General features: G+C 33.4%; 29 protein-coding genes and 2 pseudogenes. 8 read left to right on the forward strand and 23 right to left on the reverse strand.

The genetic code is table 11. From position 1 onward, the window contains the following. Nucleotides 1-74: 74 nt before the first annotated feature. Nucleotides 75-479 carry an IS200/IS605 family transposase gene (tnpA, locus tag CQ058_RS18480; RefSeq protein ID WP_002031793.1) on the reverse strand — a complete coding sequence of 135 codons (405 nt, stop codon included), beginning with the start codon at nucleotides 477-479 and terminating at the stop codon, nucleotides 75-77. Between the two features lie 328 nt (nucleotides 480-807). Here tnpA and CQ058_RS18485 point away from each other — a divergent pair, with 328 nt between their 5' ends. Then, complete coding sequence (locus CQ058_RS18485) at nucleotides 808-1,227, forward strand: GNAT family N-acetyltransferase (protein WP_002189257.1); 420 nt, start codon at nucleotides 808-810, stop codon at nucleotides 1,225-1,227. Between the two features lie 181 nt (nucleotides 1,228-1,408). Here the strand turns inward: CQ058_RS18485 and CQ058_RS18490 are convergent, their stop codons facing one another. The 4 genes from CQ058_RS18490 to CQ058_RS18505 all read right to left on the reverse strand — a co-directional run bounded on the left by CQ058_RS18490 (nucleotide 1,409) and on the right by CQ058_RS18505 (nucleotide 4,259). Further along, entirely contained in the window at nucleotides 1,409-2,011 is a 603-nt protein-coding gene (locus tag CQ058_RS18490; protein ID WP_002189256.1) for a nitroreductase family protein, read from the reverse strand. A 73-nt stretch (nucleotides 2,012-2,084) separates the two neighbouring features. Then, nucleotides 2,085-2,735 carry a DsbA family oxidoreductase gene (locus CQ058_RS18495; RefSeq protein WP_002189255.1) on the reverse strand — a complete coding sequence of 217 codons (651 nt, stop codon included), beginning with the start codon at nucleotides 2,733-2,735 and terminating at the stop codon, nucleotides 2,085-2,087. A gap of 103 nt (nucleotides 2,736-2,838) precedes the next feature. Then, nucleotides 2,839-3,270, reverse strand: coding sequence for an Rrf2 family transcriptional regulator (locus CQ058_RS18500; protein ID WP_002189252.1), 432 nt, complete (start codon nucleotides 3,268-3,270; stop codon nucleotides 2,839-2,841). A 119-nt stretch (nucleotides 3,271-3,389) separates the two neighbouring features. Continuing rightward, nucleotides 3,390-4,259: a LysR family transcriptional regulator gene (locus tag CQ058_RS18505; protein WP_002012297.1), complete on the reverse strand. Its 870-nt coding sequence runs from the start codon at nucleotides 4,257-4,259 to the stop codon at nucleotides 3,390-3,392. A gap of 97 nt (nucleotides 4,260-4,356) precedes the next feature. Between CQ058_RS18505 and CQ058_RS18510 the strand changes: the two genes are divergently transcribed. Together CQ058_RS18510 and CQ058_RS18515 are read left to right on the forward strand one after the other, a co-directional pair. Beyond that, the gene (locus CQ058_RS18510; protein ID WP_002086216.1) at nucleotides 4,357-5,262 is read left to right on the forward strand and encodes a DMT family transporter; all 906 of its coding nucleotides are present in this window, start codon (nucleotides 4,357-4,359) and stop codon (nucleotides 5,260-5,262) included. Between the two features lie 185 nt (nucleotides 5,263-5,447). After that, nucleotides 5,448-6,223, forward strand: a pseudogene (locus CQ058_RS18515) (alpha/beta fold hydrolase). A 118-nt stretch (nucleotides 6,224-6,341) separates the two neighbouring features. Here CQ058_RS18515 and CQ058_RS18520 read toward each other — a convergent pair. The 11 genes and pseudogenes from CQ058_RS18520 to CQ058_RS18570 all read right to left on the reverse strand — a co-directional run bounded on the left by CQ058_RS18520 (nucleotide 6,342) and on the right by CQ058_RS18570 (nucleotide 42,462). After that, nucleotides 6,342-6,962, reverse strand: coding sequence for a YcnI family copper-binding membrane protein (locus tag CQ058_RS18520; RefSeq protein ID WP_002189246.1), 621 nt, complete (start codon nucleotides 6,960-6,962; stop codon nucleotides 6,342-6,344). Nucleotides 6,963-6,997: 35 nt separating this feature from the next. Then, the gene (locus CQ058_RS18525; RefSeq protein ID WP_002189244.1) at nucleotides 6,998-8,647 is read right to left on the reverse strand and encodes a copper resistance CopC/CopD family protein; all 1,650 of its coding nucleotides are present in this window, start codon (nucleotides 8,645-8,647) and stop codon (nucleotides 6,998-7,000) included. A gap of 319 nt (nucleotides 8,648-8,966) precedes the next feature. Then, nucleotides 8,967-9,162, reverse strand: a pseudogene (locus tag CQ058_RS32325) (VOC family protein); the annotation flags it as partial. 229 nt (nucleotides 9,163-9,391) lie between these two features. Next, nucleotides 9,392-21,631 (reverse strand): non-ribosomal peptide synthetase, encoded by a 12,240-nt coding sequence (locus CQ058_RS18535; protein WP_105589925.1) that lies wholly within the window; start codon nucleotides 21,629-21,631, stop codon nucleotides 9,392-9,394. Further along, the gene (locus tag CQ058_RS18540) at nucleotides 21,615-24,782 is read right to left on the reverse strand and encodes a cyclic peptide export ABC transporter (protein ID WP_002189238.1); all 3,168 of its coding nucleotides are present in this window, start codon (nucleotides 24,780-24,782) and stop codon (nucleotides 21,615-21,617) included. Before CQ058_RS18540 ends, CQ058_RS18535 begins: the two co-directional genes overlap by 17 nt. Nucleotides 24,783-24,805: 23 nt before the next feature. After that, on the reverse strand, nucleotides 24,806-29,290 hold the full coding sequence (locus CQ058_RS18545; protein WP_033733070.1) for a non-ribosomal peptide synthetase: 4,485 nt from the start codon (nucleotides 29,288-29,290) through the stop codon (nucleotides 24,806-24,808). A gap of 18 nt (nucleotides 29,291-29,308) precedes the next feature. Continuing rightward, nucleotides 29,309-33,535 carry a type I polyketide synthase gene (locus tag CQ058_RS18550; protein WP_002189234.1) on the reverse strand — a complete coding sequence of 1,409 codons (4,227 nt, stop codon included), beginning with the start codon at nucleotides 33,533-33,535 and terminating at the stop codon, nucleotides 29,309-29,311. Next, complete coding sequence (locus tag CQ058_RS18555; RefSeq protein WP_105589923.1) at nucleotides 33,528-39,296, reverse strand: non-ribosomal peptide synthetase; 5,769 nt, start codon at nucleotides 39,294-39,296, stop codon at nucleotides 33,528-33,530. Before CQ058_RS18555 ends, CQ058_RS18550 begins: the two co-directional genes overlap by 8 nt. Beyond that, the gene (locus tag CQ058_RS18560) at nucleotides 39,286-40,005 is read right to left on the reverse strand and encodes a thioesterase II family protein (protein ID WP_002193100.1); all 720 of its coding nucleotides are present in this window, start codon (nucleotides 40,003-40,005) and stop codon (nucleotides 39,286-39,288) included. Before CQ058_RS18560 ends, CQ058_RS18555 begins: the two co-directional genes overlap by 11 nt. A gap of 194 nt (nucleotides 40,006-40,199) precedes the next feature. Further along, nucleotides 40,200-41,210 (reverse strand): fatty acid desaturase family protein, encoded by a 1,011-nt coding sequence (locus tag CQ058_RS18565; RefSeq protein WP_002189230.1) that lies wholly within the window; start codon nucleotides 41,208-41,210, stop codon nucleotides 40,200-40,202. A 220-nt stretch (nucleotides 41,211-41,430) separates the two neighbouring features. Next, on the reverse strand, nucleotides 41,431-42,462 hold the full coding sequence (locus tag CQ058_RS18570; RefSeq protein WP_002189229.1) for a serine hydrolase domain-containing protein: 1,032 nt from the start codon (nucleotides 42,460-42,462) through the stop codon (nucleotides 41,431-41,433). 325 nt (nucleotides 42,463-42,787) lie between these two features. Here CQ058_RS18570 and CQ058_RS18575 point away from each other — a divergent pair, with 325 nt between their 5' ends. Both CQ058_RS18575 and CQ058_RS18580 read left to right on the forward strand, forming a co-directional pair. Beyond that, nucleotides 42,788-43,507, forward strand: a complete 720-nt coding sequence (locus CQ058_RS18575; RefSeq protein WP_002193101.1) for a 4'-phosphopantetheinyl transferase family protein — start codon at nucleotides 42,788-42,790, stop codon at nucleotides 43,505-43,507. A 201-nt stretch (nucleotides 43,508-43,708) separates the two neighbouring features. Next, nucleotides 43,709-44,548 (forward strand): dimethylarginine dimethylaminohydrolase family protein, encoded by an 840-nt coding sequence (locus tag CQ058_RS18580; protein WP_002189227.1) that lies wholly within the window; start codon nucleotides 43,709-43,711, stop codon nucleotides 44,546-44,548. An 81-nt stretch (nucleotides 44,549-44,629) separates the two neighbouring features. Here the strand turns inward: CQ058_RS18580 and CQ058_RS18585 are convergent, their stop codons facing one another. The 3 genes from CQ058_RS18585 to CQ058_RS18595 form a co-directional block, all read right to left on the reverse strand. Continuing rightward, entirely contained in the window at nucleotides 44,630-45,049 is a 420-nt protein-coding gene (locus CQ058_RS18585) for a VOC family protein (RefSeq protein WP_002126861.1), read from the reverse strand. 86 nt (nucleotides 45,050-45,135) lie between these two features. Continuing rightward, nucleotides 45,136-46,494: a branched-chain amino acid transport system II carrier protein gene (gene brnQ, locus CQ058_RS18590; protein ID WP_002189226.1), complete on the reverse strand. Its 1,359-nt coding sequence runs from the start codon at nucleotides 46,492-46,494 to the stop codon at nucleotides 45,136-45,138. Between the two features lie 237 nt (nucleotides 46,495-46,731). Then, entirely contained in the window at nucleotides 46,732-47,424 is a 693-nt protein-coding gene (locus CQ058_RS18595; protein WP_002189224.1) for an FMN-dependent NADH-azoreductase, read from the reverse strand. 312 nt (nucleotides 47,425-47,736) lie between these two features. Here CQ058_RS18595 and CQ058_RS18600 point away from each other — a divergent pair, with 312 nt between their 5' ends. Next, nucleotides 47,737-48,702 (forward strand): arsenic resistance protein, encoded by a 966-nt coding sequence (locus CQ058_RS18600; protein ID WP_002189223.1) that lies wholly within the window; start codon nucleotides 47,737-47,739, stop codon nucleotides 48,700-48,702. Nucleotides 48,703-48,827: 125 nt separating this feature from the next. Here CQ058_RS18600 and CQ058_RS18605 read toward each other — a convergent pair whose 3' ends face one another. Both CQ058_RS18605 and CQ058_RS18610 read right to left on the reverse strand, forming a co-directional pair. Next, the gene (locus CQ058_RS18605; protein ID WP_002189222.1) at nucleotides 48,828-50,075 is read right to left on the reverse strand and encodes a DUF4153 domain-containing protein; all 1,248 of its coding nucleotides are present in this window, start codon (nucleotides 50,073-50,075) and stop codon (nucleotides 48,828-48,830) included. A gap of 710 nt (nucleotides 50,076-50,785) precedes the next feature. Further along, nucleotides 50,786-51,661 carry a LysR family transcriptional regulator gene (locus CQ058_RS18610; RefSeq protein WP_000347551.1) on the reverse strand — a complete coding sequence of 292 codons (876 nt, stop codon included), beginning with the start codon at nucleotides 51,659-51,661 and terminating at the stop codon, nucleotides 50,786-50,788. A 138-nt stretch (nucleotides 51,662-51,799) separates the two neighbouring features. On the opposite strand from CQ058_RS18610, the gene CQ058_RS18615 reads away from it, so the two are divergent. Beyond that, nucleotides 51,800-52,468, forward strand: coding sequence for a YczE/YyaS/YitT family protein (locus tag CQ058_RS18615; protein WP_033708127.1), 669 nt, complete (start codon nucleotides 51,800-51,802; stop codon nucleotides 52,466-52,468). Between the two features lie 440 nt (nucleotides 52,469-52,908). Here CQ058_RS18615 and topB read toward each other — a convergent pair whose 3' ends face one another. Next, nucleotides 52,909-55,053 (reverse strand): DNA topoisomerase III, encoded by a 2,145-nt coding sequence (topB, locus tag CQ058_RS18620; RefSeq protein ID WP_002012275.1) that lies wholly within the window; start codon nucleotides 55,051-55,053, stop codon nucleotides 52,909-52,911. A 438-nt stretch (nucleotides 55,054-55,491) separates the two neighbouring features. Here topB and CQ058_RS18630 point away from each other — a divergent pair, with 438 nt between their 5' ends. Further along, a complete protein-coding gene (locus tag CQ058_RS18630; RefSeq protein ID WP_002141309.1) occupies nucleotides 55,492-56,037 on the forward strand; it encodes a hypothetical protein in 546 nt (181 codons plus the stop codon). 51 nt (nucleotides 56,038-56,088) lie between these two features. Here the strand turns inward: CQ058_RS18630 and CQ058_RS18635 are convergent, their stop codons facing one another. Continuing rightward, entirely contained in the window at nucleotides 56,089-57,669 is a 1,581-nt protein-coding gene (locus tag CQ058_RS18635) for a multicopper oxidase family protein (protein ID WP_002189220.1), read from the reverse strand. Nucleotides 57,670-57,671: the final 2 nt, after the last annotated feature.

A 57,671-nucleotide genomic window follows, 5' to 3' on the forward strand; every position in this document is an offset into this window, starting at 1 on the left:
TAAACACTCTTCATTTATATTGTATTTCACGCTTGACATTTCATAGTTGGTCTTTCTCAGGGGGTTCATTAAAATCATTTCATTCCTTGTGATTCAATGTACTTACGGATAGAACCTATAGGTGCACCGCCCGTTGTTAAAAGACAATAACTTCGAGACCAAAACATTTCTTTCCATAGATCATGTTTTATCTTAGGAAAATCTCGTTTCACGAAACGAGAACTAACACTTTTGTAACTGTTAATCGCTTTTGACAAATCAATGTTTGGAACTGAACGGAACAAAACGTGAACATGGTCTTCATCGTGATTCCATTCTTCTACAGTAATTCCTTTTGGCTCAAGCAACCGAATGAAGTGCTCTTTCAGATAATCTGAAATTTCATCGTTCATCACTTTTTTACGGTATTTAATAACCAAAACTAAATGATAGTAGAGTAAGAACACTGAATGATTATTATTATCTAATTTCGTTGTCATATATATTGTCTCCTTATCTACGACTAATTATATCGCAAGACGCAAAAGAAACAAATATTCGCTCTTTAAAAAATTGTTATGAACGAAACAAAAGAGTTCAGCCTACCTTCTGACGGCAATTCATCTCCACCTGAATTGTTGGGTTTCACCCGTAACACAAATCAGATGGAGTCTTCTTGCCGAAAAGGATAAATTAACACACATAAGCTGTACTAAATTAAATAGACTATGTTCAATAGCTAACGGAAGTTTAGTTGCGTAAGAGGAATAGATAGAAAAATGTCGAATTTATTATAATTGTTGAATTTGAGGACTTGGAGGATACACTTTGAAAAAATATGAGTTTAAAAATAACATTCCAACATTGGAAGAGTACAAATATTTGTGCGAGTCTGTGGGATGGACTAATTATATGAATTTTGAAGTGGTGGAAACTTCACTGAAGAATTCTATTCACTGCATCACGGTCAAAGATAATGAAAAAATTGTGGGCATGGGGAGAATTGTTGGTGATGGATCTATCTATTTCTATATTCAAGATATAGTAGTTCATCCAGATTATCAGAAACACGGTATTGGGAAAGAAATAATGCATCTTTTGGTTGCATACTTAAATGAGAATGCACCTGATAAGGCGTTTGTCGGTTTATTTGCATCACAAGGTAAAGAATCGTTCTATGAAAAATATGATTTTAAGGATTACTCACCAAACATGACGGGGATGTTTACTGTCATTTCAAAAAAATAAACATATAGATTATTGATTGTAAGGAAAGACATCGATTCATATGGAGGAAATTGTTCTCGCAGTAACATTTTCCACAATCGAGTTTAAACATTACATAGGAAAGGACAGTACATATATGACTAATATGTACTGTCCTTTCATTTATCTAACCTTTTTTAATTTTGATTTTGAATTGTATTTTTTAATAAAATTTCACTATATCTTCAGTAGGTAAGAATGTTCTTTCTCCTGGCTCTTCATTTGGTTCACCAAATGGCATTTGTCCTACTAAGCTCCACTCTGCTGGAATGTTCCAAGTTGCTTTCACTTCAGCATCTACGATTGGATTGTAATGTTGTAAGGACGCTCCAATTCCTTCAGCCGATAATAGCATCCATACAGTATGTTGTAGCATTGCATTTCCTTGATGAGACCAGAATGGGAACTGATCTTTATACAATGGTGCATTTGCTTGCATTTTTTCTACTGTTGCTTGATCTTCAAAGAATAGAACTGTTCCTACACCTGCATGGAAGCCTTTTAGTCTTTCTACTGTTGCTTCAAAATTTTCTGCTGGCACGCGTGATCTAAGTGTTTCTTTTACGATATCCCAAAACTTTTCATGCTCTCCATCCATTAATACGACCATACGGCCACTTTGCATATTGAAAGAAGTTGGTGCGTGTAAAGCTGTTTTTAAAACTTCTTCAATTCTTTCTTTTGTTATTGTAGCACTTTTTGTTACTTTACGAATTGAACGACGGTTCACGATTGCTTCTTTTAAATTTGTTGTAGTTGCTGACATTTTAATTCCTCCAAATATATGTTTTATTATTTTTATTTAAACAAATCAACTTGATTCTTTCATGCAAGACGAATTAGCAATATCCATCCGTCTTACATTGCATACCTTCAAATGAATTTGTTTTATCCTTTTCGATTTCTTTATCAATTACTCTTTGTAACGTTTCTTTACTAGCAAGTCCTTGAATGACTTCATCTCCAATCATGACAGTTGGAACAGCCATAATATTTGCTTCATCATATGCATGCTGAATTGCTTCTTGATGTTTTTCTTTATATTTACGATTTACTAAAGCATCTTTAAATTCAGCTTCAGGAAGCCCTACTTCTACCGCTAATTTCGTTAATACATCAATATCTTCAATGTTTTGCTCTTCTTGGAAAAACGCAGTAAATACTCGGTGATGATACTCATTTCCAAGTCCACGCTCTTTCGCGAATTGGCACCCTTCAAAAGCTAAATGTGTATATGGATGCGGAAAAACGCGTGGCAGACGCATTTCAACCCCTAATTTTTTTGCAGTAGGAAGAATGAAAGAATCCCATGAACCTAACTTATCTGGCTCGTTCCAAGGATCTATTTTAGAATATGGACTTGGACGCAATTCAAATGGCATCCATTCGATTTCCACATCTTTCTCTTTCGCTACTTCATCTAATGGGCCTTTTGCTAAAAAGCAAAACGGGCATATAAAATCTGAGTATACTTTCATTTTTACAGTCATATCTTTTACACCTTACCTTCTTTTTATTTTTAGATGTAACTAAAACGGTTACAATTTTAAGAAAAAAATATGCATTCTCTTTTAGAGACTTGCAATTATCATATTATGCTTTCATTTTTTGTTGTAAAGATTCAAATAACTGCCCCATCGTAATATTTCTCAACACTTCTTCCATCGCAGATTGCGCCTGAACTAAAATAACCTCTAAAACAGCTTGAATATTCGCCCCAATTGGACAGTCTGGATTCGGTCTTTCATGAATGTGAAATAGTTTGTCTTCTTCCACTACATTCACTGCATGATACACATCTAATAATGTGATTTCATGTAAATCCTTTAATAATCCCGCGCCACCTGGTCCGCGATTTACGTAAACAAATCCAGATTGTTTCAAGTAAGACATTATTTTACGAATGACTACCGGATTTGTATTTACACTCTCGGCCATATAGTCTGAAGTGCAAACTGAAGATGGATTGTTTTTCAAAATAGATAAAATATGAACAGCTATAGAAAAGCGGCTACTAATTTTCATCGTGATCACCACCTCGATGTAATCATTATAGTTACAACCGGAATATAAGTCAATCCTTTTTACAAATTTTTTAAAGCAAATAAAAAAGTGCCCCATTACAATATATGAGACACCTCTTCTTATTCTGCAAACAAGTCTTGAAATTCTTCAATAAATAGCTGCACAGCGATTGAAGAATCCTTTAATGAAGGAACAGCTAAAGCAATTTCTCTCCATACTTGTGGTTCCAATTCTCTCGTTTGTATATTCTTTGGTAAACTCGTTAAAGATAACTCAGCCAAAATTGCGATTCCTAATCCTTCTTGAATCATATTTAAAGCTGTTGTAACTGTGGAAATTATATATTCAGCCCGAAGTGGTACGTTCGCTTGTTTAAACATATCGATAATGGGTGGTTCGTACCCACCCTTACATAATATGATCGGTTCATTCTCTAAATCACCTATTGTAATAGAATCGTTCTTACAAAGAGGATGATCCTCTCTTAAGACAACAACCATTTTCCCCTTCGTTAAGGGCACGATCTCCATATCTTTATTAGGCAAAATAACAATTCCTATATCAACAACCCTCGATACTAACCAATCTTCAACTTCTTTAATCGTGCCTTCACAAAGAACGACTTCTAAGTTCGGATACTTCTCCTTAAAAAGATTTATCATTTTGGGTAAGAAATGTGCAGAAGCACTCGGAAAACTCCCAATTCGAATCGTCCCAACTTCGTGCCCTTTCTCCATCGCTACTTCTTGTTCAATCTTCTCAACGCCGTTTAAGATTTCTCTAATATGTACAAGAATTCTATTTCCAACATCCGTAACGATTAGCCCTTTTCGTTTATCGCGTATAAGAATGGTAACTCCTAACTCTGACTCAATGCTTGAAATCGCATGACTTACAGCTGGCTGTGTCATATTTAACATCCCGGCAGCCTTCGTAAAACTCCCTAATTCAACCGTTTTAATTAAAACTTGAAGTTGTGTAATGGTCATAACTAATCACTTATACTCCTTATAAAAAAGATTCATTTTATTTATCATAGTCGATATCATATCATAGTGAAATGGAATACAACAAGGAGGGATTACAGTGACACAGCTTTCTCGAACTAAGACTGCCATAATCCTTACATTTCTCGTTATTATGTGGGGAATTAATTGGCCGTTATCAAAATTCGCTCTGCATTACACACCACCCGTACTCTTTGCAGGGATTAGAACATTAATAGGAGGATTTATCTTACTTACTTTCGCATTACCGAAATACAAACAATTAAATTTAAAGGAAACTTGGCATTTATACTTTATTTCATCTTTACTCAATATTATTTTGTTTTACGGACTACAAACTGTCGGACTTCAGTATATGCCCGCCGGACTCTTCTCCGCAATCGTATTTCTCCAACCTGTCTTACTCGGCATTTTCTCATGGATTTGGCTTGAAGAATCTATGTACGGCTTGAAAATTTTCGGACTTATTCTTGGATTTATTGGTGTTGGGGTTATTAGCTCTAGTAGTTTAACTGGACATATTTCTATTATCGGTGTACTACTTGCTTTAGGGTGCGCTATCGGCTGGGCACTCGGCACAGTATTTATTAAGAAAACTGGACACCGCGTTAATGCCATTTGGATGGTAACACTTCAGCTTATTATTGGCGGACTTTGCTTAATCGGATTTGGTTCAGAATTTGAGAGCTGGTCTAACATCGCTTGGAGTATACCATTTGTAAGTGTACTACTATTCATCTCGTTCTTTGTTATTGCAATGGGATGGCTCGCTTACTTTACACTTGTAGGAGCTGGTGAGGCAAGTAAAGTTGGGGCTTATACGTTCCTTATCCCACTGATCGCTATTATTGTAAGTTCAATTTTCTTACATGAGGCCATTACAATTAGCTTATTCATCGGACTTTTATTTATTATCGTAAGCATTTGTTTTGTAAATATAAAGCCGAAAGCACTTGCTGTAAGGCAGCAAGTTGAAGTGAAATAAATAGATATGAGAAAGAGTCTACCACTTGTAGCCTCTTTCTTTTTTACCATTTTATCAGTACAGTCACTTAACATCTTAGCAAAAGGAAAATTTTTCTTTTTTATTGTATGATGATAATTAAGTAGAAAATATTATCTCTAATACATATGTATGGACTAATAATTCTAATCATAAGGGGGAATTATATGGTTTTACAGTATAAAGAATTTGGAGATTCAAGCTCTCCACTTATGGTTTTTATTCATGGGGGCGGAGTCAGTGGATGGATGTGGGACAAACAAATTAAACATTTCACTAACTTTCACTGCCTTGTTCCTGATTTACCCGAGCAAGGGAAGAACAGAAGTAAGGATCATTTCTCAATACACTTTTGTTCTAAAAAAATCATTGAACTAATTGAAGAAAAAGGACAAGGTAAAACTGTTATAGTAATCGGTTTTTCGTTAGGTGCTCAAATATTAATTGCAATGCTCAGCATGAAACCAAACTTAATTCAATACGCTATGATAAATAGCGCATTAGTTAAACTAATTCCTTTCGCTAAAACATTAATAAGATCCCTTGGCTTACCTATCCACTTATAAAGAGTAAGACGTTTTCCAAAATACAAGCAAAATCAATGTGCATAGATGAAACACAATTTGATAACTATTATCATGAAAGTTGTCAAATAAGTAAAAATACATTTGTGAGGATATTAGAAGAAAATATGTCGTTTACAATACCAAAAGGTTTCGAGAATGCTAGTAGCAATATATTAGTGACTGTTGGAGAAAACGAAAAAAGAATCATGAAAGACTCGATGACTGCAATCCTTGAAAGCAATCCTAATTGCACAGGTATTATCATTCCTAAAATCGGTCATGGAATCCCTTTAGCAAATCCCAAACTATTTAATACTTTAATTGAAAACTGGCTTAAGCATGATAAACTACCAGAAGAAGTAATGACAGTCAATTGAGTTCCTTATCTTAATAAACCATGTTGTATTTGTAGCTCTAATCCCCCTCGAAGCTGCTTAATCTCAAAATTTTATTAACAAAGGTCTCATTACTTTCAATGAGACCTTTCAATGTTACCTACTTTTTACGACGTATTACAAAAACACACGTACCTACGGAAGATACAATCGCTAAAACTGATAAAACAATTGCTATTGTTTGCATATTACTTGTACCTTCATTTTTTTCCACACTAGATACTTCACCATGTTCTCCTGTTAATGATGTACCTTTTGCAATCGTAGTAAGTGAATGGGGCTTCTCAGCTTTCTCATCGCCTGTCCATTCAACAATTTCTCCATCTTTATATTGTTGATATGCATTCCAAGCTATTTGTTGCTCTTTATCTGGATTTTTAGCAACGAAAGTAAATCGTTGGAACTGACCAGGTAAAATCCCTTCTCCTGTTGCTTCCCATATTACAGTTTTAACTTTTCCAGCTGCATCTTTTTGTTCTTCCACTTTCCACCCTGGCACTGGCTCGTACTGTTGAAACTCGACTCCAGACGGTATTTTCAGTGTGACTTTTGTTGTTGCCATATTCTTTTCAACAGGTACCTTTATTGTATAAGTCTCCCAAGAGCCAACGTCAGAAGTTGCTGGTTTCACAGTTACGTGAGCACTAACAGGTAACGAAAAAATCCCCATTGCAATTATTGTTGCGATCATTGTTGTTCCTAATTTTTTTATACGTTTCATTTTCTATAAACTCCTTTTCATTTATAACGTCTTTTTTATCTGCCACCTACAATAAATTTATAATCCGCATCGAAACTATCAAGAGATTTTGTTAATCCGTGAACTTGTATATTCCAGTTTCCTATCATGTTAATATACATACCTTCCGCTTCATATTCTCCCGGTGACACTGCCGAAACTTTAAATGAACCTTTGCCCATATTCATATCTAAAGATTGAGTCGTCAATACAATTTGTTCCATATCAGTAACAGGCTGTCCATTCTCATCCTTCAAAGTAATATGAAATGTATTCTGTCCTACCTTATTAGGACTTACATGTAAAGTAAGTTCATATCCATTATCTAATTGTTTACTCTCTGTAAAAGGTCCCGTAGGAGGCATCGGCGGCGTTTGTACATTTGTCATAAACGCTACGATTACGAAAACGATAATTCCAATGATAAACTCTACTTTCACCGTAGCTCCTAACCTTTGCTGCGCTCGCATTCTCCCTTTCACATAATGAATAATTCCCAATATCCCCATACACACGAATAAAAGTATCTTTGCTAATAAGGCCAATCCATACTTCGTATCAAATAGGGAATGGATTGTGGGAATAAAAAATGTACTGTTAAAAAGACCCGTTAATAAAATCACTATGACAGTACCTGTTGCCCATGGTGAAAAACGCTTAATCGCATCCCAATACATAGTCCACTTGTCATCCTCTTTACGTAAAAGAAGAACAATCGATGATAGCCCCCCAATCCATAACGAAGCTGCGAATAAATGTAGAAAGTCCATAACGACAGCAATTTCTTTAAACTTTAATCCATATGCATGACTATTGAAGGCTTTCATAACCAGTAACCCCATAAATAATACAATTGGAATGCTCCATACTTTAAACGACGAAACCCTCTCACTCTTCACTGCAAAATATGTAACAATCATAAGTGTACTAATAAGAGCCATTTGAGTGATCCATACATAACCAAAAACAGATAGCTGTAATGTTTCTTTTAATAATAAAGGATCGAATGCTTCTAGCCATGAAACATCAGCATTTATTTTCGCTTGCAACGGTAAATTGAAAAGTAAACTAATGAATATCCCAAATAATGATATCCATATTATTTTCTTACTCCTCGACTGAACTTGACTTGCACTTCCTTTATAAAGGATAAGATTAAATAATAGAACACCGATAAATAGAGAAAAACTTGTATATAAAATTCCGCGTTCCATAATCATATCGATTTGGGGAACATAGCCCATCTCTTCTACTTGTATATCATCTGTTCCCGCTTCTGCTAATCCAATACGGAATGGAATAACTCCTTGAATCGGATGTCCATCAGCTGAAATAGCTTTCCACTGAATAGAGTAAAGACCATTTTTGAGATTCTCTTTTAACCCAGCCTCTAATATTTTTTTGTTTTTCTTATCAATATGTGCATCTTTTAAATCTACTCTTTTACCTGAGGTGTCTCTTACGAACAATGTATTAAAACTTGAAACTTGTATGTCCTCATCGAATTCAATTTTCACAACAGATGGTGCTTTCTTTAACGTTTCATTTTCAGCAGGATTTGATTTCACAACATACGCATGAGCAGATGCGCTTTTTGGTATCAATATGATAAACACGCACGCTATTAATAGCCATGCCCCTAACCTTCGTATTACTTTCACAATCATTTCACTTCTTTCTTCTTTCTTCTTTCTTCTTTCTCGCTACACTTTCATTACTTTATACTTCCTAGTTTGATTTCCTGACGAAATATTAACCTGATTAAGTATTTTTTTATACAACATGACGCTTTCTTTCTCCCCACCTTTAAACTTCTAATATAATAGCAGCTACTTTAATTAAAACAACTTACATTTTTAAAGTCGATTGTTATTATATCATAAAATATATTTATGTAAGTTTCCTAAGAAGAAAAGTTCTCGTGAATCATTTGTGAAGAAAATGTGAAATACATAAATAAAAAGGTGTTACGTTATTACGTAACACCTTTTTATTTATAAATCGTGCCATTGGAGAAGTTATAGTATTCGTTGGTGTAAGTAATTCAATTCTATCACCATCCACTTCAAGAATGGCTGCTTCTCCTTCCACACCTAGCACCTCACTTACGTAACGCTCTATTACTGTTCCTTACCAAACCTTTTCGTAAAAACGTATAACTATCTAGATCATGAACTACGATACCGCTATCCTAAACAAAATGAAACACTTCTTTAAGTCTCTCCATGATAGAGAACTCCCTTTATATCGCCACTTCTATATCATCGTTTTAATTATAATTAAAAGCTAACCTTTTCTATACAATATATCCTTTTATTTTTTATAGATATTTAAAGAATGCATTTATATGAAACGGCTATTCCTAAAGTATCATATTAGGAATAGCCTCAATAACCAATATCTTATCTATCTTAAAAATTAAATTTGACATTTTCAATTTCTGTATTCTCGATTACTAACCCTTCAATCTCAATATTTTCTAATTTTATTTCTTTATTTGAACTAATCGTGTCTAAGATACCTAAAAAATTCTCCGCTAATTTTTTTATAGTTTCCATTCTATACAAACTACTTGCATATTCAAATTCAAAAAACAACTCTTTTTTTCCTTTTTCTACAAATAAGGTTAAATCAAATTTCGAAATTTTATTTCTATATTGAACAGGCGTCATTTTCAAATTCCCCATTATACTTTCATTGATTTGAGATTCTTGAAAAGCTAACATTGTAGAAAATATAGGGTTTCTCCCTAAGTCTCTCTTAATTTTTAACTTATCAATAATCATATCAAACTGGTAATCTTGATTATCATACGCTTTAATTAACTGTTCTTTAATCTCTGACAAAAATTCCGTAAAGTTTTTTTTCTCAATAGGGAAACTTCTAATTGCAATAGTATTTGCAAACATACCAATGATATTTTTCAAATCAGAATGTGTCCGCCCTAAAATAGGCATTCCTACAATTATATCGTGCTGCGAGGAACATTTTGATAACAAAATACTATAAGCTGCAGACAAAATCATGTACAATGTCGTATCTGTTTCTAAACATAAATTGTCTAAACGTTGCTTTAATTCATTTCCTCCTTCAAAAATAAAACTATTTCCTTCAAAGCTTTGTATAATTGGTCTAGGAAAATCCGTAGGCATATCTAATACTGGAAGATCCCCTGAAAGTACATCTAACCAATATTTTTCTTGTATACTTGCAGCACTTGTCTTTAAAAACTCATTCTGCCAATAAACGAATTCTTTATATTGAATAGGGTTTTCCTGTAACAGTTTTCCTTGATATAATTCTGATAACTCCTGCAGTAAAATATTGACTGAATATCCATCTGAAATCAAATGGTGCATATCTGTTAAGAGCACATGTTTATGGCTACTTAAGCGAATGATCTTAACTCTTACTAAAGGGGCTTTACTTAAGTCAAAAGGTTCAATAAATTCATCAATTATATTTTCCAGTTCGACATTCAGCTTACTTGATGGATTAGAACATAAATGTTCATCTAAAACAGAATAACTAATTTCTATATCCACTTCTCCCTGAATTCGTTGTTTGGGCACACCATCTACTACTTCAATAGATGTTTGAAATGCCTCATGTCTCTTTACAATCTCACAAAAAGCTTTTTCCAATTTATCCAGATTGATTTCACCTTCTAGTAAGGTTGCTCTTGGCATATTGTAACTAGTTCCAATCCCTTCCATCTGTTGTAGTGTATATATCCTTTTCTGAGCTGAAGAAAGGTCGTAATATTCGCACTTTTCCACAGGTTGTAATGACACATACTTACTTTCAGATCTTTTCTTTATATGCTTACTTATACCTCTTACTGTTGGTGCTTTAAACGCTTCTCTTAACGATATATCTACACTAAACTTTTTGTGAATTTCTGCCATTAAAAGCATTAACGACAATGAGTTTCCACCCATTTCAAAAAACGAGTCATTCATACTAATTTGCTTAACATTAAGAGTTTCTTCCCACATTTGTGCAACAGTTTTTTCAATTGGATCCTCAGGCAGTTCATAATTAGTTTTTATCAATAATTCATCCTTAATTTCTGGGAGTGCTTTAACATTTAGCTTACCATTTGGAGTCAAAGGAATTCTATCTAACTTAATAAAGATAGAGGGCATCATGTAGTAAGGAATCTTACTTGAAAGGTATTCCCTTATTCCCCACCCATTCTCATTCTCTTTCAACACAATATAAGCACATAGTATATTATTATTTTCTTTATCTTTTTTTGGAACAACGATTGCATCAAGTATCATATCGTGTTGCAACAGTACTGAATTTATTTCTTCTAACTCCACTCTATATCCTCGAATTTTTAATTGATTGTCAATTCTTCCGAGAAATTCTACTTCTTGATGGCATGTGAGCCTCCCTAAGTCTCCCGTTCTATAGAGTTTGATTTTTTCATGTCCCAAAGGTGAAACCGTAATAAACTTTTCGCTATTTAAATCAATTTGATTCAAATAACCTTCTGACACTCCTACTCCCCCAATACAAATTTCACCAGCCATTCCAAGTGGAACAAGTTTTTGACCTCTATCCAAAATGAATATTTTCGTGTTATCTACTGGTTTTCCAATAACCGTTCCCTTGGATACAAGGTCAAAATCAGTAGCATTAAATTTGTGAAATAGAGCGCCAATAGTAGTTTCTGTAGGTCCATAGTGATTCATAATTACAGTTTGCGGATACACCCTATTAAACTTACTAATATCAGCTGACTTCACTTCTTCACCGCCCAATACGATTAACCTTAGCGCCATGCAATTCTCATAATCTTCAACCATACGATGGTTAACTAAATAATTAAATAGTGAAGGAGTCAGTTTTATATAACTTATCTTTTTCTCTTTCAAATATGTGATAAGGGTTTCTGGGAGCATATAATGTTCTTTTGGAACTAAATGTAACTCACCCCCATTTAATAAAGCTGTATACAAACTTGTATATCCTAAATCAAATGCAAAGGAAGATAATAGTAGTGTTTTATCCCTATACGTTATACTTGCTTCTCGTGTGAACCATGAAATATAATTTACCAAGCTTTGATTCTTAATCGGTACCCCTTTTGGGAGCCCAGTGGTACCAGATGTATAAATAATATATATTGGATTATCAACTGTACTTCTTTCCTCTATATTTGAAGGACATTCAAAAAATAAGCTCTTATCTTCCAATTCCATAACCTCACAAGTAAAATCATTAGAAGTTACTAAGTGAGACTGGGTCAAAAGAAGAATTGTATCACTGTCTTCAATCATGCTATTTATTCGTTCTAATGGAAACTCCGGATCAAGAGGTAAATAAATTGCCCCGCTTTTAATAATACTCCATAGTCCAATGATCATTTCAATAGAAGGCTCAGCTAATAAAGCGATTACTGTATCACTTCCTGCCCCCTTCTTAATCAAGTGTTTAGCTAATTGATTTGCTTTATCATTTAATTCCTTATAAGTTATTGTTCTCTGTCCAAACACTACAGCAGTACGATTCGGATGTTTTTCCACCAGTTCTTCAAATATACGTTTAACCGTTTTTTCTTCTGGATACAAAGTATCAGTATTATTAAAAACACCTATTCTATTTTTTTCTTTCATGGTTACTAGATCAATTTCCTCAATTGGAATAGTAATGTCCTCTATGATAGTATCAATAATTTTAACGAAATGTTCCACCATTCGTTCTATCGTCTCTTTACGGAACAAACCTGTACTATATTCAAATATAAAACGAAGTTGTCCATCCTGCTCAGTTACTTTCAGCTCTAAATCAAATTTAGATGTACGATTCGTATACTCGTACGGTTTAATTTCAAAATCACCTATTTCCGCCCTTACTGCATCAACATTTTCAAAAGCAAACATCACATCAAACAGAGGATGACGATTCACATTTTTTCGCAATTGTAGCTTATCAACGAGCATCTCAAATGAATATTCCTGATGTTCGAGAGCTTGAAGTGTGTGGCTTGCAACTTCTTTCAAAAAATCCTCAAACCGTTTCTCTGAAGTAGGATAATTTCTGAGCGCAAGTGTATTAACAAACATACCTACCACATTTTCTAATTCAGAATTCAGTCTTCCTGCTACCGGGCTTCCAATTATAATGTCTTCTTGTCCGCTATATTTAAACAATAGTATATTGAATGCCGAAAGTAATAATGAGTACAGAGTAGCTCCTTTTTGGCTTGAGATTTCATTTAATTTAGATGTATAATATGCATCCAAATTAAATTGAACTACATCACCTTCAAACATTGGCTCATCTAATCTTGGATAATCAGTTGGTAAATTGAGTAATGGTATTTCTTTTGAAAATATTTCAAGCCAGTACAGTTCTTTTAGTTTCCAGTTCCCGGATTCTATCATTTTGTTTTGCCAGTTTGAAAAATCTTTGTATTGAATTCTTACGTCTGGCAAATTATTTTTTTGATAAAGAGATGCAAACTCTCTAATTAAAATTCCCATTGATAAACCATCGGATATAATATGGTGCATATCATAAACAAGCAAATATTTCGATGATGGTAGCACCTCCACAATTGCTGCTCTGAACAAGGGCCCTTTCTCTAAATCAAATGGTCTAATAAATGTTTCAACAACACTCTCAAAATTTTGTTCATCTGCATACAAGTGTTGCAGATTCCATTCAGGATTCTGTTGGATTTTTTGAACTATTTTCCCTTGTACTTGTTTAAATGATGTTCGCAAGCTTTCATGGCGATTAATTAAAGCTTGCAATGCCTTTTCTATCTGTACTATATTAACTTCCCCTTCAAGAAATACTGCTCCGGTAATATTATAGTTTGTAGATGCACCATTCAATTGACTAACAATATACATACTTTTTTGTGCTGGAGAGACTTCATAATACTCCTGTGGTGGTGCTAGACGAATCGCTTCATATGTTTCTTTTTTCCCCATCATTTCTTCAATGATTACAGCCAATTCCTTAATAGTAGGAAATGTAAATATATTTCCAAGTGGAAGTTCAACTTCAAATTCCCTATGAATTTCAGAAACAAGTGTTATTGCTTTTAATGATTGTCCCCCAATTTCAAAGAAATGATGATTAATGCCTACACCATCAGTTCCCAGTATCTTTCTCCAAATACTTACAAGTTTTTGTTGTATCGTATTATAAGGTTTTTGATACTCTTCATCAAACTCTACTTTAATCTCCATATTTTCTAGGGACTTCCGATCAATTTTTCCATTCGGACTGAGCGGAAGGCTTCCTAGTTGAATAAAATAAGAAGGAATCATATATTCAGGAAGTTTCTTCCGCAAAAAACCCCTTATACTGCATTGATTATTTGTACCATGTGAGGGGGAATCATAGAATGCAACAAGATACTTATCATTTGCTACTCCATTCTTCACGGCAACTATAGAGTTTTTTATGTTATCACATTTGTTTAAAACAACTTCAATTTCTCCTATATCAATTCGATGCCCTCGTATTTTTGTTTGGTCATCCTTCCGCCCCAGAACCTCAATGTTACCATCGCAAAGTAATTTCCCCATATCTCCTGTTTTATAAAGCATTTTTCCATAATTATGATAATACGGATCTCGAATAAACTTATCCTTCGTCAACTTAGAATTGTTAATATAACCTCTAGCTAAAGGTATGCCACCTATGAATATTTCCCCCTTCACTCCAATCGGCAAAGGGTGCATGTTCTCATCAAGGATATAAATGCGCCTGTTAGCAAGTGGTTTTCCCACGGGAATAACTTTTAAGTCGGCACTTTTAGTTCTTTTTCCAGACACTTCATATAAAGTACTTGTCATCGCCGTTTCAGCAGGTCCATATGCATTTAACAAAATAATATCTTCTAAAGGTAACTGTTCCCACATCCCTACTTTCTCCGCTGGCATTTGTTCCCCACCAACTATGACGAGTCTGAGGTTACTATCTGGAATTATTTCTGGTCTTGTATACCATTCTTGTACAATTTCGCCCCAATAATTTGTAGGCAGATTAACAACTGAGAGTCCAAGTTCAACACATTTCTGAGAAAACTGATAAGGAGTCCATATATTCTTATCACGCAAAACAAGAGAACTTCCTGCAGCTAGTGTTGTAAAAATCTGTTCAAGTGAAATATCAAAACTTATCGAAGAAAACTGAAGAACACGATCCTCCGGTGTCAGCTCATAACGTTTGCAAATATCAATGGAGTGGCTTACAACTGCTTCATGAGACATCATTACACCTTTTGGTCGACCAGTAGAACCCGAAGTATAGATGATATATGCCAAATTCTGGGGTTCAATTCTAACACTCGGTTGGTTTTTTGGTTCTTCGAGCACTGAATCCCATTCTATATCAAGACAAACGGTATGCCCCTGATAATCTCTAATCTTCGACTGTAAATTATTTTGGGTGAGTAATATAGGTACTTGGGCATCTTTCAACATCAAATTTATTCTTTCGCCAGGATAATCCATATCTATAGGTAGAAAAGCTCCACCAGCTTTTAAAACAGCTAAAATTCCTACAATCATTTTAGGTGAACGTTCAACATACACTCCCACAGGTATTTCAGGCCCTACCCCTAATTTAATGAGCTTATGCGCTAACTGGTTTGAAAGTATATCTAATTCTGTGTAAGATAAACTTTCATTCCCCTGTATAACAGCAGGTTTGTTTAAATTTAATTTTACTTGATCAGTAAATAAATCCTGAAAACATTGATTCTTAGGATAATCCAATGAAGTAGAATTATTATCACTTAAAATATGTGTAAGTTCTTTTTCGGAAATCATTGAGATATTCTCTAACTTACCATCTTCGCTAACAAGCATTTCCCACAAAATATTGATTAAATGTGAAAGTATCTGATTTGCTTCTGTTTCATTTAAAAAGGAACTATTGAATAGTAGCTTCAATTGAAGCTTTGGTTGTAGATTACAATAAACAACCAAAGGATAATCCATTTGTTCATCTATACGTACTGATTTCACTTGTAATGAACCAATTCCGTCTTTCAATTTCACATCGAATGGATAGTTTTCAACAATTACAATACTCTCATACAAATCATATAAGGCAGAGCTTCTTGGCATATCAATCCAACTTCTTATATCAACGAGTGAGGTATATTCATATTGACGCATTTCAACCTGCTTCAGTTGTACATCTTTAAGCCATTTAATCAAATTTACATTTTTATTTATCTTTACCCTAAAAGGAAGAGTATTCATAAAGCAACCAATTATTGAATCCGAACCTTCTAACTCAGCCGGACGCCCTGATGAAGTTACCCCAAAAATAATATCTGTTTCTTGGGAGTAGCGATTTAAAAGAATTGCCCAAGCCCCCTGAATCATAGTATTTAGTGTAATCCGATTCTTTCTAGTAAAGTCTTGAATTATCTGCTGTTTGTCTTCAGATACTTCGTATACTACATCTCCAAAAGCAGATAACTGATTTGAATTTTTTGCAGGAAAAATATTATTGAATCGTATAGGTGTTTTAAATCCATCTAACTCGGTTCTCCAAAATTGTTCCGCTTTCTTCTTGTCTTGCCTACGTAACCAGTCGATATAATCTTTAAATGAATATACATGTCCAAATGTTATCTTTTCGTCAACACATAATGCTTCATAACACTGACCCAGTTCCTTAAAGAGGATGCTATTACACCAACCATCTAACTGAAGGTGATGATGCGTCCATACTACATCATAGGCATACTCTTCTTGCTTAATGACCAAAATTCTCATAAGTGGTGGTTTTGAAAGGTCGAATCCCTTCTTACGATCTTCCTCAATAAGTTGTTCTAACTTTTGCAATCCTTCAGATTTCGAAAAATTTGTCCAATCTAAAACTTGAAAAGGAATTTTTAGATATTTATGAACAATCTGTACAGGTTCTTCTAGCCCTTCCCAATGATATGATGTTCTTAAACTTTCATGTCTATCTAAAAGTTTTTGCCAAGCCTTTTCAAATATCTCAATATCTAGTTTTGATTTTATTGAAAATATTGTTTGCTCCACAGTTACTGACGATTTTGGTGAATAGATATGATGAAAAACCATACTTTGTTGTACAGGTGAAAGCATGTATATATCTTCTATATTTTTATATACCTCAATCCATTCATCAAGTTTCTTTTGATCTATGGAGACAAGTGGGAAATCTGAAGGCGTCAAATATGTACCTTCTTTTGTTTGACAGTGGTCAATTATATTCTTCAAATTGTTGACAAAGTCCTTTGCCAAGCCTTGAATGGTTTCAACCAAATGACTATTCGCACTATATTTCCATTCTACACATAATTTTTTATCAACGATCATACATTCAATTTCAAGCAAGTGACTTCTAATTCCATTCAAATCACGGGTTGGTCCTGTATTCACATCCGATATATTAAATAACTGCTGTTTTTTAATTGCTTGTTCGAACTGTCCTAAATAATTAAAGCTTATTTGTCCCCTTTTCCTAGACGAAATTTGCCCTCGCATCTCTTTCTCTGCTAAGTAATATAAAATTTCATAACCAATTCCACCATTTGGTATAGCACGATACCGCTCTTTTACTTGCTTCAATATTTCTGCTATGCCCTTCTCTTTTTCAATGTCGCCCATAACAATAGGATATACACAAGTAAACCATCCTACAGTTCTTGAAGTGTCGTACTCTTTTAACAAAGGATTCCTACCATGGCCCTCCAAATCAACTAGTGTTTCACCACTCCAATTTGCTAATGTACTAGAAAGTGCGGAAAGCAGAATATCATCAATTCTCATTTTAAATAATTGATACGTGTCATGCAGTAAATACTTTGTTTCTTTCTCCGTCAACATAAAAGAAAGTGTACGAGCAGAGTTTTCATCATTTCTCCCCCCTTCCATGTCAATAGGTATAGTATTTACAGAAGAAGGGACATTGTTCTTCCAAAAAGCAAGTTCATCTTTTAATTGATTGGAATAAGCATATTCATAGAGATGCTCAGACCATTTTTTAAAAGAGAGGCCTTTCACTGGAAGTTGAACAGAGCCACTATTTGTAAGCTGTTCATATATCATCTGTAGAGTGTCCAGCATAAGTCGCCATGAATATCCGTCTATTACAAGATGATGTACTGTTATAAACAACCTTCCTTTTTCCTGATCCCCAGAATCAAAATATGCAACTTTAATTAATGGCCCATCTGTAATGTTTAATTCATACTGCAATTTTGATAAAATTTCATGCATATGACTATTATTAAAATCATGTAATTCAAATAACACATTCTCATCGGACTCTGAATAAACTTGAATCCATTCTCCAGCCCTTTGATAATAACGGAGCCTAAAACTATCATGATAATTTGTAAGTATACGAAAACTTTCATGCAACAAATTCGGATTTATACCTGCTCGTGTTTCCAATAGCACAGATTGATTCCAATGATGATAATTTTCCAAATCTTGCTCAAAAAACCACTTTTGAATCGGTGTAAGAAGCACTTCTCCAGTCTCAGGTTCTTCTATTTGATCTTCACTATAGCTTTCTTTAATATCTGCAATACAATCCGCCAGTTCTGCTATCGTTTGGTTCTCAAACATCTGACTCACGGTAATCTCTATACCCTTTTGAAGCGCTTTACCTACTATTTGAATACTTAAAATTGAGTCTCCTCCCAACTCGAAGAAGTTATCATGTATACCAATCTCCCCCTGATGTAGACCCAATACTGCAGACCATACCTCTACTAGTTCTTCTTGAACTTTATTTTTTGGAGCAACGTAACCTTTATAAGTATGAATTTGAGGAGCCGGTAAGTTCCTTCGATCAAGCTTTCCTATGGAAGTTAAGGGCAGACTCTCTAGCTGAATATAGTATGACGGAAGCATATAATCTGGTAATTCTTTTGCTAAAAATCCCTTAAGTTCCTCCATGTTAACCTGAACATGGGAAACGATATATGCACAGATAACTTTTTTCCCATTATTAATTTCCCAATCAATTACAGCAACATCTTCAATGTAGTTCCTTTTTAATATTAAATTATGAATTTCTGAAAGTTCAATCCGATACCCTCTGATTTTCACCTGATGATCCTCTCTTCCAAGAAACTCGATTTCTCCGTTTGGAAGCCATCTTCCTAAGTCCCCTGTTTTATACATACGATCATTTGGATTAAAGGGATCATTCATAAACTTTTCATTTGTAAATTCTGGTAGATTCAAATACCCTCTTCCTACACCGTCTCCAGCAATATACAACTCACCAGGAACACCTATTGGACTAATATTTTTATCTTTATCTAATATATAACATCTAACATTTGAAATCGGCCGTCCTAAAGAGACGGTATTTTCTGAACATTCAACACTTAAAGCATCCACTGTCGTTTCTGCTGGACCATAATTATTATATAATTTATATCCTCTATCAATTAGTGCATCTTTTAATGATTCTTCTAGTCTTTCTCCACCTGAAATAACTGTGTGTAAACTCTGCAATTTGCGATCATGACATAATAATTCTTTTAATACAGTCGGTATGAAATTAATAATATGAATTTCATGTTGATCAACATAATCACAAAAATGCTCCTTATTTAAAATTAAATTCTTTTCGGCTATATGTAATGTCGCTCCATAAAGTAATGTACCGAAAAAATCCTCAATACTCGGATCAAACACATAATTTGTTAGTTGTAATAGATTTGTTTTTTCCGTTATATTAAATGTTTTTCCAAACCACTGAACAAGATTAACAACATTTCGATTTTCTATCATTACACCTTTAGGTTTTCCTGTAGTACCTGAAGTATACAAAACCGTAAATAAATCATTCGGACTAAGGTTTACTTTTGGTAGAAGAGTCTCACCCGAAATTTTTCTACTATTATCCAATATAAAAATACAATCATTGTTGAATTTTCCAATTACATAGTCGTTTTTATTAATTACATCCTTACTGGTCAATATGAACTTTGTTTGACTATCCTGTATCATATACATTTTCCTTGACTCTGGATATTCTGGATCAATTGGCAAGTATGCAGCTCCGACTTTTAAAATAGCAATTATCCCTATTAGCATTTCAATTGATGGATCCGTCATGATTCCAATAATCTCACCCTTTTTCACTCCTTTTCTAAGCAGTTCATTTGATAAGTTATTGGATATGTCATTTAATTCTTCATAAGTCATAGTCCTATTTTTATATACAATCGCAACATTATCCGGGGTTTTCATCGCTTGTTGCTCAAACAACTGACTAATCGTCAACTGATGTGAATATGTTTTACGAGTATTATTAAATTCCAAAAGGATTTGTTTTTTCTCTTCAATAGATACGATATCAATCTCTTCTATTTTTTTATGAGGATTTTTTATGATTGCTTCTGCAATTATAGTAAAATGCTGAGCTAAACGCTCAATTTTAGATGATTCATATAATTGTTCGTTGTAACTGAAACATATCTCAATATCTTTGTGCAAACTTATACTAATAGATAAGCCATAATTAGTCATTTCAAAGGTGGAATATGAGTTCAAAGCGATTCTATTTTTGTTTGTCAGTATCGTCTGATCTAAAGGGTAGTTTTCAAAAACAACAATAGTATCAAAAAGGTCGATTTCCGTATCCAATTCACTATATTTTTTTATATCTACTAAAGATGATGTCCCATACAATTCCCAATCCTGCAATGTCTTATTTAACTTTTTGATAAGTTCTATAGATGTTTCGCCAGAATCCTTTTTAACTCTTAATGGAACTGTATTTATAAATAGGCCTACCATTTCTTCAATCCCATTAAATGTTCCTGCTCTACCCGAAATAGTTGCGCCAAAAATAATGTCATCGATATTATGATTCTTTTGTAGCACAATTCCCCATAAACTATAAACAAGGGCGGCAAGAGTAACTTCATTTCCCTTCGCAAATCCTTCCAACTTATCCCTTGAAAATTGAATACGATACTGATGATCTTTTCGAATTGATTTATGTTTCTTTTTTGTTACTTCCAATCTATTTTGCGAGTTAAATCCTTTTAAATACTCTTGCCAAAATACTTTCTGCCCTTCTTTATCCTGTTTTTGAATATATTTAATAAAATCTTTATATTTTTTTTTAGTAGGCAGATTGTAAGTTTCTGATTCACTAAGGCATCGATATGCGTTTAGGAATTCTTTTAAAATAATTCCATTACTCCAGCCATCATATATAATATGATGATTACTTATAATCATTTCATGTCTTTCTTCTGCTAATATGCACAAAGTAACCCTGAATGGTATTTCTCGAAGATTAAACTTTTTTTCACGATCTTTAACTTTTATCTCTTCTAGTAAAATATTTTTTTCACTTTCACTCTTGTGTGTAAGATCAATTATTTTAATATGAGGGGTATGTTCTTTCAATACTATTTGAACAGGAGTTTTCACTTTTTCCCAACGAAATAGTGTACGTAACTGCTCATTTGTTTGGACAACCGCGTCCCAAGCTTTCGTAAACAATCCTGCATCAACTCTACCTAAAATCCCCAAACATATCTGTTCAAAATACTCATCACTTTGAGGATTTTTTAAGTAGTGAAATAACAACCCTTCCTGTATTGGTGTTAAACCAAGAATATCTTCCAAATTTTGTTTATCCAATTTTATCATCATTGAGCTCCTCCTTGAGACAATCAAATGAATCTAAATAATTATGCTTCTTCATATTTTCTATAATTTCTCCTCTTTCCATCTTGATAACTTTATCCGCGATATGAAAGTACCTATCATCATGAGTAATAGCAATGATAGCTTTTCCTTTTTCCTTTAATTCAGCCAATAGTTCTGTATAGAAAAAATGTCTAAATTCAGGGTCTTGATCTGCCGCCCATTCATCAAATAGATAAATAGATTTATCCTCTAAATAGCTAATTAATAGTGCTAGTCTTTTTCGTTGTCCTGTTGAAAGTTTAGTTGTACTAAATTCTCCATTTTGAATTTGTACTTTTTCATCGATACGTAATATTTTCAAATATTTTTTTATTTCTTCTTCCTTTGAGCTATAGTCAATACCATAGACTTTTGTAAACAAATAAAAATCACTAAATATTGCGGAATATAGCTCTCTTAACTGTTCCTGATTTATTTCTTGATTGTTAACAAATATGTTTCCGCTATTTGCAGAATACAAACCTGTAATTAGTTTAGCAAGAGTTGATTTACCACTACCATTGCCACCGGTTATAAATACAACCTCTCCTGATTTAAGTTCAAAATTAATTGGCCCAACTTGAAAAGGTTCTCCATGTTCACTTTCGTATTGATATACTACCTCTTTAATCTCCATGTTTATTTTACTTTGAGGTATCAAAGTACTGTTTACGTCTGTCTTATTAGTTTCGGTTTTTAAATACCTTGAAAAATCATTTATTCTCTTCCAACTAATTTTCATTTGAATCGCATTAGGGATAGTATTGAGTATACTATGTAGAGGTCCTGTCATATAAAGAAAAACAAAAACATAGCTTCTTAAAAACTCACTCTGTACCCCTTTAAATAAAAGCGGAAATAAAAATGTAACAGCCCCAATTACCATAACAAACAGCAATTCACCAATAATAAAAACATTAGCAAACTTAAGACCACCTTGAATCCGCTTATCCTTATAATCCTCACAGCTCTCTTGCATCCCTTGTCCAAACTCTTCTCGTTTTGACTTTCCTATGCTTAACTCTTTATAACCGCCAATGAGATCGTTTATATATCTAAAAAAAGTGTTTTGGATGTTTCTTGTTTGTTCCCAAAGATTATTAGCTGATTTTCCAGCTACATAATACATACCTGCTGCAACCAAAATAACTGCAATAGAAACAAGCAGTCCATAAACATTAATTACTCCCAAATAAACCAAACAACATAAAAGTGTAATTGAATCAGTCAAACCAGTAATTATGGTGGCAGCATAATTACTGATAGCTTCTGTATCATTATTTAAGGTGGTTTGAATTCTTTCTGACTCTATTTTTTCAATTTTTTCATAAGGATTTTTTAATATATCGTTAATTAACTGGATCCTTTTTTCATAAATCAGATTATTCGTAATGGTAATCAACTGCGTCCGTACCAATTTTTGCGCTAATACATAAGTAATAATTCCTAGCAAAAAATATAAAAACAAACTATTGTTGCTTGAATAATTACTTCTAGTTAAAGCTTCATTAATAATAAAAATAATCATCGCATTTCCAAAACCACTGGTTACACTCAACACAAAAATCGGAAAAAAATTTTTCTTATTATGCAAAGGAAAAACAGTTATTAAAGATAAATATAGGCAGAACAGTACAATACTAATTAAAGTAGCCCATACCGCAAAACTCATACTGATAGGTAACCAAACATTAACAAAATCCCAAGAAAGTCTCCCGAAAAATACAAATGGAATTTTATAAAGGGCATACCCAGCTAAGAACGCAAACAGAAACGTTATAAAGGGAATACAAATACTTTTAAATTTATTTTTTTCCAACTTCCTTTTTTTCTTATACACCTGAATCATAACTATGAAAATGAAGTATAGAGTAATAATTGAAAAAGGAACCATAAACAAAAGTACAGTAACAGAAAAGGCATCAATACTCTTATACGTATCTTTACCGTTTGTCACCACACTCTCCCCCACAAGTGTGTCCATAATAGCCTGGCCAATATTTTGAGTGTAATCGGAGTTCATGTTAGCCATCACCGCAACTCCTAACTTCTCTTGAGGATGAAATACAACGAAAGAGGAGAAATTCGGATTACTTCCTGCATGTGATATTTCACCAGGACCATTTTGAAAAACTTGCCACCCTCCGGCATAAGAAGAGCCATCCTCAGATGGTGGAACTGATCTGTTTGGTATATGTGTACTATAAATTGCCTTTTGGTGATCATCACTTAGTCCATATATCCCAAGCTGCATACGAAGCCACTTTTCCATGTCTTCATTATTTGAGATAAAATAACCTGCGGGTGTATTTCCTCGATAAATAGGTGCATTAAACTCTATAGGCTTTAAAAAACCTATTTTATATCCCTTTGACATATCATATTTAGCGACATCTTTTCTAAACAAAAAAGTATTACCCATATTAAATTGGTTTAATATATTATTCTGAACGTATTGTTCAAAAGATTGATTGGTAACTTTTTGTATAACTAATCCTAGAATATCGTAGTTAATACTGGCATAATTGAATTGCTCTCCTGGATATGTCTCCAATTTTTGATTTAATATTTCTCTAACTGTATTTTCCAACGCATCATTGTCATTTGAGATAGGTATGTCCCCAATGGTATGAAAAGGGATCCCACTCGTATGATATAAAAGCTGTTCAAGAGTTATTTCAACATTTTTATTAAGTTGTTGTCCTTTATAATTACCTTCATATATCATTTGAAACCACTGCAAATATTTGCTAACAGGGTCCTTTAAATCAATTAACCCCTTTTGAACAAGTTGATATATTGCGAGAGCTGTAAACGCCTTACTATTCGAACCGATTTCAAATAATGTTTTTTCCGTTACACGTTGCTTTGTCTCAAGATTTGAATAGCCAAAACTTTTTTTATATACAGCTTGATCACCTTTGACTACTATCACTGACATTCCAGGAATTTTGGCTTCTTGCATTTGTTTTTTTATAAGCGAGTCTAGTTGTTCTTTATCGTTTTCCGTAAACATTCTATCATTCTCTGCATTTGCTATTTGAATCCCAAATAGCATCTGTACATTTAATAATATTACAAGGGTAATCAAAACAATTTTTACTCTCATCATGATTGAATGACTCCTCTCTAATATCATATATTAAATATATTTTCAAGATCTTCACTCGAGAGGTTTGCCGTTTCAAAATCAGATGGGGTGAATTCAGCATGTTTTCTCTGACAACAATGTTGAATCAAATCTCTCAATTGATTCATATACTCCATGAAAAATTGCGATATTGTTTCTTGTTTAAATTTGTTTTTGCTATACGTAATCGACAAATTCAACTTTTTATCTACTGTATACGCAACGATATCTAGCAAACAATCCATCTCATTTTTATTGCTGTTATCTTGACCGGAATTTTCATACGCAAATTCAAAAATTCCATTGGAAAATGTAGCATTAAAATCACCTAAATAGTTAAAACGAACATACTTTCGAGATTCGGAACTTAATTCCTTCGAAATATACTTTAAAACTCCATAATTTAGACCTTTACTTGGAACGCTACGCAATTGCTCTTTTAATTGTTTAATTTGTTGTGATATATCTACATCCTCAAATTGTAACCGAATTGGAAATAGGCTCGTAAACCATCCAATAGTTCGCGATACATCAATTTCATCATTTAATTCTTCACGCCCATGCCCTTCAATTTCAATAATCACATCATTTGTTTTAATATACTTAGCCATTACCAATGATAGCGCTATAATCATTAGTTCATTACCTTTTGTTCGATAAGCTTCATTTGCTTTTTGTAACAGCTGCATAGTTTCTTCTTCTGTTAACTTCTTAATCATTTTCTCGCAAAATTCCATACGATCCAATCCTAAATCAAAATCATTAAATGAATTCTCTTCATATTGATATACATGCTCCCAGTATCGCTTTTCTGATTCTGGAATTTTTTTACTCATTCTCTTTAACTCAATTGCCCAATCCTGTACCGAATTATCTTTTGGCGGCAAAGAAGTTTTCTGCTTATTTTCTATCTGTTTATATAATTGATTTATATCTTCAAAAATAATTCGCCAAGATATACCATCAACAGCTAAATGATGAGCTGTCATTAATAGTCTTTTACCAAAATCGCCCAAATCAAATATACAAACTTTAAGAAGAATTTCATTTTCAATATTAAAGCTCGATTTCAATATTTCTCCAATACTAGCAATACGAATACTTTGCTCTGTTTTTGATAATTCAGATAAATCTAATGATTCTATTTTTATTTTTTTATTGTAATTATTTTGATTATAAAATAATTCCTTCGTTTCCATCCGGTAATTCAAGCGAAAAGCGTCGTGATGACAAACTAATGAGCTAAATGCCGATTCAAGTATCCCAACCTCAACGTCATCCTTTACTTTGACTAACACTGACTGTGTATAATGGTTTATATTGTTCAAATCTTGCGAAAAAAACCATGAGATAGATGGTATCGTTTCAATACTACCAACACATTGTTGATTACTCTTCTGCTCTTTTGTGCTAGTCATTTCTAAATATAAAATCATATCTTCAATAACTGGATTAGCCAAAATATCCTTTGTTTTTATTTTAATCCCTTTCTCACGTATCTTAGAAGAAATTTGAATTGCTTTAATGGAATCCCCGCCTAGATGATAGAAGTTGTCTCTTATACTTACTTTTTCAACATTTAATACTTCACGTATAATACCTACTAAATCACTTTCTATCTCACCTTCAGTTTTTTTCTCTATTTTAACTTCAGGTTTCGGCAAGGCCTCTCTATCCAGCTTTCCGTTAAACGTCAACGGTATTTCTTTCAACACAATAAAATACGAAGGAATCATATAAACTGGTAAGATCTCTTTTAAGAATCTAAATAGTTCGGATGTCTTCACCTTAGCATTCTCAGTATAGTAGGCACAAAGATAGCGGTTTCCATCATAATCCTCTTGATCAATCACTACCACTTCCTTAATGCTCGGATATTTTTGCAAGTTTATTTCGATTTCTTTTAGTTCTATGCGGAACCCACGAACTTTTACTTGATCATCTTTCCTTCCCAAATACTCAATCTTATCTCCTTCAATAAATCTAGCTAAATCACCCGATTTATACATCTGCTCTTTTTCCGAATATGGATTTACAATAAATCTCTCTCTTGTTAAATCCTGATTGTTAAAATATCCTCTTGCAACACCTTCCCCAGAAATATAAATTTCTCCAACAACTCCCATTGGTACTGGGCGAAGATCGGAGTCCAACACATATATTTTCATATTTTGTGCAGGTACACCAATAGGAACAGATACCCCTTTATCTTTTTCAATATCGAATTGATGAATCATACATCCTACAACTGTTTCTGTGGGCCCATATTCATTATATATTTTTGTTTCTCTACCTAATTTTTTCTGTATGTTTGCGGCAAGGTCTACTGTTAAATTTTCTCCACCAACAATAATTTTTTTAATTGAACACCCAGCAAAGTCTGAATCTTTCAATAAAAACAGGTGAGATGGAGTTAATTTAATAATACTTGCTTTTTTTTCTTTAAATATCCTATATAATACATATTCGTTTGCATCAGCAGGATAAATAATAATCTGATTACCACTAATTAATGGGGTAAATATAGTTGTAACAGTAAGATCAAAAGCAAGAGATGAATACAATGGGAAAACTTCATTTTCACTTGCGCCTACATATACTTGATTTGCCCAGGAAATATAATTAACCAATCCTTTCTGTTCAATCATTGTACCTTTAGGGTTTCCCGTAGAACCCGATGTATATATGATGTAAGCAAGGTCAGTCGGCTCACTTCTATTTTTAATATTAGAAGTATCTCCCATATAAATATGAGCTGCATTTATATGGATAACCTCAACCGCATACAAAGAAAGATCCCATTGATGCGAAATATCAAAATTAGTGAACAGAATATTGATATCTGAATCTTGCAGCATATAATTGACCCGTTCAGATGGATATTGTGGATCAATAGGTAAATATACCGCTCCTGCTTTTAAAATTCCTAAAATTCCAATAATTGTTTCTAGAGAATGCGTAGTTGATATTCCTATTACTGTACCTTTTGTTACATTTTTCTTTAATATATACCTCGCTAATTGATTAGATCTATCATTCAATTCACGATACGTAAGTTCCTTATCTTCCAGGCAAATCGCAACTCTATCTGGTGTCCTTTCTACTTGTTCTTCAAAAAGCTGATGGATTGTCTTGTCCTTTGGATACTCCCTATTCGTTGCATTAAATTCATATATCAATTTATTCCACATATCTTCTGGTAAAATTTCTAATTCCATCAACTTTTTATTAGGCGACTCCAACATCTGATTCAGTAAATGACTGATTCCAAGATACATTTGTTCAATTTGCTTTTCTGTATACATATGATCCTTATAATCTATATCTAGATTAAATCCTCCTAATCTAGACCATTCTCGAATAATCAATTGAATTGAATAAATCTGATTCCTATTGTAAAATTCTTCATTTTCTATTGGTGTACCATTAATTTCAGTAGGAAGTTTTGTATTGTAATAGTTAATACATGTATCAAATAAATCACCGTATCCCTTTTTCTTTAATTCCAAATCTTTCACCAATACATCATATGGATATTTTTGATGATAATAACAGCGAACCAATTCACGATTAATGCCTTTTATAAAATCTAAGACTGTCATTTCACTATCAACAGTATGACGAAATGGCATAGTACTTGTTAACATCCCCACAATATTTTTTTCATTTTTCCCCGCTCGATTAAGTACAGGCATTCCAATAATTAAATCATCCTGCCCATTTACTTTATTTAAGTAAATATAATATAGGGCAACAAAGAATGCGTACACAGAAACATTTATGTCAGTAGCAAATTGTTTAATTTCATCCGATTGATTATTTGTTAAAGAATATGTTTTTCTATTTGCCTTTGCACAATCTACTTCGTTCTTCCGCTTCACAATTGGGAGCTTACTAAACTTCTCATTCCAAAAATTTTTATCCTTCATAAATCTTTTTGAAGTTAAATAGGATTCTTCCTTCTCAAGGCAATACATATAGGTACTATTAAGCTGATCTGTTATTTTTTCACCTTTCAAAATTTGAGTGTATGCATTACAAATCTGTTCAGTTAAAAGATTCATAGACCAACCATCAGAAATTATATGATGGACCTTAACGAAATATCCCCCTTCTTTAGTATCTTGTAACTTGAACAAAGCAAAATCAAATAAGTCTTGTTCATTGATATCGAAAGGTTTTGCAGCTTCCTGCTGAACCCAGGCATCTAAATCCTTCTGACTATTAAAAATAGTATATCGAACTTGATATTTATGATATTTCTCCACATATTGATGAACCTTCTCATCCGATTCTACAAATCGATGCCTGATTCCATCATTTTTTTTTATAAAATAATTAATTGCTTTCTCAAGACAATCAAAATCCACTTCTCCTTGTATCTTTACTGTTCCCCCAATATTATGCAATGGCTGATGAGGATTAATTTTCTCCATATACCAAATCCTTTGTTGAGGATGAGTTAGTGAAAAATATTCTCTATACTTCAAATTATCACCACTTTATATTTAATGTTTTTCGAAATAATTAACTTTTTGACCATATCTAATCATTTTTTTCGTCATTTCATCCGTAATATTATTCCATACAAAACCCGTTTTTCTTAACAGCATATTCGTTTTATCTCCCATTATATGGAACAATGTTTGTTCGACATCATTAAATGTTTTCAATTCATCTCCTATACAATGCAGCTGTAAATTATATATATCTGATGCATATTGATTAAATTGCTTTTCATCAAAGATATAATCTATAAATTTATCAATTGAAGTTTCTTTTACATCTATGTCTAATCCATACGTTGTTAAAAGAGCTGATAAGCTTACATAGTTAGGATTGAAAATGTGATGAGTCTCATTCATTAATTCTTTTTTATTAAACAACTTAATAATTGCCTGACTAACATCATTCACACATGCAAAATCTATATCTCTTTCCATTTCTGGAACCAATCCAATTCTTATATATGATTTCATCATTGAGTATAATGCATTCTGCTCTATGTTTTCTTGAAACCTTCCTGTTTTAGAATCAAAACCAATGTTTCCCACTCGAAAAACATTTACATTTATTCCCTTATCCCTCGTTTCCAGTACAATCTTTTCAGCTTCTAACTTTGTCTTTGGATAAGGATTTTCAATAATTTGCCCTAAATCATTATCATACTCCGTATACAATATATCTTCGTTATTCTTTACTACACCAGAAGCTACAGCCAATGTAGAAATATGATTCACATCTTTCTTTACTCCCTTAAGCGAAAAATCAATTACATTTCTCGTAGCTAGAACGTTTGCTTCATAGGATTTTTCATATTTCCCATAATGACTAACACTGCCTGCTGAATGTATAATACATTGGATTGTTTCACTCAAATATTGATAGTTCGGCAAATCTAAGCCCATATATTTTTTTGTCAGGTCGCCACTATATACAAAAATTCTTTTCTTATACTTATCATAAAAAGATGTTCCAAAATAAGAGCAAACTTTTTCTTTAATGCGATTTTCTGCTTTTATACAATTGTCACTTCTTACAATCAAATGTACATTGCAATCTAATTCAGTTAATAAATCATGTAATAAGTAAACGCCCAAATATCCCGTGCTTCCTGTCAATAGAACTTCCTTATAACCGGTTTGGCAAGAAAGGTTGATTTCGTAATACTTTTTGTTTCTATCATCATATAAACTTCGTATCGCTATGTCTCCTCTTATCTTCTCCTCCATCAACCGATGCCTTTCTCCTCTAGCAATCAGATAAGTTGCTAATGCATCTGGAATGGTCTTCTCCTTTTTATATGTCATATGCTGCGCTAGATCAGAGACTCTAGGGTATTCAAATAAATGATTAATAGAAATATCAAAATCCTTCTGTAAGCTCGAAACAACATTGATAGCCGTTAGTGAGCTACCTCCTAATTCAAAGAAATCATCATGGATACTAACTTGTTTTACTCCCGTAACTCTCTTATATGATTCTATAATTTTCCGCTGTTTATCATCTTTCGGAACAACATTCCTCTTTAGCTCTTCTACATAGTCACTTTGCGATAAAGGGGAACTCTCTTCCATTTCAATATCCTTAGAAAGGCTAAAGAACTGCCGTTCAAAAGGATACGTAGGGAGTGGAACACGATATCTTCTTTCTTGCGAAAAATACTTGGACCAGTTAATCTTCACGCCATGAATATGCAACTTACCAATATTTTGAAGCAAGTAATTGTCATCAAAAATTTTTTCTTTAGGATGCCTTACAGTATTAATAATTGGGCATTTTGATTCTCCTTGAGTATGTTGTCTAACAAAACTACTTAATGTTCTACCTGGTCCAACCTCCACAAAAATACTTTCCGTACCCGATAGTAGATGCTTAATGCCCTCAGAAAATTCCACTACATGTCGCAGATGATTCACCCAATAATCTGCACTTTTTGCTTGTTCTTCCGTAATCCATTCTCCTGTCAAATTGGATACAAATGGTATTTTAATATCCTGGAAATTAATTTCTTTTAACTTCTTTCCATAGGTATCTAAAATTGAGTCCATCATGGATGAATGAAAGGCATGGGAAGTTGTAAGTTTTTTAAACTGAAAACCTTTCCTAATCAATTCCCCCTCAAAAGTATAGATTGCCTCATCAGAACCTGAGATTACGCATGATATTGGACTATTCACCGCGGCAATAGATACATCTTGATTCATTAGTGGTAAAATTTCATTTTTCGAAGCCATTACACTTATCATGCTTCCTTTAGGTAATTGCTGCATTAAGGTCGCCCGCTCATACACCAACTGTAGCGCTTGCTTTAATGAGAACACTCCCGCCAAACAAGCCGCCACATATTCCCCTATACTATGTCCAATCATGCCGTCCGGATAGACGCCCCATTCCATTAATGTTTTTGCTAATGAATATTCAAAAATAAATATTGCAGGCTGTGTATTAGATGTTTGATTTATATCATCTCTCATTCTAGCTTCCAGGTCCTTTGGATATAAGACTTCCTTCCAATCAATCCCACTAATCTCTTCTAAAATCTCACAACAAAGATTCACTTCATCTCGAAATCTCTTCTCTTCTTTATATAAATCCAATCCCATATTTACATATTGCGCACCCTGCCCGGGAAACATGAAAATTATTTGCTTACTACCGCCATCACAAATGTTAGTTTGAACCTTACCAGAATTTTGAATAAAAAATTCTCGCTTCGCTTCCTCTATATCCGAAACCACTAATGCTCTTCGATATTTTAAATTTTTCCTTCCATTTAAAAGTGTATAAGCTACATCAGCCAAATTCACATTATTGTTATGATTTAAATATTCAGCTAACTTTTTAGTTTGCTCTTCAAGAGATTTTTTCGTTTGTGCAGAAAAAGAAAGTAATTGATATCTCCTACTCCGCTCAGAAGCTTCTCTTTGGGGAGGTTCCTCAAGTACAACATGGGCATTTGTTCCTCCCATACCAAATGAACTTACTCCTGCTCTTAAAGGAAACTCTTGGTTCTTCCATTCTGCCAATGTATCCTGTACATAAAATGGACTATTACCAAAATTAATTTTTTCATTTGCTTTCTCGTAGTTAATGCTTGGTGGAATCATGCGATTCTCCAAAGCAACTACAGTTTTTATCAAACCTGCTATACCTGCAGCGTTATCAAGATGACCAATATTCCCTTTAACCGATCCAATACCACAAAAATTATTCTTCTCTGTATTAAATGCCAACTTCAAGGCTTCAACCTCAATCGGGTCACCTAGCATTGTTCCAGTACCATGAGCCTCTACATATGATATACTTTCAGATTCTACCTCGGCCATGTGATGAGCTGCTCTAATAACAGCAGCTTGTCCTTCTACACTTGGCGCATTAAAACTAACCTTATCAGCGCCATCATTATTTATTGCGGATCCTTTCACAACAGCATGGATGAAATCTCCATCAGCAATCGCATCCTCCATACGCTTCAAAACAACAATTCCCGCTCCATTTCCATTGACCGTTCCCCTAGCATTATCATCAAAAGGTCTACAGTGTCCATCTGGTGAAAGAATCATGCCATCCTTGTATAAATACCCTCTTTTCTCAGGTAATGTAAGTGAAACCCCTCCAGCCAAAGCAATGTCACAATCTCCACTTAATAGAGCTTGACATGCCAAGTGCACAGCAACCAATGAAGAGGAACATGCAGTTTGAACTGTATAACTAGGACCTTTCAAATTTAATTTATGTGATAATCTGGTGCCGAAAAATTGAGAACCATTTAAAAATTCTGCTTCTTTTATAAAATCTTTCGCTCCATCATATACCGCTTCTAACCAATATAAGTTTGTAGATGCTCCAATATAAGTACCAATTAAACCATTAAAGGTATCCGAAAAGTAAGCACTACTCTCTAATGCTTCCCAAGCACACTCGTGCAAAATTTTCAGCTGTGGATCCATTACCTCTAATTCCCTAGGTGAGTAATTAAATAATTTATTGTCGAACCATTCTGTTCCTGTAATAGCCCCACCAGCCTTTATATAATTGGGATTCTGGATCGTTTCTAGATCAATTCCTCCTTTCTGTAACTCCTTATCTGTGAAGAAAGTTACCGATTCTACACCATTCTTCAAATTTTCCCAGAATTCATTTATAGTATCTCCACCAGGAAATCTGCAAGACATTCCAATAATAGCAATCTCTATACCATTTCTTATCGGTTCCTGTGCACTATCATTCATTCGAATCCCTCTTTCTTTGACGTCTTTGTTTTAACCTATTTTTCGATTCCTTTATTACCTGAACTCTATTTGAATTCATTTTTTCCTGTACCCTGCTCTCAGCAGTCATCTTTAATTGCTGGGATAGAGAATAAATTGTAGGATATCTAAATAGCATCATTACAGTTATGTCGATGTTCAAATCATTTTTCAACCGTTCATTTATTTGAATAATATTCAGTGAATTCCCACCAAGTTCGAAGAAATGATCATAAATACCGACCTGATTTACCCCAAGTACCTGTTTCCAGATCTCCGCTATCATTTTTTCTAGATTCGTTCCAGGTGCTATATAAGTAGTACCTAACGATATATAATTCTCATCATTCCTTTCTTGCAAGGCTCTTACGTCGACTTTGTCGTTATTCGTTACAGGCATACTCTCTAATTGCACAAAATGTGACGGAATCATATATTCAGGTAACTTATTCCTCAAATACTCCCTTAATTCTGTACTGGTAACCTCTTGGTTTGTAATTAGATACGCACACAAATAGCTTTCATTACTTTGATTTTGTTTCGCAACAACAATTGCATTATCAATATATTTATGATTTAAAATGTTGTTTTTTATTTCATCTGGCTCTACTCGGACTCCCTTAACCTTTACCTGATGGTCAATCCTTCCAAGATACTCAATGTCCCCATTAGGGAGCCACCTTGTAAAGTCTCCCGTTTTATACATTTTCTCACCTGGAATAAATGGATTGGACATAAATTTTTCATCTGTCAAATCTGACTTATTGATATATCCCCTTCCTACACCTGCCCCAGCAATATATAACTCCCCAGTCACACCAATAGGTACAGGATAATAATCTTGATTTAAAATATATGCCCTATAGTTACTTAGAGGCTTACCTATTGGTATGCTCGAACCCTCTTCATTTTCACGACAAATATAGTATGTTGAAAAAATCGTCGTCTCGGTTGGACCATACAGATTAATAATCATCTCAGCATTAACAGTACTCTTTAATTGATCATAAAGACTCTTTGTAAAGACCTCACCGGCTACAAGAACATAGTTAAGAGGTTGACTTATGACAATATTATCTATTAAAACTTTCAAATGGGTAGGTACAGCGCCCAAGACATTAATTTTGTTTTTCTCAATAAAGTTCCACATATTTCTTGGCTCAGCGATTAGCTCTTCCTCAGGAATATATAACCTACCCCCAGAGAGAATCGGGAGAAGGATTTGTTGAACAGAAACATCGAATGTGATTTTTGCTAGCAATAAATGATTCATTTCTTGATTAAATTTTAATTTCCGAATGAGTCCTATCAACTGATTCACAATATTCTTGTGTTCGACCATAACCCCTTTAGGGTTACCGGTTGTTCCAGAGGTATAAATTACATATGCCAAATCGTCGGGCTGGTTTATGTTTTCAAGATAACAACCATCTTCTTTACAGTTTATTTCATCATCCAACCTAATTACTTCCTGTTCAAAAGTAAAGCGTTCCTTCATATTATTTCGGGCCAGAACCAACTGACAATCACTGTCTCTCAAAAAATATTTTATCCTGCTTATTGGAAGAGTGGGATCAATCGGTAAAAATGCCCCTCCTGCTTTTAGCACACTGAGAACTCCTATGACCATTTCTAAGGAAGGCTCTGCAATAAGTCCAACAACGCTATTTCTTTGCACTCCCTTTTTTCTTAAAGTGCGGGCCAGTTGATTTGCCCTTGCATCCAGCTCAGAGTACGTTAGTGTCATTTCTTTATATACGATGGCATTTTCTGATGGACCTTCTTTCACTTTCTGCTCAAATATCTCATGCACCGTCATTTGATACAAATATTCATCCGTCGTATTATTAAATTCATAAAGAACGGTTTTCATCTCTGATTCAGACATCATCTGGATATCTTGTAATGGTATATCCATCTTTTCGGTAATCTCATCAAGTAGATAAATAAAATGTTCTGCTAATCTTTGTACTGTATCCTTCTTGAATATATCCTTACGATACTTCCACTTAAAATGCATATCTTCATTAATTTCTAATACATGAATGAACATATCAAATTGAGTCATACTACTTTCAAATGGGAATTTTCGGAAAGTTAATTCCCCTTTATCCTTAAAGAAATACTCATCATTATCCAAAGAAAACATAATATCAAATATTGGATTTCTCCCTGTATTTCGATAAGCATCTACTTGATTTACTAACAATTCAAACGGATATTCCTCATGATCAATGGCTTTTATTGCATTATCCTTCACTTCATCCAGAAAATTCAGAAATGTTTTTTTGCGACATGGGAAATTTCTTATTACTACCGTATTCACAAACATACCAATAGTCCGTTCCAAACCTGGACGAGATCGGCCAGCTGTAGGGGTACCAATCGTAATATCTTCTTGACCCGTATATTTTAAAAACAATACATTTAAAGCAGCAAGTAGCACCGTATATAGGGTTGTCCCATTCTCCTTTGCTATCTTTTTCAAACGCTTTGTCAAATCGTATCCCGCCATAATTGGTACATAATCACTATCATAAAGTTGCACCGGGTGTCGTGGATAATCTGTATTTAACTCCAGTAATGGAGGTTCATCTTTAAATATGTTTAGCCAATACTTTTCTTTACTCTTAAAATCATCAGTCTGAAAAAATTCTGCCTGCCATACTGCATAGTCTCTATATTGTAATTTAATCGGAGGCAAATCTTTATTTAAATAACTATCATAAAATTCCTCCATAATTATGTCCATCGATATACCATCAAAGACAATATGGTGAGCATCAGTTAACAGCAAATGCTTATTTTCTCTGATTTTAATAACTTTGATTCTAAATAGAGGAGGTTGTCCCAGATTAAAAGGTGTAGCAAACCCATGTACATACTCCATTAATTCTTCTTCCGATGCTTCAACGATATCAACAATAACCTTTAATTTAGGATGTACATACTGCACCACTTGTCCATTGATGAATGAAAACGATGTACGTAAAGATTCATGACGATCAACAAGATGTTGGAAAGCTCTCACCAACATATCATATTCGAGATCACCCTCTATGATTGTCCCCGACGGTAAATTATAAGCTACTGAATCACGATTAAGTTGCCACATAATAAATAGCCTTTTTTGCTGTGATGAAACAGGATAGTATTCTCTTGCTTCAACAGGTAATATAATTGAACTTTTATGTTGTTCCCCATCCAGTATTAGAGTTGTAAATTCTTTTATAGTTGGCTTTTTAAACATTTCACTTAAGTGTATATTCACGTCAAATTCTTGGTTAACTTTCAATATAATCGAAGCAGCATTTAAAGAATGCCCACCTAACTCAAAAAAATTATCATACACTCCTATCTTTTGAATATTAAGAACATCTCTCCATATATGTGCAACCTTTTTTTCCAATTCGCCTTCTGGTGCAACATAGTCGAAGTCTGATACTGGATCCAAGTTGGACACTGGCAATGCTTTACGATCAATTTTCCCGTTTTGATTGAGTGGCATTTTTTTCAGTTGAGTGAAGTAGGTTGGCACCATGAAATTCGGCAAACTTTTAATAAGGAAATTTCTTAATTCTGAGTTTGTTATATTCACATTGGCAACAAAATAAGCACTTAATACTTTCGTACCGAAAGTATCTTCGATTGCAACAACAACAACCTCATCTACATCTGGATGCTTCATAAGACCAGTCTCTATCTCCCCAACTTCTACCCGAAACCCCCTTATTTTCGTAAGATTATCTTTCCTTCCAATAAATTCAATATTCCCATCAGGCATCCACCTTGCCATATCTCCTGTTTTATAAACTTTTTTTTCGGTAATTTTCGGAAACTCTACAAATTTTTCTCTCGTTAAATCTGGAGCATTATAATACCCACGTGCCAATCCAACCCCAGCAATACACAGTTCTCCTGTTATACCAATAGGTACAAGATTCATCTCTTGATCAACAATGTATATTTCGACATTATTAAGAGGCTTTCCGATTGGAATCACCTTCAATTGTTCTATCTCTTGATTACTAATTCTATAGAAAGAGGCTAAATCCGTGCATTCCGTGGGACCATACGTATTTATAATTTCGCTCTTGAAATTTATTGATTTAACTAAAGGTTTGAGTTTTTTACAATTTATCGATTCACCACCTAAAAAAATACGCTTCAACGTGATTAACCTACTAAAATTAGTTCTCTCATTATAATCAACCAATGGATAAAAACCACTTGGGGTACAATTAATGCTCGTGATTTTATGAATATTTATATAATCAGACATTTTATTGTAATCATACATACCTGACTCAAAAAGGTGCAATCGCCCCCCTTTTATCAATGGAGCAAATAAATTTTTATGCGCTGTATCGAAACTAATTGGGGCAATTAATAATACATTATCGGTTGGATTCATATCAAATTCATTGGTATACCAGTTGAGCAAATTCATAAATGAATTTCTTTTCACCATAACTCCTTTAGGGTCACCAGTGCTCCCAGATGTATAAAGAACATACATTAAGCTCTCTAATGGGATTTTCAATTCTAAATTACCACTCATTTCTATAGGTGTACCGTCTCCCAAAGTTGTATCTATATCAACAAATCTAGTGTTTTCAATTATAAAATTAAATTCATTATTGCTGCACTTCAAAATGATATCTACATTAGAATTACTTAAGAGATAATTAATTCGTTCATTTGGATAGTTTGGATCAATGGGTAAATATGCAGCTCCTGCCTTTAAAACACCTAATATACCAATTGGAAGTTCGAGCGATCTATCTAACATAATCCCTATTACAGAATCTTTTTTAGCTCCTAATTCAACTAATTTATGTGCTATATGATTTGCTCTTATATTTAATTCCTCGTAAGTTAAATTTTGATTTTGGTAAAAGACTGCTAGCTTATGGGGACTTTTAGCTACTTGAAATTCAAACAAGTCAACCACAGATTGATCCTTAGGAAAACCTGTTTTTGTGTTGTTAAACTCATTTAGAATACGATTTCTCTCATTGGATAAAATATCAATTTCAGAGAGCCTTATACTCGGATTAGCTACTACTGCTTTTAACAAATGAGTCAATTGATTTATAACTCTTTCAATCAAGTCTCCTACACTTTCTTTACAAGTGATACAACACTCTATTTTATCTCCATGCCATTTAAAATTAAAGACGGTATCTGCATTTGTATAATGATTAGAAATATTATGTTGAATATTTTCAAACTGTATGACTGTACGAGGATTCAGTTTATTAGAATTTGCATTCTCATCTCCTAAAAGTTTTGCTAATCGCTTATGCGATACTTTCTGATTTTTATTTGCCTCTGTAATGTTTTGTTGTACTTTTAATAGAAGCTCTTTAAATGTCATATTACTATGGACATTACTTCTTATAATCAAAAGATGATCATAATATGCTGTGCCAGATTTTGATTGAATTACTGGCGTTCCAATAGAAATATCTTTACTATCCGTGTATATTGAGAGCAAATATTTCACACTAGCAATCAAAATGATAAACATTCCATATTCAGAATGATTACTTATTTCACTAATTTTATGTGATATGTTTTCTGATAATCTATATGTAAATATTTTTTCTTCCTGATTTTTCACACCAACTTTTTTATTAAAATTTACAAAACTACTCATTTCTAAATCCGTTGATAGTTGATCCAACCAAAACTTCTCCTCTTTAGTTAACAAATCTGCATTATAAACATCATTGCTCATAATAATCTCCTCTCCCAACCAATGTTGAATTAATAAGATTTATAATATCAATGTAATTTTCATTAATAAAAAAGTGATCTCCTGGATAGCCATAAACAACAGTATCTCTCGAAGTAAACTCACACCATTTTTTCATGTATTCCTCAGTAACATCATCCAGCTTACCGTACATTGCAGTAATACACGTATTTAACTTGTACAATTCATTACTGAATTTATATTCTTCTATCAATTTAAAGTCAGATCTTAAAATTGGGATAAATATATCCATTAACTGCTGATTATTAAGAATTTCTTTTGGAGTACCATTTAAATTTAATATCACATCTTTAAATTCTTTTTCTGGTAAGTTAGACACTTTTTGTTCTCTAATAAAATTTGGGGGCTTTACACCTGATAGAAAAATATGCACAGGAGCATTAAGATTTCTACTTTCTATTTCCTTACAAAGTTCATAAGCGATAAGCCCGCCCATACTGTGACCAAAAAACGCGTAATCGCAATTACCTACAACTCTATATATACATTCGAATATATCATTAACCGCGTGATTCATATCATCATAACAATCTTCTTGAAATCTTTTACCCCTTCCTGCGTATTGAATTGGTTTCAATTCAATACTAGGATGTAAGTAATTTTTCCACTTACTATATATCGAACCGGATCCACCAGCATAAGGAAAACAAAAAAGCATCGTGTTATTCATATACTCTCCTTTCCTATGAATCAAAATTATTTACTAAATTTTAAAAGGCTCTATAGAACTTAATTAGCCACCTAACATCTCCCAATTTTTTTATTAATCTAGCTCCCATTTATATTTTAGGGTGCAATCAGGAATTATCTTTGGTAAACCATTAAATTTCCATACAGCCTATGTAGCACAACACGTATAATGATCTATTTCCCTTTCACTTTATTCCAAAATGGTATCCGTCCTTGTATATCATCTATTACAGAAGAGAATCCTGGTGCAGTGGAAAAAAAGAACCCTGTACAATGATGCGCTTTTTGATATTCTTCATCTTTCATTAAAATAAGATGAGCCTTCTTTATGTTAAAGTGTGGAACAGCAGGGAACAAGTGATGTACCAAATGGTATGAGTTTCTATGAGGATGAATGAGAAAGCGCTCAAACCAATTCCCAAAAGAATTTCTTGATGCAAATATCTCATTTTCCGATTCTAGTCCTGCATGTTCGGCCATTTCAGCCCAATATTTTAACATTTGAAAAGTTGTTAAAAACGGAACTACCCAAAATAAAATCAACTCTTGCCAGAAACCGAAAACAATCGAACAAATAATGATAGCGCCCCAATATAGAGTCCTGATTATTTGATCAAATCTAGGTTCCTCTTTTGCATATGCTGTTACTTTGATCATTCCAATCAAATAATTCGGCACATGTACTAAGAACAAAGGCTTTAAGCAATGCTGAATAAAAAATTTCATTTTATTTTTAGTCGGTTTATCTAACCCAACAATTTGATACCTTTGCTTATCAGGGTCTATCTCACTCCATAAATACCTGTGGTGATTCATGTGACTCTTACAATATGCTTTATAAGAAATCATTATCGGATAAGCAGCAAAGAAACATGCAACCCACTTATTTAATTTACGATTTTTAAAAAGCATACGATGACTTGACTCATGCATCATAATATCAAGGCCACGCATACGGCTACCAATGATAACAATACTAATCAAATACATCCACATAGTAGGGATAAAATAATTCAATGCAATTACTAAGGACACAATACCCCAATCCAATCCTATGGCAAAAAAATTATACCAATTGTTGGTTTTTTGTAATTCGCGAATTTCCAAGTTGATTTCTTTCGAAAAACGATGCTTCTCTAACTCTTTCTTTTGACTTTCCCCTAAATCGGTAGTTCCTCTAATCATATTATTAACTCCTTTATATAGAAATTAATGCTGTTGATTTATATCAGGAATCCTTCATTTAAATCCTTAACAAACACCCTTAGGCTCTCAAAATTTATACTCTAATTAATCATTTAAAGCGAACAATCCAACAGTTTTTATAAGCATATTAACTCTTAGTTAAATATTCATATCCTTTTTTATTTTGTAGGTATCAAAAAACATCCATGAATCTCAAAAACTAAATCTTTTTTTCAGAAATTAATTTATCAATCCCACTTTTAATAGGAACTACATTTCGTTCCACATTAGACATAATATGGAATTGCATCTTAGACTTTGCATTTACAGATGAATGAACCCTCACACCTGGATCAAATCCAAATACAAAATATTTGAGAATCTCATCATTTTCCATTGAAATCCAAACACCATATCCATAATGTAAACTATTATTTTTCACATAAGGAGTTAACAACTGATTAGTGTACTCTTTATTTAGGAGTTTCCCATTAAATAATCCATTCCAAAATTCTCCTAAATCTAAAACTGTTGTAAAAGCCCCTCCATCTGGCCCACCAACTATAGGGACCGAATAGATATTAGTTCTCCAAGTGTTATCATCTTTATTATCTATATATCCAAGTGCAGTTCGTTCCGGCAGTTGATCCATCCGGAAATATCCTGAATCTGACATGCCGCAAACCTGAAATATATTCTCTTTTACATATTCTGCAAACTTCATCCCTGTCAATTTTTCTACAATCAACCCAAGTAAAATATAACCTGCATTACTATAAGAAAATTTACTTCCAGGATTAAACTTCATATGATAATTTTGAAACATAGGCAGAAAATCTGCAGGAGATTTAATAGAATACATTGGGGTATCCTTCCATAAATCTTCAAAATCATCCATTTCTTCTTCATCAAAATAATCTGGTATGCCCGAAGTATGAGTTAATAAATGATGAATTGTAATACCTTCATAAAAATTTGGGAATGAGTCTTCTAAACACTCTTTCAAACAAGTATCAAAAGTTAAAACACCCTTTTCAACTAATTGACATATTGCAACTGCAGTAAAAATTTTACACCCAGAAGCCATACCAAACCGAGTACGTGATGTATTAAAAATTTGTTCACTTCTATTCGCATATCCAAATCCATCTTCAAAGATCTTTTTTTTATTTTGAATTAAAATCGCACCTGAGAATGGTAATTTATCATCATAATTCTTTATAAATTCTTTTATTTCTCCAGAAATTATCACTTACCCAATCCCCTTTTATTTTTCTGATTTTTCCAACTATTAAACAGGGTTAATTGTAACTTCATTTAATTTTCAAAGCAATCTAAAATACATAACAAAACTTGAGAAACTTTTTTAATAATTGAATTGACTTCAAAAAAAAAATAAAACATAAGTTTGTTCATTTCTTCAAAATAGCTATACAATAACACTTAATATAATTCACATGATTTCTCAATAAATCTTATATCGCTCTCTATAACTTAATGGTAGTTGATAAATAATAAAATTAATTATACATTTAAATTCTCTTGAGACTATTATTTATATTGTTAGTGAGGTCATTATGAAAAAAATTGATAGTTACTTAGAAATTATTGCAGTTAAATTAGGAATTTTACTACCCTACAAAGACATAGAGCTGAAACTCACAGAATTACCTAAAAATGAAAGGGAAAGAATTTTAAGATTTCATAAATTAGAAGATCAACAAAGAACATTATTAGCTCATCTATGCATCAGAAAACGTTTGCAAAGATTATTGCTCATACCTGCAGATACTATCTCTATTAAAAGAGATCGAACAGGCCGCCCTTTTTTAAATAAATATCATGGTTGGAAGGGGGATTTTAATTTATCTCATTCTGAAGAATGGATTATATGTGGACTTGCTTCAACTGGACGAATTGGTGTAGACATTGAAAAAATTCAACCTATAGATCTTTCCGTAACCGAACTATGCTTTACTCAAGAAGAAATTGACTATTTTCAGTATATTCCTCACGATAGACAGTTATCGTTTTTCTTTGATATTTGGACTCTAAAAGAATCATTTGTTAAAGCAATTGGAAAAGGACTTCTATATCCATTAGATAGTTTTGGCTTCAATATGGACGATTGGTCCCAAAATAAAATAACCTTACGGAACACTAATTCCGATTTTAGTCAATTCTATTTCTGCCTAAATCGGTTAGAGCAAAATTACACTATCGCGGTTTGTTATACAGATTGGGAACAGATAAACAATTCGTCTATAAAGATACTAGACTGTTCTGAGTTCCTATAATTATTTTACGTTTTTTAGAGAAAAAATACATCCAACATTTAAAATGACTGAAAAAACAGAAAATAATCACTGTAATTATTATAAACTCAATCTTTTTTAAGTTCCTATATTATTACGTTTTATCTTCTGCATTCAAAAATATTTTAAGCTTCAATCATTGTATAACAATTTAAAAATCACCTATATTGGAGGATTATAAGAATGAGTATATTAAAGTCATATTGCTCAAGTGAATATAGTACGTTAAAAAAAGTTATACTATGTGAACCATTATATATGAATATTTCTAGTGGTATAAACAAGACCCAAAAATATTTTATCAATTTAGGCTTTAATGTAAATCTGGCAAGAGAACAATATTCAAAATTTATTGATATACTTAAAGAAAATAGAATACACACTCTAATGCTACCTCCTAAAGTCCGCTTTCCCGAACAAGTTTTCACAAGGGATGTCGGCTTTACCATAGGAGAAACAGTTTTTATTTCTAACATGAAAAATGAAGTTCGTAAAGGGGAAGAGCGAATTTTCAAAAAAATATTGTCAGAACAAGATATTGCTTATATAGATTGTATTAATAGTCATATAGAAGGTGGTGACGTCATTATCGATCAAGATATTGTATATATTGGCGTGAGCAATCGAACGTTATTTAACTCTGTAAAAAAACTTCAACAGTTTCTCACACACTATAAAATAATTCCTGTTCCTTTTTCCAAAGATTTTTTACATTTAGATTGTGTTTTTAATATCATTTCAAAGGAAGAAGCCTTAATATATCCACATGCATTTAGTAATAGTACATTAAAAATGTTATCAGATCGTTATAATTTAATAGAAGTATCTAAAAAAGAGCAATTTACTTTAGCCACCAATGTATTATCTTTAGGCAATAAAAAGATGATTAGTTTACCCATTAATACTACAACAAATAAAGAGCTGAGACTTAGAGGTTATGAGGTTATTGAAATCGACTTTGGAGAAATTATAAAATCTGGCGGATCTTTTCGCTGCTGCACTCTTCCTCTACAAAGGGGATGATTAAAAAACTAAAAATTAAAAGCTCACATTATAAAGGTGTTACGTTATTACGTAACACCTTTTCTCAAGGATAAACTTCCTTTACTTCTCTTCCGGATAATCACAGTACTCAATGATTGTTCCCTCTGTATCCGCTGGGTTAAGATAAATTAATCGTCTACCATGTTTATTAATTCGAAGCGTATGTTCTAACGTTCGAATCCCTTGTTCCTTTAATTCTTCTAAAGCTACATCTAAATCGTCTACACGATACGCAACATGATGGACACCTTTCCCTTTTTGCTTTATAAATCGTGCTATTGGAGAAGTCGTATTATTCGTTGGCGCAAGTAATTCGATTCTATCACCATCAACTTCAAGAATAGCTACTTCGCTTTCAACACCAGGTGCTTCACTTACGTATCGATCTATTAAAGTTCCTGATAAAACCTTTTCATAAAACTGTATCGTACTATCTATATCACGAACTGCGATCCCGATATGGTCAATTGTTTTTTTCATTTTATTTCCCCTATTACTTTATTTTTTCTATTCTTATCAATAGTAACAAAAAAAGTTATAGAATCAAATTCTATAACTTTTTTCATTTAACTTATTTTCTTATTCGCACTAGCTGCTGGGCGAACTCCATTTTTCGTTTTTACAACGCTAATACCATAGCCGATAAATCCACCGATAATCGCTGGGAAGATCCAGCCTAATCCTACTTCCTGCATCGGAAGGAATTTAGTGAACACTTGGCTTACTACTTCAATGTTAACTCCAGCTGCACTTAATCCATCGAATAAGCTGATGATAAATGTTACGATTAAGCTCACTTGATAAACTTCAGCTCTACCTTTGAATAACGAGTGGAAGAATGTTAAGAAAATCAGCACGATTGCTAGTGGATAAATTGCTGTTAATACTGGCACAGAAACTGCAATTAATTGCGTTAATCCAACATTTGCAACAATTGCACTAAATACACATAGCGTGATTGCGATTGCTTTGTAAGGAACATTTGGGAATAACTTATGGAAAAATGAAGAACACGCTGATACAAGTCCCACACTTGTTGTTAAACAAGCAACTGTAATCATTAACCCTAATAATACCCCGCCATATGATCCGAAATAGTAGTTAGAAACTTTTGCTAATACTTCTCCGCCGTTTTCTAAATGTCCAAGCTTCGCAACGCTTGAAGCTCCCATATAAGAAAGAGCTGTATAAATAATTGCTAAAATAGATGCAGCAATCAGTGTTGCTTTTGCACAAACAACCATAATTTGTGTTTTCGTTTTCGCACCTTTTTCTTTAATTGCATTAATAATGATGATCCCAAATACGAACGATGCAAGCGTGTCCATTGTTAAGTATCCTTCTTGGAATCCTTTGAAAAATGCATGTGATGTATACCCTTCAACTGGTGCTTGCATTTCTCCAATCGGATGAATAAAAGCAACAATTACTAAAATACCGATGAATGTTAATTTAATTGGGGTTAAGATTTTTCCAACAATATCGACAATTTTCGCAGGATTTAGCGAAAAAAAACAAGTAATACTAAAGAATATAATTGTAAAAAGAATTAACGGTGTAGAACCTAATCCCTCTGGCATAAACGGCTTAAGACCAATTTCATAAGAAACATTTCCCGTTCTTGGTATTGCAAATAACGGACCGATTGCTAAGTATAAAACTGTTGTAAATACAATCCCAAACACTGGGTGAGCACGACTTGCTAATGACTGTAAATCATCTTTACCTGAAAAACCAAATGCTAATACACCTAGTAATGGTAAACCTACTCCTGTTACTAAAAATCCAGCGTTAGCAATCCATACATTCTCTCCTGCCGATTGACCAAGCATCGCTGGGAATATTAAATTTCCTGCTCCAAAAAATAGTGCAAATAACATTAATCCGATAACTACTATGAACGAAAACGGTACTTTATTCGCCATAATATAACCCCCATTCAAATTTCCTTATTTCATTTTCCAATTTTAACTAATTGAATTTTCTGAATATTTAATTTAAGTATCAACTATTCTTGAACTCATTATAGTTTGTTATATAATATTTTGCAATACTATTTTCAAACTTTTCATTCATTTTATGAATATACATTTTTTAACATGGAAATTAGACTAAAAAACCAACATGGTCATCCATGTTGGTTTTACATTTACTATCATTAATTAAAATTTCGCCGCTACTTTCTTAACGTTATCTAAACCTTCTTCAACAATTTGCTGTGAACGATCTGGATATTGATTGTGTCCTTCAATTACAACTGTCTCTGGATTTGCAATTCCCCAGAACCCAAGTACGTTTGTAACGTAATTAACAGCCATTTCCATAGGAGCCATTTGTTCAGAAGAGTAATCTGAACCACGAGCACCTAAAACAACTACTTTCTTATCACCAACTAAACCTTCTGGACCGTTCGCTGTATATTTAAACGTTTTTCCCGCTTGAGAAAGATATGAAATATACGTGATTAATGGTGCTGGTACTGTAAAGTTCCATAATGGGAATGCAAATACTACTTTTTCAGCTTCTAAAAACTGGTTTAAGTACTTATCCACTGTAGCAACTGCCTTCTCTTCTTCAGCTGTTATCTCCATTCCTTGACTACGTTTATATCCACCTGAAATAGCAATATTTCCGTAATACGGAAGATCTAATGCGAATAAATCTAACTCCGTAATTTCTGTATTCGGATTTGCTTCCTTATAAACACTTACAAATGTTTCATACATTTTTGAACTAATTGCTTGCTCCGCTGGACGATCGTTTGCTTTTACAAATAATACTTTTGACATTGTTTTATTCCCCTCTACTTTTGTATTTTCTTCTTTTTTACCAAACAATGAGCTAAATAATCCCATTTTCTTCACCTAAACTTTCTTATCATATTCATTATTCATCATCATAAAAATTCTTATTCTAATAAAAAGTTCCAATTGATACCTTAACCTAAGTAAATCAAAACTTTTTGTTATTTAATTACCTTATGTAAGTGATTGTAATACACCTACTTACTTTAGTCAAGTAACTTCTCGAAAAGAAAAATGTCTCGGATTAAAAATAACAAAGAAATATATTTCCTCATTCGAAATGATAAATTCGAAAACACATAAGTGAAATCCCTTGTATAATACAACTAGAGAGAGAAATTCATCTATAGAGAGGATTTATTAATGAGTACTTTAGAAAAGATTCAAACCTTTATCATTCTTGCAGCTGTTATATTCGGGGTTATATTAGGACAATTTAATATGATACATATGCATTCAGAAAAATTTATTGTCCCCTTCTTATTTTTAATGCTTTACGGATTATTCCTCAGCATCCCATTAAATGATATAAAAAATGGCTTCCGTAACTTAAAATTCGCTGGAACAAGCCTAGGTATTAACTTTATATGGACACCTTTTCTTGCTTGGGGATTAGGCGCGTTATTTCTTTCAGATCACCCAGCACTTTGGGTCGGCTTTATTATGTTAATGGTTACTCCGTGTACAGATTGGTACTTAATCTTTACTGAAATAGCGAAAGGAAATGTAGCACTTTCTACTGCAATTTTGCCTGTAAATTTAATTTTGCAAGTACTACTTCTTCCAATTTATTTATTTTTATTTGCTGGTGTAATGAAGACTGTAGCGGTTTCTATTTTAGTAGAAAGTATTGTTATCGTAATCGTCTTACCATTTTTACTTGCGCACGCTACAAAATTCATTATGCATAAAATGAAAAAAGCTGAAACACTTGAGAATAAACTCATTCCGTTTTTCAGCTCTGCTCAAATTGTATTTTTAAGTTTAGCAATAGTAGCGATGTTTGCCTCACAAGGTAAGTACTTATTACAAAATATGAATGTTGTTTTATTGTTACTTATACCAGTATTACTGTTCTTCATAATTAACTTTATACTAGGACAGTTTGTAGGACGTATGATGCATTTATCCTATGAAGACACTGTAAGCCTAAGCTTAACAACATTAGCGAGAAACTCGCCTGTTGCACTCGCAATTGCTGTGACTGCTTTTCCAGACGAGCCTCTTATCCCGCTTGCATTAGTGATTGGACCGTTAATAGAACTACCAGTACTAGCGTGTGTGTCACAAGTGTTATTACTTATTAAGAAAAAACAGCAATACACATAAAAAAAACGTCCTACTTTGGGACGTTTTTTTATTGTCGAGAAAGTATAGAAGTAACGATACTTATCGGCTCTAAGGATTTTATACGTTATAGAAAATTAGCTTGTCGTTACGTTAACAAAGTCTTTCTAATTAAAAATTATAGGGAAAGTAAATATAACGAAAGCTGCCCAAAGTCCGTAAATTGGCAAATACTTCGTAACGGCATCTTGGATAGCTGTCGGTCCTGATTTGTTTTGTAGAAAACGCATATAGGAAAACATAATCCAAATTAGATTTGCCCAGATCAGTATGTTTACTCCTAAGACAGCAAGTCTATTAGGTGTAATCCCGTAAGAAGAAAGTCTGAATACGATGGCTGACAAAGCTACAGTGTCAATAATAAGCGCAAGAACAATTAAGGCAAAATTGATATAATCTGAAATGTTCTTTTTCTCGTCTGATTCACTCTCAACAATGGAAAATATGGTAACAGCCAATACACCAAGGAGTATTCCGTTGAAGGCCATTAGGAAATTGCGGTCCAAGAACGGATTTTTCCCGACCCATATAACCGTTATAAGATAAATCAACAATGTGATCAAGACGAGAGGACTAAAAATTTTAGATATGTATGGTGTAATATTCTTAGCAAGTTTAAGATTCATTGATGCCAAGTATGCAGCCACAATAGCGAGAGCGGCAGCACCAAATAAAATAACATTACTAAAATAGAAGTCTTCTATATTCAAGTCAACAAACCTAAATAACTGCATGGTTAATGCTGCTAGTACCATTCCGCTCACTGCCATGCTGGCGTAGAGAATACAATATTCCAAATTAAATTTAATATAAGCTAATCTCGTACTTCCTTTTGAATATTCATTTCCTGTAAACGCAAGCCCTACTAAGACCCATAAGAATATAGGAAGATGTAAATACGCAAGGATACTGCTGTCTTTATAATTTAATGGCAACATATTAAGATACACCCCGGCAATTAGGAACAATGCTGCAAGGAAATAAATAATACTTTTTTTCGGAGTATTATTGTAAATAAAATAAGCAGCAATAAAGGGAATTACACCAAAAGCCAAGTTAATTGGAGCAATTGCTTCCTGCTCGACAAAATGGAAGATTCCCCTGGTGCTTAGCCCTGCCAGAATAGCTAAAATGCCCATGAATAAGAAACCTTTTTGAAACAATGAAGGTTTTTCTGTATTTGCCGTCTCCTTGAAATGCAATCTTTCATACCAAGCACCAAGAACCTGAGAATCAGGGTTTTCATCCCATGCTTGTGAGAATGACTTTTTAAAAGCTTTCGGGTCTTTTCTATACATTCTCTCCAACTCATGAGGGTTATCCATATTTTCAATTATCACATTGTTAACCTCCATATTTATACCTCCTCTAATTTTAAAAATAACGTTGTTACCTTTTCCATAAAAAGCACCACACTTATTTATTCTGATTTTGATTTTAATATAAATTTTATCGTTTCGCAATAAATTTTTATTATTTTAGATAGTATTTTTGTTGTATATTTTTATTCCAAGCAAAAACAAAAAGCATTCCTCATTCAAAGAAATGCTCTATAACTTTTTATAAACATCGGTGTAAGCTACTTTCAGCTGTTCTCTTCATTGCTTGTTTTTATTTTCTAATTCCTTATTTTTCCTTTATATAAAAGAAATGATCAAAATGATATAAACGCCCAATTTAATAACACCTTTCCAAACAATTATTTCAAATAAATTTTAGTGCTAGTATACAAAACTCTGTAATTATAAAATAAAAAAGCATGACATAAAATTGTCATGCTTTTTCTTTTCTATCTATATTTTCAAACCTAATACAGCACATTTTACTCGGGAAAGAGCTTTTTCATTTGTTGAAACCACTTATGTCCTTGTATAAAAAGTTCTTTACTAATAAGTAATCTAATTACTGCGTTTTTCAAATTAGTAAAGAACTTTTTACCTTTTATTTATATAGCTACAGTCAGTTTTTAAACTTCCTCAAGTAAAGAACTTTTTATCCCGGCTCAATTTTTCGTAAGATGTCTTTATTACTTAATTGAAGGCTATTTTTGCTTTGTTCATATCTCCTAATCAACCATTTCCCAAAATTGAGATGCTACTTTGGAAATTCTTTGGTCTTTTAATTTTACTATTACAGGCTCTAACTGAAAATCAAATTGTTTCAATTCAAAAAGCGTTGTATGTTCTAAAAATGATGATGTGTAATCCATTCTTGGAATAACGGATAATCCTAGTCCTCTACTAACAAGTGCTACAACCATCCTTATATCTTTACACTCGATAATGATATTTGGCTTGACTTGATGTTCATCAAATACTTTGAAAAGGTCTTCATTGAAGGAGAGTCCTTCCATTGCTCCTAGCATAATGAATGGAAACTGGGCAATCTGTTCAATCGTCACATGCTGTGATGAAAACGATGTTGCCCAACTTGATGGAATAATCACAGCGGTTGGTTGTTTTTTTAATATTTTCATCTCATATTGTTCACTATTGCCCAATCGTAAAAGTAAGGCAACATCAATTTCTCTTTGTTCTAGTCTTTTTAATAATTCTTCTGAATTTCCAGTTACTATTTTTATTTTGACATTAGGGTATTGTGTTCTAAACGTACTAACATAGTCAATGAGCATATTAGAACATGTAGACGATACACCGATACTTACTGTTCCGCCTATACCTTGTTCAATTTCTTGAATTTGCTGCTTTACATCTTGAATTTGCATTAACATTTGATTGGCATATTGGTATAGTATTTCACCTGTTGCTGTAAGCTCCCATTTTTGACGATATCGATGAATTAAAGTTGTGCCAAGATCAGTTTCAAGCTTTTTTAATAATTGGCTAAGTGGGGGCTGCGCGATATGGAGCACTTCTGCTGCCTTAGAAATGCTTCCTTGTTTCACAATTTCTTTAAAGTAATATAATTGCCTGAAATCCATTGTATCTCTCCGTCATATGTTTTTTGATATAATTAGTTTATCATATATATATTTTTCATATGTCGAATTTAGCGTTATATTTAATTCTATAGCTATAGTCTTTATATTGATAATATTAACTAGAAAGTGAGAGATACTATGAATCATTGGAGTAGAACCTTGAAGCGCATCATCTTATACGTGCTCGGGTTATTTTTTATGTCGATTGGCATTAGCATGTCGATTCAAGCAGGATTTGGTGTATCGCCTGTGTCATCATTAGCATATGCAAGTACGCTAACGATTGGTTTATCGGTTGGTGTGACAATGGCGCTTGCAAATGTTTTATACATTATTATTCAAGTGATATTAAGTAAACGAATGGAGTTAAATGAATTTGTGAGTCAATTCATTATTTCGTTTTTATTTGGTTTTTTCATGGATGCAACGCTCTTCCTTGTACAACTTTTCCCTGCACCTGAAACTCTCCTTGCTCGAAGTGTATATTTGATTGTTAGTTTATTTGTTATAGCGGTCGGTTTAATGGGCTATACAACAGCGAAACTGCCATTAATGCCGTATGATGCGTTAACTTATGCAATTAGTGAAAAATTTAATTTAAAATTCGGTAAAGCAAAAATTTTGAGCGATTTAATAAACATTTGTGTGGCTGGTGCAATCTGTATAGTTTTCATTCAATCATTAGGCTCAATCGGAATCGGCACACTAATTGCCGCCTATTTTATCGGCAAAATTTTAGGGTGGATGATACCGTATTATCAACCACCTCTCCAACAATGGGTATTTAAAACAGAAAAGGCTGTCTAAGGAATCATAATAAAGTACAGGAAAAATAGATGAATCAAATTCCTCAGCCGAAATCAAATAATGAATTTTACACCTTACCAAGTGCCAGTCCACATTAGGAATGGCACTTCTTTATTACTGCCTTTTCTTTGACCTTCTATCACTTTGGTTAAATGATAAAACAAATATTGTATTAAAACTAACCTGCCGTTTAGTTAAAGAAGGATCTTTAAACAACTTTTTTATATTTTAAAAGACTTTATTGCTACTTAACACTATTTCATACCATCTTTTCAAACAATTATTTCAAATAAATTTTAGTGCTAGTATACAAAACTCTGTAATTATAAAATAAAAAAGCATGACATAAAATTGTCATGCTTTTTCTTTTCTATCTATATTTTCAAACCTAATACAGCACATTTTACTCGAGAAAGAGCTTTTTCATTTGTTGAAACCACTTAATTCTCAAACACAAAATTAATCTTATTATCTTTCCACTCTAACTTCGCATCAAACGTTTTCTCGCCTTTTTTAAAGCCTTTAATTAAATCGGTCTTCTCACCTTTTAATAGTTTCGTCATGTTTTTTTGCGAAATAGCTTTGCTTAAAATCTTCTTCGAGATGGTAAAGTCACATTGTGTTGTATTGTAGTTAGAACAACCGTAAAACGTCGACTTATCAATAACATCGCCATCGCATTTTTTACAGTTCCCGACCTTTTTACCTGTTGTAAATTTCGATCCTTTTCGTTCAATCGATTCAACATGTAATCCGGTGAAATCCCATTTCTCCGACATTTCTACCGCATCTTCAATAATTTTAGCTGATAGCTTTTTCGTTTGCTCCATAAATGTCGCTGGTGAAGCTGTACCTTCTCCAATTTCCGCAAGGCGTTGCTCCCATTTTGCTGTCATTTCTGGTGAAGCTAGTATTTTATCACCGATTGCTGTAATTAATACTTTCCCTTTATCGGTTGCGTACACTTGGTTTTTCTGTACATCTATATATTTACGGTCTTTCAGCATTGTAATAATACCAGCACGAGTGGCCTCAGTACCTAAACCTTCTGTTTTCTTCAATACTTTCTCAAGCTCTTCATTTTCTAAATACTTACCGGCCGTTTTCATTAACGTAATGAGTTGTCCTTCTGTATAACGTTTCGGTGGCTGTGTTTTTCCTTCTTTCACTTTCACCTTTACAACTTTTCCTTGTTCACCTTCAGCTACAATTGGAAGAATCGTTTCGTCATCTTTATCGTCTTGGAAAATAACTTTACGCCAACCTTCTTGAATTTGCTGTTTTCCTTTCGAAATGAACGCAGCACGTTCGTCTACAAGAGTTGTAATCGTTGTGTAATCAAAGATTGCTACTTCATAATGCGCCGCAATCAGCCTTCTTACGATCATATCGTAAATTTTCTTTTCATCACCTGATAGTTTGCTTGGATTTGTAACTTGCTCTGTCGGTATAATTGCGTAGTGATCTGTAACTTTCTTTTCATTCACATAACGCTTATTATTCATAATCGATTCAATTGGTGCTGGCAATAAACCTTTATATTCATCAAACTGACTTAACTTCTGTAAAATATCAGGGAACGTCGCTGCCTCTCCTTGTGTAACATAGTTAGAATCCGAACGAGGGTAAGAGACAATCCCTTTTTGATATAGTGCTTGCGTTATATCAAGTGTCTTTTTTGGTGAAAATTTAAAGGCTTTATTCGCTGTCGCTTGCAGTGCTGATAAATTAAATAAAAACGGCGGCTGAAACTCTTTACGCTCCGTTTTCATTTCTTTTACTACAGCCGGTTTGTTTTGACAAAACGCTGCAATTTTATTTGCCAAATCAGGGTCATTTAAGCGGGACTCATTATCTTTCTCCCATTTCCCCTCATATTTCTTTCCTTCTATATTAAAGGTTGCGAACACTTCCCAAAACGGCTCTGACTTAAAGTTCTCTATTTCTTTTTCACGCTTTACAATGAGTGCTAATGTTGGTGTTTGTACACGACCAGCGGAAAACACATCATTCATTCCTTTTTTCTTTAGCAAAATACTAAAGACACGCGATGCATTCATACCAACGACCCAGTCAGCGCAAGATCTTGTATATGCTTCGTAATACGTATTAATCGTATCTGCTTCATCTAGTAAGTTTTTAAATCCTTGATAAATAGCTTGCTTCGTTAAAGATGAAATCCAAAGACGCTTCATTGGCTTTTGCACGTTGCAAAGATTAATAATATTTCTTACAATCAGTTCCCCTTCACGCCCAGCATCGCCCGCGTGAATAATTTCTGTTACCTGTGGATTATGTAACAGCTGTTTCACAACGTTAAATTGCTTATACTTTGACTTTGTTACCTCAAATTGAAAACGCTCTGGAATCATCGGCAATGTATTAAGTGACCATTTCTTCCACTCAGCGTGATAATGTTCTGGATTACATAACTGCGTCAAATGACCAATTGCCCATGTACAGTACGCTCCATTTGGAAATAACTCATTTGCTTCTACTTCTAAATACCCATCTTTCCGGCGATATTTAAACTGTGAAACAAGAGCCAAACCTTGATCTGGTTTCTCGGCAATAATTAATTTCATCTTCTAACTCCCTATCTGTATTCCAGTGTTACTTTCATTGTCTATCTGTTTAGAAGCGATGATAAAACAACCATCTTATTTATCATTCGCGGTTTGCCTCACAAATGGGAGACCTATAATATTATACGCTTATTCTTTATAGCTTCACAATAGAAACTCATTATATAACACTTTCTTTCTCATGCTTATAGACAAAAAAGACGCTCAAAAATCGAACATCTTTTCCATTCACTACTACTTGCTTACATATATTCTTTCAAAATAAAAATACAACAATTCTTTATGAAGCATCGTCCACTAAGAGAACCATCATTATTTGAAAATTATATTGAACTTACCTTTTTTAAATTGTGCAGATAATTTGCAGATATATATTAGCATAAGTACTCTCCATTTGAACATATGATGAAGTGAATGATAGGACAGGGAGGTATCATGATGTTCGCTTATACGTTAACTGCCTTAACACTTTGTTGTATCTCGATTATTATTACATCATATATTTCTAAACGTAAGGGTACCCTAATGGAGTATATGGTATTTATTATGTCTTTTAGTATGTGTATCGGTTTAAGTATAGGTTTTTATTTAGGGATTCTCTTCAAAGGAGAATTACTATATTCTACTTTGCTTGCTATTTTGATTAGTGGGTTTATCGGTTTTTTAGTCGGTCTACGTTTTCACCTATATACTGCTTTAGAAGGACTGTTCTCTGGATTAATGGCAAGTATGATGGGAGCTATGATTACAGAAATGTTAAACGCTCAACAAGCCCACAGTATACTGTTCATTAGTCTTTTACTTACTATAACAATAACTATGTCATGTATAATTCAACTTTTATCAGAAACCTTTTCTACTTTTATCCAACGGCGTTTTTTATTATTACTTTCAATTAGTGTGGTAATTATCGTTGCCGTGTTCGTGACATTCCCCGATCATACTCCCCCATCTTCATCCGGGCACGATCAACATATGCATTAACACTTGCAACGAAAATAAATAAGCAGCTATCCATAGGATAACTGCTTCATATTATTCTGGCTTATTAGGAATGTTAGGGTTTGGAACATAATCAGATTTATAATCTGTATATTTCACTTCTGTTACCATCCCCGCTGAAGCATGGTGTAAATCATGACAGTGGAACATCCATTCACCCGGATTGTCTGCTGCAAAGGCTACTTCATATTCTTCTCCTGGTTTTAAGTTCAAAGTGTCTTTAACAATTGGAGAACCTTCTACCGGTTTTCCGTCTTTACTTAACACCTGGAAGAAATGACCGTGTAAATGCATCGGATGATCGTCCGCTTTAGAGCGATTTACTAATTTTACTGTTACTAAGTCACCCTTTTTCACTGAAATTGGGTCAATATCTGGGAATACCTTTCCGTTAATTGTATATACCATTTCATTTCCATTCATTTGCGTATTCAAGTCCATATTATATGTGGCAATATATTGTTGATTTAACGTGAAACTACCTAGTTTTTTAGCACCATATTTCGTCATATCTAATTTCGGTAATTTTTCTTTTTCATCTGCTTTGTCTTTCATCTCTTTGCTGCCATCATATTCAATAACAGCTTTCATTCCTTTTGCACCTTTACTTTCTGAATGGTCTTCAACGTACCATTTCCCAGGATTGTTAGCTGTAAATTCAATATCATAACGTTCACCCGGTGCGATTGAAATTACTTTGTCTTTTATAACTTTTGGATCATTAATTGGTTGACCATCTGTTGCAATTACTTTTAAATCATGACCGTGAACGTGTATATCATGTGATAGATAACCCGCATTAACGAGTCGAAGACGAACTTTATCACCCTTATTCACTTTTAATGGCTCTACTAAATCTCCGCTTTTACCATTGATTGTGAATAAGTCATACATACTCATATCATGACCTTCCATCTTCATATTTCCATGGTCCATTCCTTTCATATCATCATTCTTTTTCGTATTTTCATTACCCTTAGATTTATTACCTGTTGGCCCTTTTGTCATTTCTTTTAACTGCTTATTAATTTCTTCTTTATCTGTAACCCATTCATCCAACATTAATGTGTAATCTTTATCATATTTTTCATTAGTATCTTCTACAATGAGAGCACCATATAAACCTCTATCTAGTTGATTCACAGAATCTTGATGCGAATGATACCAATATGTTCCTGGTACGTTCGCTTCAAATTCATAGGTGAAACTCTTTCCAGGTTCAACCGCATCTTGCGTCACACCTGGAATTCCATCCATGTTATTTGGGACAGGATACCCATGCCAATGAATAGATACTGGTGCAGATAATTCATTTTTTAATGTCACTTTAACCTTTTCACCTTTTTTCACTCTGATTTCTGGACCTGGGGATGAGCCATTAAATGTCCAGACTGGAACAATAACACCGTTACTTAGCTTTTGCTTTTCTTCTTTCGCTACTAAAGTAACTTCTGGCCCTTTTACAACTTTCAATGGTTTTGTAGCCGTTTCAGTCTGTGTTGTTTTTTTATCGTCCATATTTTTATGATCATTTGTTGTATTCGTGGTCGCGGAACATGCAGCAATTAAAGATATTACGGAGACTGTAACTGCTGTTAATATAAATCTCTTCAATG

Source organism: Bacillus sp. MYb56 (assembly GCF_002976445.1).
Lineage (GTDB): Bacteria > Bacillota > Bacilli > Bacillales > Bacillaceae_G > Bacillus_A > Bacillus_A mycoides.

Bases quoted from the DNA above. Each gene is read 5' to 3' on its own strand.
- tnpA (WP_002031793.1), bottom strand. From the start codon at position 479: ATGACAACGAAATTAGATAATAATAATCATTCAGTGTTCTTACTCTAC.
- CQ058_RS18490 (WP_002189256.1), bottom strand. From the start codon at position 2,011: ATGTCAGCAACTACAACAAATTTAAAAGAAGCAATCGTGAACCGTCGT.
- CQ058_RS18495 (WP_002189255.1), bottom strand. From the start codon at position 2,735: ATGACTGTAAAAATGAAAGTATACTCAGATTTTATATGCCCGTTTTGC.
- CQ058_RS18500 (WP_002189252.1), bottom strand. From the start codon at position 3,270: ATGAAAATTAGTAGCCGCTTTTCTATAGCTGTTCATATTTTATCTATT.
- CQ058_RS18505 (WP_002012297.1), bottom strand. From the start codon at position 4,259: ATGACCATTACACAACTTCAAGTTTTAATTAAAACGGTTGAATTAGGG.
- CQ058_RS18520 (WP_002189246.1), bottom strand. From the start codon at position 6,962: ATGAAACGTATAAAAAAATTAGGAACAACAATGATCGCAACAATAATT.
- CQ058_RS18525 (WP_002189244.1), bottom strand. From the start codon at position 8,647: ATGATTGTGAAAGTAATACGAAGGTTAGGGGCATGGCTATTAATAGCG.
- CQ058_RS18535 (WP_105589925.1), bottom strand. From the start codon at position 21,631: ATGATAAAATTGGATAAACAAAATTTGGAAGATATTCTTGGTTTAACA.
- CQ058_RS18540 (WP_002189238.1), bottom strand. From the start codon at position 24,782: ATGATGAGAGTAAAAATTGTTTTGATTACCCTTGTAATATTATTAAAT.
- CQ058_RS18550 (WP_002189234.1), bottom strand. From the start codon at position 33,535: ATGAATGATAGTGCACAGGAACCGATAAGAAATGGTATAGAGATTGCT.
- CQ058_RS18555 (WP_105589923.1), bottom strand. From the start codon at position 39,296: ATGAGCAATGATGTTTATAATGCAGATTTGTTAACTAAAGAGGAGAAG.
- CQ058_RS18560 (WP_002193100.1), bottom strand. From the start codon at position 40,005: ATGAATAACACGATGCTTTTTTGTTTTCCTTATGCTGGTGGATCCGGT.
- CQ058_RS18565 (WP_002189230.1), bottom strand. From the start codon at position 41,210: ATGATTAGAGGAACTACCGATTTAGGGGAAAGTCAAAAGAAAGAGTTA.
- CQ058_RS18575 (WP_002193101.1), top strand. From the start codon at position 42,788: ATGAAAAAAATTGATAGTTACTTAGAAATTATTGCAGTTAAATTAGGA.
- CQ058_RS18580 (WP_002189227.1), top strand. From the start codon at position 43,709: ATGAGTATATTAAAGTCATATTGCTCAAGTGAATATAGTACGTTAAAA.
- CQ058_RS18585 (WP_002126861.1), bottom strand. From the start codon at position 45,049: ATGAAAAAAACAATTGACCATATCGGGATCGCAGTTCGTGATATAGAT.
- brnQ (WP_002189226.1), bottom strand. From the start codon at position 46,494: ATGGCGAATAAAGTACCGTTTTCGTTCATAGTAGTTATCGGATTAATG.
- CQ058_RS18595 (WP_002189224.1), bottom strand. From the start codon at position 47,424: ATGGGATTATTTAGCTCATTGTTTGGTAAAAAAGAAGAAAATACAAAA.
- CQ058_RS18600 (WP_002189223.1), top strand. From the start codon at position 47,737: ATGAGTACTTTAGAAAAGATTCAAACCTTTATCATTCTTGCAGCTGTT.
- CQ058_RS18605 (WP_002189222.1), bottom strand. From the start codon at position 50,075: ATGGAGGTTAACAATGTGATAATTGAAAATATGGATAACCCTCATGAG.
- CQ058_RS18610 (WP_000347551.1), bottom strand. From the start codon at position 51,661: ATGGATTTCAGGCAATTATATTACTTTAAAGAAATTGTGAAACAAGGA.
- CQ058_RS18615 (WP_033708127.1), top strand. From the start codon at position 51,800: ATGAATCATTGGAGTAGAACCTTGAAGCGCATCATCTTATACGTGCTC.
- topB (WP_002012275.1), bottom strand. From the start codon at position 55,053: ATGAAATTAATTATTGCCGAGAAACCAGATCAAGGTTTGGCTCTTGTT.
- CQ058_RS18630 (WP_002141309.1), top strand. From the start codon at position 55,492: ATGTTCGCTTATACGTTAACTGCCTTAACACTTTGTTGTATCTCGATT.